General features: G+C 38.8%; 47 protein-coding genes, 1 rRNA gene, 1 pseudogene, 2 riboswitches and 1 other annotated feature. Of the genes and pseudogenes, 8 read left to right on the top strand and 41 right to left on the bottom strand.

Going from position 1 to position 57,671, the window contains the following annotated elements:
* Nucleotides 1-370 precede the first annotated feature (370 nt).
* The 6 genes from HNP81_RS19475 to HNP81_RS19450 form a co-directional block, all read right to left on the bottom strand.
* Nucleotides 371-1,462, bottom strand: a complete 1,092-nt coding sequence (locus HNP81_RS19475) for a M24 family metallopeptidase (protein WP_182503731.1) — start codon at nucleotides 1,460-1,462, stop codon at nucleotides 371-373.
* 10 nt (nucleotides 1,463-1,472) lie between these two features.
* Entirely contained in the window at nucleotides 1,473-2,465 is a 993-nt protein-coding gene (gene galE, locus HNP81_RS19470; RefSeq protein WP_182503730.1) for a UDP-glucose 4-epimerase GalE, read from the bottom strand.
* Nucleotides 2,453-3,655 (bottom strand): galactokinase, encoded by a 1,203-nt coding sequence (locus HNP81_RS19465; protein WP_182503729.1) that lies wholly within the window; start codon nucleotides 3,653-3,655, stop codon nucleotides 2,453-2,455. The genes galE and HNP81_RS19465 overlap by 13 nt, the downstream gene beginning before the upstream one ends.
* 57 nt (nucleotides 3,656-3,712) lie before the next feature.
* The gene (galT, locus tag HNP81_RS19460; RefSeq protein WP_182503728.1) at nucleotides 3,713-5,212 is read right to left on the bottom strand and encodes a UDP-glucose--hexose-1-phosphate uridylyltransferase; all 1,500 of its coding nucleotides are present in this window, start codon (nucleotides 5,210-5,212) and stop codon (nucleotides 3,713-3,715) included.
* A 386-nt stretch (nucleotides 5,213-5,598) separates the two neighbouring features.
* The gene (lacZ, locus tag HNP81_RS19455) at nucleotides 5,599-8,772 is read right to left on the bottom strand and encodes a beta-galactosidase, LacZ type (protein WP_182503727.1); all 3,174 of its coding nucleotides are present in this window, start codon (nucleotides 8,770-8,772) and stop codon (nucleotides 5,599-5,601) included.
* A 457-nt stretch (nucleotides 8,773-9,229) separates the two neighbouring features.
* Nucleotides 9,230-10,234, bottom strand: coding sequence for a LacI family DNA-binding transcriptional regulator (locus HNP81_RS19450; protein ID WP_034300135.1), 1,005 nt, complete (start codon nucleotides 10,232-10,234; stop codon nucleotides 9,230-9,232).
* 523 nt (nucleotides 10,235-10,757) lie between these two features.
* Here HNP81_RS19450 and HNP81_RS19445 point away from each other — a divergent pair.
* Both HNP81_RS19445 and dagF read left to right on the top strand, forming a co-directional pair.
* Nucleotides 10,758-11,873, top strand: coding sequence for a DgaE family pyridoxal phosphate-dependent ammonia lyase (locus tag HNP81_RS19445; protein WP_182503726.1), 1,116 nt, complete (start codon nucleotides 10,758-10,760; stop codon nucleotides 11,871-11,873).
* On the top strand, nucleotides 11,866-12,621 hold the full coding sequence (gene dagF, locus HNP81_RS19440) for a 2-dehydro-3-deoxy-phosphogluconate aldolase (RefSeq protein ID WP_182503725.1): 756 nt from the start codon (nucleotides 11,866-11,868) through the stop codon (nucleotides 12,619-12,621). Before HNP81_RS19445 ends, dagF begins: the two co-directional genes overlap by 8 nt.
* Nucleotides 12,622-12,678: 57 nt before the next feature.
* Here the strand turns inward: dagF and HNP81_RS19435 are convergent.
* From HNP81_RS19435 to HNP81_RS19415, 5 genes and pseudogenes are all read right to left on the bottom strand, one after another.
* Nucleotides 12,679-13,093 (bottom strand): annotated as a pseudogene (locus tag HNP81_RS19435) (LLM class flavin-dependent oxidoreductase); the annotation flags it as partial.
* A 414-nt stretch (nucleotides 13,094-13,507) separates the two neighbouring features.
* Nucleotides 13,508-14,008 carry a riboflavin kinase gene (locus HNP81_RS19430; protein WP_246399477.1) on the bottom strand — a complete coding sequence of 167 codons (501 nt, stop codon included), beginning with the start codon at nucleotides 14,006-14,008 and terminating at the stop codon, nucleotides 13,508-13,510.
* A 97-nt stretch (nucleotides 14,009-14,105) separates the two neighbouring features.
* Nucleotides 14,106-14,210: riboswitch (SAM riboswitch) on the bottom strand.
* Nucleotides 14,211-14,454: 244 nt separating this feature from the next.
* Nucleotides 14,455-14,661: a gamma-type small acid-soluble spore protein gene (locus HNP81_RS19425; protein ID WP_182503724.1), complete on the bottom strand. Its 207-nt coding sequence runs from the start codon at nucleotides 14,659-14,661 to the stop codon at nucleotides 14,455-14,457.
* Nucleotides 14,662-15,778: 1,117 nt separating this feature from the next.
* Nucleotides 15,779-16,756, bottom strand: coding sequence for a ring-cleaving dioxygenase (locus HNP81_RS19420; protein ID WP_182503723.1), 978 nt, complete (start codon nucleotides 16,754-16,756; stop codon nucleotides 15,779-15,781).
* A 373-nt stretch (nucleotides 16,757-17,129) separates the two neighbouring features.
* Complete coding sequence (locus HNP81_RS19415) at nucleotides 17,130-17,747, bottom strand: acetate uptake transporter (RefSeq protein ID WP_182503722.1); 618 nt, start codon at nucleotides 17,745-17,747, stop codon at nucleotides 17,130-17,132.
* Nucleotides 17,748-18,111: 364 nt separating this feature from the next.
* Here HNP81_RS19415 and HNP81_RS19410 point away from each other — a divergent pair, with 364 nt between their 5' ends.
* The 4 genes from HNP81_RS19410 (at nucleotide 18,112) to HNP81_RS19395 (ending at nucleotide 21,030) form a co-directional block, all read left to right on the top strand.
* Complete coding sequence (locus HNP81_RS19410; RefSeq protein ID WP_182503721.1) at nucleotides 18,112-18,441, top strand: hypothetical protein; 330 nt, start codon at nucleotides 18,112-18,114, stop codon at nucleotides 18,439-18,441.
* 641 nt (nucleotides 18,442-19,082) lie between these two features.
* The gene (locus HNP81_RS19405) at nucleotides 19,083-19,454 is read left to right on the top strand and encodes a GntR family transcriptional regulator (protein WP_028389727.1); all 372 of its coding nucleotides are present in this window, start codon (nucleotides 19,083-19,085) and stop codon (nucleotides 19,452-19,454) included.
* Complete coding sequence (locus HNP81_RS19400) at nucleotides 19,451-20,347, top strand: ABC transporter ATP-binding protein (RefSeq protein WP_182503720.1); 897 nt, start codon at nucleotides 19,451-19,453, stop codon at nucleotides 20,345-20,347. The genes HNP81_RS19405 and HNP81_RS19400 overlap by 4 nt, the downstream gene beginning before the upstream one ends.
* The gene (locus HNP81_RS19395) at nucleotides 20,344-21,030 is read left to right on the top strand and encodes a hypothetical protein (protein ID WP_028389725.1); all 687 of its coding nucleotides are present in this window, start codon (nucleotides 20,344-20,346) and stop codon (nucleotides 21,028-21,030) included. Before HNP81_RS19400 ends, HNP81_RS19395 begins: the two co-directional genes overlap by 4 nt.
* Before the next feature lie 174 nt (nucleotides 21,031-21,204).
* On the opposite strand, the gene HNP81_RS19390 is transcribed toward HNP81_RS19395, so the two are convergent.
* From HNP81_RS19390 to rlmD, 3 genes are all read right to left on the bottom strand, one after another.
* On the bottom strand, nucleotides 21,205-22,071 hold the full coding sequence (locus HNP81_RS19390) for an MBL fold metallo-hydrolase (protein WP_028389724.1): 867 nt from the start codon (nucleotides 22,069-22,071) through the stop codon (nucleotides 21,205-21,207).
* Nucleotides 22,068-23,486 (bottom strand): Na+/H+ antiporter NhaC, encoded by a 1,419-nt coding sequence (gene nhaC / locus HNP81_RS19385; RefSeq protein WP_182503719.1) that lies wholly within the window; start codon nucleotides 23,484-23,486, stop codon nucleotides 22,068-22,070. The genes HNP81_RS19390 and nhaC overlap by 4 nt, the downstream gene beginning before the upstream one ends.
* 170 nt (nucleotides 23,487-23,656) lie before the next feature.
* Nucleotides 23,657-23,851 (bottom strand) — a binding site (T-box leader).
* A gap of 304 nt (nucleotides 23,852-24,155) precedes the next feature.
* Complete coding sequence (gene rlmD / locus HNP81_RS19380; RefSeq protein ID WP_182503718.1) at nucleotides 24,156-25,526, bottom strand: 23S rRNA (uracil(1939)-C(5))-methyltransferase RlmD; 1,371 nt, start codon at nucleotides 25,524-25,526, stop codon at nucleotides 24,156-24,158.
* A gap of 215 nt (nucleotides 25,527-25,741) precedes the next feature.
* On the opposite strand from rlmD, the gene HNP81_RS19375 reads away from it, so the two are divergent.
* On the top strand, nucleotides 25,742-25,963 hold the full coding sequence (locus tag HNP81_RS19375) for a methionine aminopeptidase (protein WP_084552147.1): 222 nt from the start codon (nucleotides 25,742-25,744) through the stop codon (nucleotides 25,961-25,963).
* Between the two features lie 303 nt (nucleotides 25,964-26,266).
* Here the strand turns inward: HNP81_RS19375 and HNP81_RS19370 are convergent, their stop codons facing one another.
* From HNP81_RS19370 to HNP81_RS19310, 13 genes are all read right to left on the bottom strand, one after another.
* Complete coding sequence (locus tag HNP81_RS19370; protein WP_051404771.1) at nucleotides 26,267-26,989, bottom strand: alpha/beta fold hydrolase; 723 nt, start codon at nucleotides 26,987-26,989, stop codon at nucleotides 26,267-26,269.
* Between the two features lie 13 nt (nucleotides 26,990-27,002).
* Nucleotides 27,003-27,566 carry a GNAT family N-acetyltransferase gene (locus tag HNP81_RS19365; RefSeq protein ID WP_182503717.1) on the bottom strand — a complete coding sequence of 188 codons (564 nt, stop codon included), beginning with the start codon at nucleotides 27,564-27,566 and terminating at the stop codon, nucleotides 27,003-27,005.
* Between the two features lie 261 nt (nucleotides 27,567-27,827).
* Nucleotides 27,828-28,751, bottom strand: a complete 924-nt coding sequence (locus HNP81_RS19360; RefSeq protein ID WP_028389720.1) for a diacylglycerol kinase — start codon at nucleotides 28,749-28,751, stop codon at nucleotides 27,828-27,830.
* A 488-nt stretch (nucleotides 28,752-29,239) separates the two neighbouring features.
* Nucleotides 29,240-30,670, bottom strand: a complete 1,431-nt coding sequence (gatB, locus tag HNP81_RS19355; protein WP_182503716.1) for an Asp-tRNA(Asn)/Glu-tRNA(Gln) amidotransferase subunit GatB — start codon at nucleotides 30,668-30,670, stop codon at nucleotides 29,240-29,242.
* A 12-nt stretch (nucleotides 30,671-30,682) separates the two neighbouring features.
* Nucleotides 30,683-32,140 carry an Asp-tRNA(Asn)/Glu-tRNA(Gln) amidotransferase subunit GatA gene (gene gatA, locus HNP81_RS19350; protein ID WP_182503715.1) on the bottom strand — a complete coding sequence of 486 codons (1,458 nt, stop codon included), beginning with the start codon at nucleotides 32,138-32,140 and terminating at the stop codon, nucleotides 30,683-30,685.
* Nucleotides 32,141-32,160: 20 nt separating this feature from the next.
* Nucleotides 32,161-32,454 (bottom strand): Asp-tRNA(Asn)/Glu-tRNA(Gln) amidotransferase subunit GatC, encoded by a 294-nt coding sequence (gene gatC / locus HNP81_RS19345; RefSeq protein WP_028389717.1) that lies wholly within the window; start codon nucleotides 32,452-32,454, stop codon nucleotides 32,161-32,163.
* A 449-nt stretch (nucleotides 32,455-32,903) separates the two neighbouring features.
* On the bottom strand, nucleotides 32,904-34,073 hold the full coding sequence (locus HNP81_RS19340; protein WP_028389716.1) for a CamS family sex pheromone protein: 1,170 nt from the start codon (nucleotides 34,071-34,073) through the stop codon (nucleotides 32,904-32,906).
* A gap of 10 nt (nucleotides 34,074-34,083) precedes the next feature.
* Nucleotides 34,084-36,090: an NAD-dependent DNA ligase LigA gene (gene ligA, locus HNP81_RS19335; RefSeq protein ID WP_182503714.1), complete on the bottom strand. Its 2,007-nt coding sequence runs from the start codon at nucleotides 36,088-36,090 to the stop codon at nucleotides 34,084-34,086.
* A 17-nt stretch (nucleotides 36,091-36,107) separates the two neighbouring features.
* The gene (gene pcrA, locus HNP81_RS19330) at nucleotides 36,108-38,333 is read right to left on the bottom strand and encodes a DNA helicase PcrA (protein ID WP_028389714.1); all 2,226 of its coding nucleotides are present in this window, start codon (nucleotides 38,331-38,333) and stop codon (nucleotides 36,108-36,110) included.
* 68 nt (nucleotides 38,334-38,401) lie between these two features.
* A complete protein-coding gene (pcrB, locus tag HNP81_RS19325; protein WP_182503713.1) occupies nucleotides 38,402-39,085 on the bottom strand; it encodes a heptaprenylglyceryl phosphate synthase in 684 nt (227 codons plus the stop codon).
* 584 nt (nucleotides 39,086-39,669) lie between these two features.
* Entirely contained in the window at nucleotides 39,670-39,975 is a 306-nt protein-coding gene (locus HNP81_RS19320) for a YerC/YecD family TrpR-related protein (RefSeq protein ID WP_028389712.1), read from the bottom strand.
* Nucleotides 39,976-39,986: 11 nt separating this feature from the next.
* Entirely contained in the window at nucleotides 39,987-41,060 is a 1,074-nt protein-coding gene (locus tag HNP81_RS19315; RefSeq protein WP_028389711.1) for a DUF3048 domain-containing protein, read from the bottom strand.
* Between the two features lie 59 nt (nucleotides 41,061-41,119).
* Complete coding sequence (locus HNP81_RS19310; protein WP_182503712.1) at nucleotides 41,120-42,862, bottom strand: adenine deaminase C-terminal domain-containing protein; 1,743 nt, start codon at nucleotides 42,860-42,862, stop codon at nucleotides 41,120-41,122.
* Nucleotides 42,863-43,035: 173 nt separating this feature from the next.
* On the opposite strand from HNP81_RS19310, the gene HNP81_RS19305 reads away from it, so the two are divergent.
* Nucleotides 43,036-43,347, top strand: coding sequence for a YgaP-like transmembrane domain (locus HNP81_RS19305; protein WP_182503711.1), 312 nt, complete (start codon nucleotides 43,036-43,038; stop codon nucleotides 43,345-43,347).
* Between the two features lie 138 nt (nucleotides 43,348-43,485).
* Here HNP81_RS19305 and purD read toward each other — a convergent pair whose 3' ends face one another.
* From purD to rrf, 14 genes are all read right to left on the bottom strand, one after another.
* Nucleotides 43,486-44,754, bottom strand: a complete 1,269-nt coding sequence (purD, locus tag HNP81_RS19300; protein ID WP_182503710.1) for a phosphoribosylamine--glycine ligase — start codon at nucleotides 44,752-44,754, stop codon at nucleotides 43,486-43,488.
* A 214-nt stretch (nucleotides 44,755-44,968) separates the two neighbouring features.
* Nucleotides 44,969-46,504, bottom strand: a complete 1,536-nt coding sequence (gene purH / locus HNP81_RS19295) for a bifunctional phosphoribosylaminoimidazolecarboxamide formyltransferase/IMP cyclohydrolase (protein WP_182503709.1) — start codon at nucleotides 46,502-46,504, stop codon at nucleotides 44,969-44,971.
* Nucleotides 46,505-46,773: 269 nt separating this feature from the next.
* Entirely contained in the window at nucleotides 46,774-47,361 is a 588-nt protein-coding gene (gene purN / locus HNP81_RS19290) for a phosphoribosylglycinamide formyltransferase (RefSeq protein ID WP_028389707.1), read from the bottom strand.
* A complete protein-coding gene (gene purM / locus HNP81_RS19285; RefSeq protein WP_028389706.1) occupies nucleotides 47,358-48,392 on the bottom strand; it encodes a phosphoribosylformylglycinamidine cyclo-ligase in 1,035 nt (344 codons plus the stop codon). The genes purN and purM overlap by 4 nt, the downstream gene beginning before the upstream one ends.
* 25 nt (nucleotides 48,393-48,417) lie before the next feature.
* Nucleotides 48,418-49,824: an amidophosphoribosyltransferase gene (purF, locus tag HNP81_RS19280; protein ID WP_028389705.1), complete on the bottom strand. Its 1,407-nt coding sequence runs from the start codon at nucleotides 49,822-49,824 to the stop codon at nucleotides 48,418-48,420.
* Nucleotides 49,809-52,031 carry a phosphoribosylformylglycinamidine synthase subunit PurL gene (gene purL, locus HNP81_RS19275; protein WP_028389704.1) on the bottom strand — a complete coding sequence of 741 codons (2,223 nt, stop codon included), beginning with the start codon at nucleotides 52,029-52,031 and terminating at the stop codon, nucleotides 49,809-49,811. Before purL ends, purF begins: the two co-directional genes overlap by 16 nt.
* Nucleotides 52,015-52,701: a phosphoribosylformylglycinamidine synthase subunit PurQ gene (purQ, locus tag HNP81_RS19270; RefSeq protein ID WP_028389703.1), complete on the bottom strand. Its 687-nt coding sequence runs from the start codon at nucleotides 52,699-52,701 to the stop codon at nucleotides 52,015-52,017. Before purQ ends, purL begins: the two co-directional genes overlap by 17 nt.
* Complete coding sequence (gene purS / locus HNP81_RS19265) at nucleotides 52,698-52,952, bottom strand: phosphoribosylformylglycinamidine synthase subunit PurS (RefSeq protein WP_182503708.1); 255 nt, start codon at nucleotides 52,950-52,952, stop codon at nucleotides 52,698-52,700. The genes purQ and purS overlap by 4 nt, the downstream gene beginning before the upstream one ends.
* Complete coding sequence (purC, locus tag HNP81_RS19260; protein ID WP_028389701.1) at nucleotides 52,940-53,665, bottom strand: phosphoribosylaminoimidazolesuccinocarboxamide synthase; 726 nt, start codon at nucleotides 53,663-53,665, stop codon at nucleotides 52,940-52,942. The genes purS and purC overlap by 13 nt, the downstream gene beginning before the upstream one ends.
* Nucleotides 53,666-53,752: 87 nt before the next feature.
* Entirely contained in the window at nucleotides 53,753-55,045 is a 1,293-nt protein-coding gene (gene purB, locus HNP81_RS19255; RefSeq protein WP_182503707.1) for an adenylosuccinate lyase, read from the bottom strand.
* A gap of 23 nt (nucleotides 55,046-55,068) precedes the next feature.
* Nucleotides 55,069-56,202, bottom strand: a complete 1,134-nt coding sequence (gene purK / locus HNP81_RS19250) for a 5-(carboxyamino)imidazole ribonucleotide synthase (RefSeq protein WP_028389699.1) — start codon at nucleotides 56,200-56,202, stop codon at nucleotides 55,069-55,071.
* Nucleotides 56,186-56,674, bottom strand: coding sequence for a 5-(carboxyamino)imidazole ribonucleotide mutase (gene purE, locus HNP81_RS19245; RefSeq protein ID WP_182503706.1), 489 nt, complete (start codon nucleotides 56,672-56,674; stop codon nucleotides 56,186-56,188). Before purE ends, purK begins: the two co-directional genes overlap by 17 nt.
* Before the next feature lie 139 nt (nucleotides 56,675-56,813).
* Nucleotides 56,814-56,916, bottom strand: a riboswitch (purine riboswitch).
* Between the two features lie 76 nt (nucleotides 56,917-56,992).
* Nucleotides 56,993-57,229 (bottom strand): NETI motif-containing protein, encoded by a 237-nt coding sequence (locus HNP81_RS19240; RefSeq protein ID WP_182503705.1) that lies wholly within the window; start codon nucleotides 57,227-57,229, stop codon nucleotides 56,993-56,995.
* A 347-nt stretch (nucleotides 57,230-57,576) separates the two neighbouring features.
* Nucleotides 57,577-57,671 (bottom strand): 5S ribosomal RNA (rrf, locus tag HNP81_RS19235); the annotation flags it as partial.

Below are 57,671 nucleotides of genomic sequence, written 5' to 3'. Positions count from 1 at the left end.
AAGCCATCACTAGTCTACACTATATGAAATACCGGTTAAAGAGTCCACTTCAGAGGTGCAAACAATCAAACACAAAGGAAAACACACTGGATTTCACAGTGTGTTTTTTATTGTAATATAAAGGATTATCAGCATTTGTGCTACTTTTTCACACTGGAATGCTAATCGGATAAAATAATTTTGGAGTGAGTGTGATTTCATTTATAATGTGAATTTTAATATATTATGTTTAGTAGCGCATCCATGATATGTCCGTGAATTTAGTGATGATAAACACACGAATGAACCAACGTTTGACAAGTTTCTTCCGTTTTTACACCTCACAAGTAAACCTGTAAAAAACTATGGCCATTTTTTCGTTTGGTATAATTTAGCGTACTAGGATATCCGGGCGTATATACGTTTTCCCATTGTGATTCACCCTTAAATATACCCACTCCCCCGTGTAAGTTAGGTACTCATTTCCTTCCCGACCGACAAGGAACGTATCCTCAGATTTAATGCCACGGATGGCAGGATTCCAAGCAAATGCCTGATTTTCCAGAACCGTTCCTTCTGCATTTGGAGTGGCAAGGAATTCCCGGCTCGCATAACCCGTTGGTCCGCCTTGATGCAGGAAGCGCCAATCTTCGCCATACCCTACTTCCTCATACTTAGCAAACGCTGTCTGTAATACATCCTTAATCGCAGCTCCAGGTCTTGTAGCTGCATTCATCGCCACATCAATCTGAACTAGCTTTTGCTTGTTTTCATATAGTTCTGCAGGCAGTTCACCAAAATGAACGAAACGAGTAACGTTGGAGACGAGTCCCCATTTTTCCGCACAAAGAACAATCATTGCATAATTGGCTAATTTTTTCTCTGTTGGAATAGGGTGGCGGTATTTAAATACCCTTTCATCCGTTGATACAAGAATGAGTTGAGGATTAATCCCCTCTTTAATAACTTTTGCTGCCAGATGAGCCTGGATCTCAAACTCTGTCCACCCTTGTTGTACTTCACGGCATGTCGACTCAACAGCCTTCGCTGCCTGCTTAGATAGCCAACGGTACCGGTCAACTTCCTCACAAGTTAATGTATAACGAAGGCTAGTGAGTTCATGACCGAAGTCTAGAAAGTTGCCGATGGGTACATCGCTTGCGATTTTTTTTCCGTCTGTTAGACCTTGTACAATGGAATCCTGATCTTCATACCATTCTAGAGTCATAAATTCATAGCCCAGGCCTAAAAGCTCCTCGTCATGAATGCGTGCCGATTCCATTTTTGAAGTAATGCAATATTTTTTATCGGCCAATATTAATAAATCAGCTACACCCTCTTCTGTTGTATTGACTATATGATTATCCTTTCCACCAGTAACCCAGGCAAAATTGCTCCGTTTTCGGAAAAACACACCGTCAATCTGTTTATCTGCAATAAACTGTTTCACTTTCTCTAGCGGTGTTCCAACGATAGTCTCCATAATGATCCTCCTATCTTTTTTCCTCGTAACCGTTTGGATAAGCTTGATGCCAGTTCCAAGCGGTGTCAATAATTGTTTCCAAATCGTTAAACCTCGGCTTCCAACCTAAAACAGACTGTGCCTTTTCAGAAGATGCAATCAAAATAGCTGGATCACCTTGACGCCTCGGGCTTACCGACTCTGGGATTGGATGTCCAGTTACCTTCCGTGCTGTCTCGATGACTTCTTTCACCGAAAAACCCATTCCATTTCCAAGATTGAACACGTCACTCGTCTCATTTTTGCGTACATGCTGAAGGGCAAGCCAGTGTGCATTAGCGAGATCCATCACATGGATATAATCCCGAATACAAGTCCCATCTTCAGTAGAGTAGTCAGCTCCAAAAATTCCGATTGACTCTCGTACTCCTAAAGCAACTTGCAAAACAATTGGGATTAAATGACTTTCCGGCTGATGATCTTCCCCTATACTTCCATCTGGATGAGCACCTGCCGCATTAAAATAGCGTAGCGAAATAGACTTTAATCCGTAAGCGTTATCACACCATCTAAACATTTTTTCCATTGCCAGTTTCGTTTCACCATATGGACTTGTTGGATCGGTCGTATCTGTTTCCTTGATTGGAATCTGTTTCGGCTCTCCATAAGTGGCGGCAGTTGATGAGAATACGATTTTCTTAACGCCATGTCGAAGCATAGTAGATACAAGTGTATGAGATGCTATTAAGTTATTTTCATAGTAATCTAACGGATGTAAAACACTCTCTCCGACTAACGAATTTGCCGCAAAGTGAATAACTGCTTCAATTTCATGCTGTTCAAAAACATGGTTTAAAAAGGTACGGTCACGAAGATCGCCTTGATAAAATTGCCCCCCCACTACAGATCCTCTATGGCCAGTTCTTAAGTTGTCTATGACAATGACTTCTTCACCTTGATTTAATAGCTCTAATACCGTGTGGCTACCTATATAACCCGCTCCACCTGTTACTAAAATCGCCATCCCTTATCCTCCTTAACTATTTCTTTTGTACCATCACCAATTTCACATATATAGAAAGTCGGCTCGATACCTGTCTTAGCTGTATAATTCCTTGCTACTGTCTCTGTAAATGATGGAACATCCTCATTCTTCACAAGACTAACATTACAGCCTCCAAAACCTGCTCCTGTCATCCTTGTACCAATACAGCCTTCAGCTTTCGCTGCTTCTTCAAATAGAGTATCTAACTCAATTCCTGTCACTTCATATAAATCACGTAAAGATTCGTGGGATTTCTTCATTAAATTTCCAAACATGACAAGATCGTGTTTCTCTAATGCTTCCATTGCAGAAATAACCCGTTCATTTTCTGTCACTACATGTTCCACTCTTCGACGAATGATTTCGTCTTTAACCATATGTTGAACCCTTTTCCAATCAGCAACGCTAATATCTCCTAATGACTGAACATCGGGTAATTGTTGTTGGATGATTCTTAATCCTTCCTCACATTCACTCCTGCGCTCATTATATTTGGAATCAGCTAGACCTCTTCGCTTATTTGTATTAATAATCACTAGCTTGTAGCCATCAATTCTCACTGGAACATATTCGTATTCAAGCGTATCGCATTTCAACTTAATCGCGTGCTCACTTTTGCCCATTCCTACAGCAAACTGATCCATAATGCCACAGTTAACACCAACAAAGCGATTTTCGGCACGTTGGCCTAACTTAACTAGCTCAACCATTGGAATCTCCATTCCTGCAATTTCACTCAAGGAAAGCGCTGTCACAAGTTCGATTGACGCAGAAGAAGATAGCCCAGCTCCATTTGGAATATTTCCGTAAAACAATATATTTGCCCCTGTATAATATTGCGCTTTTTCTGGACCCGCGACTTCAAGTAGCTCTTTCAGAACACCCTTTGGATAATTGGCCCAGTCATGCTCTTTTATATACGCTATTTCTGAGACATGACAGCTCACCTTTAACTCGAAATTAGCAGAGCGAAAATTGTATATTCCATCCTGGCGCGGACTTACGATAGCCCAAGTTCCGAAAGTCAAAGCGGCTGGGAAAACATACCCCCCATTATAATCCGTATGCTCTCCAATTAAATTCACCCTACCTGGAGCAAAGTACACGCGCCATTCATCTGCTATTCCGTATTCTTGATCGTATAACTTTTTTAATTGATTTATATCCATGTAAGCCCTTCCTTCCCCTTTTTCCATTTGCCTAACTGAAGTTCTTAAATCTATGATCTACAGTGAATTTAAAAATGTAGTAAAAGCTCGTTTTCCTTCTTCCGTGGTTTTAAATACGCCAGCATCTTCAAGAACGCGTTGAAATTTCATTCCCACTTCTTCTTTTAGAATAACCATTACATTTTCTTTCGTGATACGATCTAATCTTTGACACATATCCTCATACCACTCCCAGTGTTTGAGCAACTCTTTGTTCCACTTTTCCTTTTGTATCGGCTTCACAAGATAGTCGGCGATTTGCTCTAATTCCGTTGCAAGCCTCCCCGGTAGCACAGCAAGTCCCATCACTTCAATCAATCCAATATTCTCCTTTTTAATATGATGGAGATCACGATGCGGATGGAAAATTCCGTCTGGATACTGCTCTGTTGTGCGATTATTCCTTAAGACAATGTCCATTTCATATAAATTGCCCCGTCGACGTGCTATAGGTGTCACAGTGTTGTGTAAAGTGTTTCCTGTGTATGCAACAATATTTGCCTCAAGATCGACATACTTTTTCCAACTTTCATAAATATGCTCAGCAACATTTGCCACATCTTCCTTACCCCCTTGGATACGGATAACTGACATTGGCCAATTCACAATACCAACCCTTGTCGATGGATATGCATCGAGAGAGATCGTTTCAACCATTTCTGCCTTTTCGACCGCAAATGTGTATTTGCCACCTTGAAAATGATCATGCGATAGAATAGAACCGCCAACAATAGGCAAATCAGCATTGGAACCAATGAAATAATGCGGAAATTGATCAACAAAGTCGAGTAGACGATCAAACGTTGCTCTAGACATCTTCATCGGTGTATGCTCTTCTCGAAAAATAATACTATGTTCTTTGTAGTATACATATGGCGAGTATTGAAATCTCCATTCCTCATCATGTAAGCGAATGGGAATCGTTCGATGCGTCGCTCGTGCAGGATGCCTAAGCGTCCCTTTATACCCTTCATTTTCGATACATAATAAACAAGTAGGATAAGAAGATGAAGGCGCTTCCCTCATTTCCGCAATTTCTTTCGGATCTTTTTCCGGTTTAGATAAATTAATTGTAATATCGATGTCACCGTAAGGAGTTGTTACTTGCCACTCTTTATTTTTAGCTATCCGGTCCAAACGTATATAGTTTGAAGCAGTAGAAATTTTATAGAAGAATTTCGTCGCTAGTTCCGGATGATTCTCATATTGATTCTTAAATTGGCGAATTACCTCAGAAGGCCGAGGCATCAGACAGTTCATAATTTCCGTATCAAGAATATCCCGTTCAGTAACCGTATTAGATGTAAGTAAGCCTTGATCATGTGCCCAATCTAATAGATTCGTCAAAATTTCTACTAAAGAAGGTAGAGGGTCTGTATGATGACACTCTTCCCATTCATCAAGCCCCAAAAGAGACAGAACACGATTTCTCACGTAAATTAGATCTTCTTGCCTAAACAAGTCATTTTCACGACCATAGTATAGTAAATTTTGGATATGTTGATAAATATCTTTCATACATGACACCTCGATTTAAGTAGTTTGGGTGGGATATTAAAAGGATATCGAATTCACTTCATAAGTTTTATAACTTAATTAAATTAATTAAGTATGTATTTATTATTTTATACTTTATTTCAAAATTTTACAATATGTATTAAATAAGATGTCATTCCAATATGAAAGAAAACATTCTTTCGGTCTTCTAAAATTTTTCAAACTTCCTTCTCGACAAATAGAATCAAGACAAAGTTTCAGCTTTCACCTACGATAGACCGAATGTATAGAATTTACATAATCAGATCAAGTGAAATTTCAATCAGTGGGATTTTTACTCCCCACTGATTGCTCGTTTCCTTTCCTTCCACTATATATAGCTACATTATAAAACGGATTTTTTTATCCTAGATGCTATTTAAAACCTGGCTTCCCTCTTTTACTGGATTATCAATCGCATTCTTGTTTTGAAATTTTTTACTTAATACGACTGGCGAGTTTGCATTTTGATGATATGGCTGAATCACAAATGAATATTGGAAATCTTCATTCTTTAGTCGATATTGTTCTTGAACATCTTGACCACAACTAGCTGATCCTAAGCCATATTGTTGTTTATCAATGTGTAAAGTGATATATGGTTGCGTAACAAGATCATATGTGTGTTTGGCCTTTTCAAGTTGTTCAACTGTATAATAGCTTGCTGAGAAATCAAAAGAATTTCCACTAACGAGCATACTTTCACCATTCTCTTTTGATAAGCTTGCCCATTTCGTTTGATGGCGGTTGCCGTTTTCTTGTGGGAAAATATATGGCGTATACAAACCATCAATTGTTGATGACCATACCCCCATCTTGGCAGCTAATCGACTATCTACATAAGCTTCATTCGGTCCTAATCCGTACCATTGTACAGCATCAAAGCTATTTTCTACGATCATCTCTACACCAACTCGTGGCAGAGATTCTGGACCATTTCCAGTTGTAACACCTTTAATATCAACTAAAACTCTTCCATCCGCATAAACCTTATATTCATACGATACATCAAATCCCCAGGCAATAACTGGCGGAGCTACTCTTGCTTCACATGAAATCACAGCAACTTGAAGATCTTCTTGCTCCGTCATGACCGTTTGTTTGATTCGATGTTGCATGACGTCAATCCCATATTCTTTCCATTGTTTAGTGACTGGCTTTGCCAAAAATTCATTAGAGCCTAAAATATCATTATCAATAGGTGCTCTCCAGAAATTTAATCTTGGTCCTTTATGGAGCATAAGTTGACCATTATAATAATAGTCTTCTATGCGACCGTTTTGCTTATTAAAAGTTAATTCGAAATTGGATCCTTCAATTATTATTTTAGCTAACTCATCTTTTACATGTAATTGACCATTAGCTCGTTGTTCAGTAAAAACATATTGAGAAATCGGAAGTTCATGTTGTGACCAGGCAACAATATGACCTGAAGCCGCCCATTCAGTCGTTTCTTTCGTTGTCCAAACGAGATTCAACCAATAATCCGTATTTTCACGCACGACATGTGGTACTTGAATAGGTAACTCTACCACTCTCCCGGAATTTTGCGGAATCTCTGGTACGTCCACAATTCCACTGCCGATAATCTTTCCATCAGCTTCTATCGCCCATTGACATTGTAGAGAAGATAAATCAGAAAAATCAAAGCGGTTTTGAACTAGAATCGTCTTTTCAGCAAAATTAAAATCGGTTACGGCAACTGGTTCAATGACTTTTTTCAACTCGGCTAATGCTGGAGAAGGCGTGCGATCAGGTCGTACTAATCCATCAATGACAAAATTACCATCATGTGTTTTCTCACCAAAGTCGCCTCCATATGCAAAATATTCTTCACCATCTTGCGTATATTGCCTTAAACCATGGTCAACCCATTCCCAAACGAAGCCACCTTGAAGTCGATCAAACGTATAAAATGTTTCCCAATATTCTTTCAGTCCTCCTGGACCATTTCCCATTGCATGGGCATACTCACATAAAATATGCGGTTTCTGTAAGTTCGTTAATCCACCAATGACTTTCATTTGATCAATGGACGTATACATGGACGTGTGAACATCCGATGCAATCGGATCCTTCGTTGGTACGAAATCATCTTCATACAAGATTTCTCTCGTCTCTCCTTCATAATGGACCAATCTCCTCGGATCTCTTTTCTTGGCCCATTCATACATGGCAACATGGTTTTGGCCAAATCCTGATTCGTTCCCTAATGACCACATAATAATCGACGGATGGTTTTTATCCCGCTCAACCATTCTTTCCATACGATCAACATATGCTGCTTGCCAATTTAGATCGTCGCTGAGTAGATGTGGTTGACCAACCATGACTAGTCCATGACATTCAAGATCTGTTTCATCAATTACATAAAATCCCAGTCTGTCGCACAGATCATAAAAACGCGGATCATTCGGATAATGAGCTGTTCGCACCGCATTAATATTATGCTGCTTCATTAATAGTAAATCTTCCAGCATCGAACTAACTGGAACAGCGCGGCCAAAATCAGGATGGGCATCATGTCGATTCACACCTTTAAACATAACAGCTACGCCATTCACTAATAATTGTCCACCTTTTATTTCAATATTTCTGAATCCAGATTTTTGTGGAATCACTTCAATGACTTCACTATTTGAATTCAATAATGTAATTACTACATCATATAAATACGGTGTTTCTGCATTCCATTGTTTAACGCTTTCAATTGGAATAGAGCCTGTCACTACTTGACAATCGATAGTATGTACATGTTCAGCTATTAAACTACCGTTTTCTAATATTTCTACAGTGATTCGATGCTCTTGATAGTCTCCTTGAACTGCTAATTCATAGTCTAATTGCCCAGATTTGAAATCGTTTTCTAAATAACTATTAATAAAGACATCTTGGATATGAGTATGAGGTTTTGAGACAATATAAACATCTCTAAAAATACCACTTAGCCACCACATATCTTGATCTTCAATATAAGAAGACTCCGCCCATTGATAGACTTTGACCGCGATTTTATTTTTTCCTTCTTTCACAACATCGGTAATATCAAACTCAGATGGCAGTCGGCTTCCTTGACTATAGCCAACCGGATGCCCATTCACCCAAACATGGAAAGAACTATCAACACCATCAAACATCAAATGTAATTTTTCTGATAATGCTTCTTTCGATAGCGTAAACGTTCTTACATAGGCGCCAGTTGGATTTTCAGACGGAATGTATGGTGGCTCTACAGGAAAAGGGTACTTTACATTTGTGTAATGAGGATTACCATACCCATTCAATTGCCAATGAGAAGGAACTTGGATTGTTCCCCAATTTTCTGTACAATAGTCTTCTTCATAAAAATCACTAGGAGATTCGATCGGTGAATTGGCATAATGAAATTTCCAATCACCATTTAACAATAAAAATCCTAGTGATTCTCCTCGATCATACGAAAGAGCTAGTGATTTGTTTTTATAGCCGAAAAAATACGCTCTTGATTTTAGTCGATTCTTTTGTAATATATCTAAGTTTTCCCAATCATTTCGTAATGTCATAGCAATTAAATCCCTTCTATTTTTTATTATCCTTGTACTGATCTACCTTATATACAAAATGAATATGGCGTTATAACTCCACCATTTGCTATGGAGGCTAAATCGTGTACAACACTGCACTCACCTAATCACAATGGCGGCGGTGCGAAGCCGAATTTAGAACTATTTCTCAATAATATAGGTATGCTTGATAAGAAAATTGACTATATTATGAAGTTGTGAAGCCCCGCCCCATGTCCGCATACAAAAACAAAATAATTACTGTTACGATACTTCCTACATCATTAATTTTTGACTGTAAAACAGAGTTGAACAAACTAGCTTTTTAAGTGTTGTGGTTACGTGACCACATCGGTCATAAAAAGAATTCTTTTGAACAATATCAGGTTAGATATGTTCAATTAGAAATCTTTAGTAGTAATATTCAAAATATAAACCCTAATGAAAACGTTGTCAATTATTTAATGTTTTTGACAGACTCTCTTTCTATTAAAGTAACATCAGCTTCTATGATTGATTTAACCTTCTTTTCATTGAGAAGTTGATCTAATAATTGTTCAACTAGTATTCTGCCGATTTCCCTTTTTGGGATATTCATCGTTGTTAATGTTGGGGTGACGATATTCGCTAGTTCAATATTATCAACACCGATAACGGATATATCATCAGGCACTTTTTTTCCACTTTCAATGATGGCCCTCATCGCACCTGCTGCTAACAAATCATTCGATGCTGCAACGGCTGTAAATGATTGACCATTTTCTAATAGCGACTTGATCGCCGCATACCCCGTAGTCAATTTGTCATCATACATTTCGATATATTTCTTATAATAGTCCTTAATTGGTAAATGATGTGCTTTCATTGCACTCTCATATCCTTCGTATCTAGCATTCTCTATATCATTATCGAAATAATGCCCTAAAAAAATGATTTCTTTATGACCGCGTTGAATTAAATGCTCGACAGATTGCTTCATCACTTTATTCAAATCTATAAAAACATGAGGAATGTCTGTTTCTAGTACACGGTCCAAATATAGTGATAGTGGCATATGCAGCTCATTTTTATCAAAATCCATTATTGCACTAATTTCATACGAAGCAAGTAAAATCATGCCATCATAAGGCCCCTCCAATACTTGTTTCAAATAGTTCTTTTTCTCTTTCGTAATATTATATAACGATAAAGAATATCCTCTTTCTAATGCCATTTCTTCTATCCCAACAAACATTTCCGTAAAAAAGGAATTCGTAATAGATGGTGTTATACAAGCAATTTGTTTATAAGACTTCATCCGTAAATTTTGTGCTGCTCGATTAGGTATATAATTCAATTCAGCAATGGCAGCTTCCACTCGTTCTCTAGCTTCTATTGCAACATATCCATTATTATTAATGACGCGTGATACGGTTGATGGTGAAACACCCGCTTTTTGTGCAACCTCTCTCCTTGTAACCATTCGTTCTCCTTTCTAACACTTTTTACCCTCTATATTCTTTATGAATTACTATGATTAAACCACAAAAAAGTGGCTGTAACCTCTTTTTTGGTCATAATAATAAAAAAATAGCATTTACAAAATAGAATTAGACTTCTGTTGTACTATTTTAAACATCATAACGTTAAATTGACCAATATTAATTCATATGCTACTCTCAATTTTAATTAGAAAGAAATTTCAGTGATTTATTACCAACTACATAAATCTTTAAAAGCACCAAAGCTCTTCTATTAACAGGTAGGCATGATCAAAGCACCCTGTTTATAGTAGATTCTATATCTCGGGTATTCACTAAAAGTATTCATTGATGCTGTTCTGTTCCTCAAGCCAAGTGGCTCAATAAACCCGATTTTGGAATCAAATAGGTGCCATAGTTCTTCTCAAATGATTCACAGTTTTAGAATAATCCCGTAGTTTTAATAGATTCTGAAGATGTAAAAAAACAGTGAACAAAACATTGTGATAAAAGGAGCCGTCGTACATGGAGAATTCATTAAATGCCAAATACGGTTTAAAAAGAGTGATCAATGCAAGTGGAAGAATGAGTATATTAGGAGTTTCTGCCCCAACAGATTCTGTCATGAACGCAATGAAGGTAGGCGGGCAAAATTATGTTGAAATAGCTGATCTCGTCGACAAAGCTGGTCAACATATCGCTCGTTTACTACAATCTGATGCAGCGATTGTTGTTAACTCTGCATCCAGTGGTATTGCTCTTTCCATAGCAGCCATTGTAACAGAAGGAAACCAACGAAAAAGCGAAAAACTGCATCAAATATCCATTCCCAAAAATGAAATTATTATGTTGAAAGGCCATAATGTACAGTACGGGGCACCGATTGAAACGATGGTCTATCTCGGCGGTGGAAAAGTAGTTGAAGTTGGTTATGCAAATGAAGGCAGGGCAGAGCATATTTCAGACGCTATTAACGAAAATACCGCAGCCATCTTATATGTTCAATCGCATCATGCCGTACAAAAAAATATGATTTCCGTTGAAGAAGCTTGGGAAATTGCCAAAGCGAATCATATTCCATTCATCATCGATGCTGCTGCAGAAGAAGATTTGCAAAAGTATGTACAAGTATCTGATTTAGCTATTTATAGTGGTTCAAAGGCAATTGAAGGACCAAGTTCTGGAATCGTTTGTGGTAAACAGAAATATATCGAATGGCTTAAAGTTCAATTACATGGCATCGGCAGAAGTATGAAAGTGGGCAAAGAAACAACATTTGGCTTATTACAGGCAATGGATGAGTATTTTAATAAAACCGATAATAGTAAAAAAGAAAAGGAAAGTTTACAAGTTCTCACAACATTAGAATCTATCGATGGTGTACACGTATCCATTGTACAAGATGAGGCTGGTCGTTCCATCTATAGAGCTCGAATCATGATTGATCCAGAACTTACGTATATAACAGCAAGAGAAGTAAATGATCAGCTTAAGAATGGTGAATTAATCGCGATTTATACTCGTGATTACGGCGTTCGCCAAGGCTTTTTTGATATCGATCCACGCCCTTTACAAGGTGATGATATATACGTGATTGAAGATCGTTTGCGAACCATTTTAGGAGGAGTGGACAATGTCTAATATGAACAAACGCTTTTACCAAAATCGAATAGCTTTAAATGTACTAGCTAATCATATTGATAACGCCGTAGAAGTTTTTGAGGCAGCAGAAGGTCACGTATTAGTTGGGATTCTATCAAAAAACTACCCTACCGTTGAATCAGCAGTAGCAGACATGAAATCATATGGAAAAGAAATTGATGAGGCCGTTTCAATTGGCTTAGGTGCTGGGGACAATCGCCAGGCAGCAATCGTTTCCGAGATTGCTAAACATTATCCCGGTAGTCATATTAATCAAGTATTTCCTGCGGTAGCAGCTACACGGGCTAATTTAGCAGAAAAGGAAAGTTGGATCAATGCACTGGTATCGCCAACTGGTCAAGTCGGTTATGTGAATATATCAACCGGTCCTAACAGTGCTAAAGCCGATGATTTAGCCATCGTTCCTATCAAAGCAGCGATTGCTCTAGTTCGAGATATGGGCGGAAATGCACTGAAATACTATCCGATGAAAGGGTTAGCATGTGAAGATGAGTACCGTGCAGTCGTCAAAGCTTGTGGTGAAGAAGGCTTCGCATTAGAACCGACTGGTGGAATTGATTTGGACAATTTCGAAAAGATAGTAGATATTGCCCTAGAAGCAAATGTGCCAAAAATCATTCCACATGTTTACTCTTCCATCATAAATAAAGAAACTGGTAGGACAAATGTAGAAGATGTGCGAACACTACTAGCCATTACGAAAAAAATGGTTCAAAAACATGGCTAAGTCTTTGGAGTCGTGATGATGTGATGACTCGTAACACGGGCAATGACAGAATCGATGAGGCTGCCCGACATGGACAGCCTTTTCTTCATCAAAATATTTGCCATGATGATTAATATCATGCACTTTTGTCGGATCAGTATAAACCCTATTCTCTTTATCTTTTACAACCGCATCCTTTTCCCAGCTTCCTTCCCACAGCTTATAGTAAACTTCTAAATATTCCTCCGCGATATTGTAGCGTTTCCCATGTTGAAACTTATCGCCGATCTCGCTTTTTTTAGTGCCGCTTTCTAAATAGGGAGTCACTATATTCCAACCGATTCGGCCGTTTGTTAAATGATCCAATGTTGACATATTACTCTATATTGTTATATTGATTTGATTGATCTTCTGGATGTGCCCACAGCCCTGGGGACATATGTGACACACAATTCATATCAAATGCATTTAGATAAATTCTCTTTTTAGTCACTTTCCTCTCTATCCATTCCCTTTTTGACTTCTTCGCTTTACTAGTTCGAATTACAAATAAACATATTTGTTTATTTGGTTTTATGTAAGTATTTAGCCCTTCGCTAAATACATTTCCTAAGTTATACATATTTTGTTACGACAACTATATTGTTATAGTCGTTCCTTAGAATCCATTTTATAAACGTCCAAGAATTCATGCAGTTTTTTGACAAGCCCGCCACTTCCAAATCGGATTACTTTATCTCGCTTCAGCTCCGATTCTACTTCTTTGGCAAACTCTAAAAAGGACAATAGATAAATTCTGCGTGAGAGAATATTGACTATGCCATACTCGTAAAACCAGTTATCAATTGTATTATAAATTCCTTTGTTTAACCCATACTGTAAATGGCACCAATTAAAGAATTGTAAATCAGGCAGATTCAGATATTTGCTTTTTCCTAAGGGTTTTCCTTTCTCCGTCTTTATAAAAATCCTCAAATTGTTTAAATTCTTCGATTGCATGATGGATGTCCTCCGTAATTTGTATTTTTAATAAATCAATTGAAGCAAACTTTTGCTCCTCCCTGACTTTAAAAAGAAGTTGACACTCTATGAACTCTCCATATAGGTCATCGGAGAAGTCGAGAAGATGAACCTCAAATGTTTTTTTCAAAGTTGATCCAAATGTTGGTTTAACACCAACATTCATAACGCCTCGATATTGCTTTTCTTTTACAACTACCTGTACGCCATATACCCCATTCGCTAACAAGACATCTTCTGCATCTACATTGGCTGTAGGAAAACCTAATTGCCGTCCCATTTTCCTACCATGTACCACTCTCCCAAAAAGAGATTCAGTAATAACTTCCTTCCCTTCACCAAGTAAAATAGTGTCAAATTCGAATGGTGCATCCTGATTGTTCATCATCTACACATCCCCTTTTATATTTGGTAAATACAAAAAAACTCTTCTTATTAAAGTGATAAGAAGAGTGAAATGTACACAAACAAGCTACCATTGTCTCCTCTTATCTTTCGAACCATTAGTTCGCTGGAATTGGCACAGTACTCATAAAGAGCCTTTTGCCGAGATTTCATTGGACCAGTTCCTCCATCTCTCTTGATAAGATTCTATATATATGAAATTTTAAATCACATCGGATTACTTAGAATAATTATTACATTCAATATATAAAATGTTCAATTTTTTGTCAAGTGTTTACTATCTGATTTTTCCGATACTTCACAATACATGTTTAACGTGGATAAAAGATTGTCATTAAGTAATTACTAAGACTCCTATGTTAACAGAGCGAATTCTTTAAGGAATATGTCTGGCAGGAGTTCTTTAAGAAAGCTGCCTTAGGGTATTCTTTATTTTTTTTCATGAATTGTGATTTCCCTCTTAACTTCCTCAATATTGGTGTCACTATAAATTCCTGTACCATGTCCACCCGTGGTTTTAGCTAGCAATTCTTTCACCTCATTATAAGACATGCCTGAACGTTCATTTTTTCTTTTAACTGCATCAATGTTTGTTCCCGCCACCGTAAATGTATCTTGACGATCGTTATTTTCCATTATAAAGAAACCTCCATTCCGTTTCCCTTAATTTCTCCTCAAAAGTTCTTTTTAATCCGAAATATAAAGAGATAAGGCCATATATGAAGTTTGGAGGTTAGTTCTGCAACAATCATAAAGTTTTAATCAATCTTCCGCTCCTGCCGTTCATATCTTACTTATTAAAAGATATGGTGACACTTATCTAGTTGAATGGATAGAGGTGTATGATGAAGAATTATAATTATAAAGCGAAAAAAAAAGAAAAAAGATGACGGAAAACAGGGCATGGATGACGGATGCGTACCTGGATGTATTGATTTTTTTCTATGGCCATTGCAACTGTCCGTATTAGGTTATCAGAAACTTTAAAGTATCCTAATTTACTCCTCATACAAGACAGTCCTTCTAACTCTCTTTGTCTTTCAACCACTTCTCTGATCCGATCTACTCATTTGCCGCACTTTCCAATTCTCTGCTGATTGAATAGAGATTGTCAGAATATCTTTGGAATAAAATAGATGCTTCATCTACTACGGAATCAAATTTTTCCGACTCTTTCTATCCATGTCGCTACATCTGTATGTACACTTTGTATTAATTTAGATTCATTTATTTCTAACGTTTCTGATGATTCTTGGAACATCCCTACACGTGCTCAAATTCCTTCAAAATCTATATTTGAACCTACACTAATATGCTATTTAGCCATATTGAAATACTACTATAATCTCCTATCCTTTACCATAAGTCTCCAGTAATGAATTAGGAAGAAAATGTAACGATTATTTCAACTTGTATATATGAAAGGTTATTTTTAAAAAAGCTTAGAATACTAGGAAACATGCATGATTTAAGGTTTACATATTTTTTTGCAAACAACTCAAATATCAAGACGCCCTCTAAAAGAAGCTTTTAGACCCATCCGATTAAGTTCCAGTGAAATGAGATCCTCGCATTGGCCCTTAAGACTACACTATTTTAGATCAAATTTTGGATAAACAAGTTATAACATTAATAACGTAATGTGGCATTTAAATTATGGAAGGAACGAAGGTATATCTTTTCATACAAAACAAGCCATCACATACGACTTCATAAGAAATCTCGTACATGATGGCTTCGTAGAGTTATTTTATTACTCTTTACTGAATTCTTTTGTACTTCTAACTGTATCAATCGGGCGAACTAATTTTTCAATTTGTTCACGTTTCGGTTCTAAGAATGGAGGTAATGATAATTTTTCACCAAGTGTTTCATACGGTTCATCACCCATAAACCCTGGACCATCAGTAGCAAACTCAAATAAAATATGTGGTGCAACTCTTACATACAATGACCCGAAGAAGAAACGATCAATAAACCCTGATGTTTGGAATCCAAAGTTTCTTATATGTTTATCCCATTCTTCTAAAACAGATCGATCTTCAACACGGAATGCCGCATGGTGAACTGTACCAAAACCTTGTTGCGCTTGAGGAAGTTTGGCATTATATTCGACAACTACTTGAGCACCATTTCCACCCTCACCCACTTCAAATAAATGAAGTGAATCTTCATTAGCTATTTCTTTAAATAAGAGAACCTTTTCCAGCATTTCTTTAAAGTAATCAAACTGAGCAATCCGAACAAAGATTGGCCCTAATCCGGTAATCGCATACTCTAGTGGGATTGGTCCGTTTTGCCATGGTGTACCAGAAACAACGCCTTCATTGTTTTCATCTGAAATCAACTGATATTGTTGGTCATCAAAATCAACAAACGAAAGTGTCTTTTTACCAAATTGTTCTATAACTCCTGTGTGCTTTACTTCTAAACGATCAAAACGTTTTACCCAATAATCGATTGCCGCATCACTTGGTACACGGAAAGAAGTCTTTGAAATCTCATTTGTACCATGCGCGCCTTTAGATATGCCTGGGAAGTCAAAGAAAGTCATATCTGTACCTGCACTACCAATATCATCTGCAAAAAATAGGTGATATGTCTGGATATCATCTTGGTTAACGGTTTTCTTTACTAAACGCATGCCTAAAACATACGTAAAAAATTCATAGTTTTTTTCTGCACTACTTGTAATCGCTGTTACGTGGTGAATACCTTTTAATTCGTTCATTTTACATGCCTCCAATTGATTCATAATTTTATTTTTTCATACTGAGCGCTTCTTCCACTTAAGCTAATTTACTACTTAATTTATACTTTTATAAAATATTTTCCCTATATATTAATGGTCTAGTCATTTTTTTATAACGGCTTATCTCTAATTAAAATATCTTTAATTCGAAATAGATATATCATGAATTAAATTAGCTGTCAATCATAAGAGACGATGATTACAAAAGGAAGGGAAAAAATAAAGTGAAACTTCAATCAGTAGGGGTCTTATTGTCCGTTAATGCGGGATAAAAAAAGGTGAGACCTACTTATAGTAGATACTCACCTTTCCTTCATTGACTGATAAACTTTTATCGTCCTCTTACTCAATGTTATTTTTTAAAAATTCCAAAGGGTTTACCGATCGGTAGTACAACTTGTCCAAAGTGTGTATTTAACACATTCGCAGCTGAACCATAGAAAGATAGCAAAGCGATACACATTTCAGCTACGGCAGCTATCATATGAGTTACATCATACATAATGTTAAAAGAACTTAAAGATAAGCCAATAAATAGGAAATCAATAAAGACGAAAATAGAGAACAAAACTTTATTTGTTTCCATGGCCCCGATCGTCATAAAAAGACTGAAAATCAAATAGCCAATAAACGCAAAGCCAAGCTGTTTGGCATCACCATTTGCAGCGAGTTTTTCGCCGAAAAAGCCTAACTGAATCAACCATGTTGTTCCGACACCGAACCAAAATAATCCGAATGCTCCAAATGCAGTTGTCCCAAATATATTGTTATGTTTCGCATCTAGGACCGAGGCATAAATTTGAGCTAAACCGCCTAAGAAAAACACCCACGGTAAGAGATAAGAAAGCCCTTCTGTTAAACCTAATTTTTGCGATGATGCTACCAATGTTACCATCGCAAGACCGAACAATCCTAATGCGGATGGATCTGCTGTTGTTATTTTTACTTGTGTGTGATTCTGAGTACCCATTATTTCCTCCTTAAAAAACATACTTATGTAATGTATCGGAAAAGACAAAGGGTGTCAATACTGTCTTTTTCGATGAAACACAGAATCCTATGAATCCACACTCCCACTAAAAACGATGTTTTCGCTTATTTACTACCGTTTTCTCACGCTTTCATTTTCAGACTAAATTGAAAATCAAAGGAATATTGAACATTTGTTAAAAGATACCTTAAATAGACTATAGGTTAACTAAGTGAAGTAGTTCCATTCTTTGGACTTATACAAAGAGCCATATATACTGCAAAAATAGGAGAATTGTTTCTCGTGAAACAATTTGTCAATCGTGCACTTCGTCCCTTAACGAGATGGAAAAGCCGCATGGGAATTGGCGGAAAGCTCGAATGCTATCCCGACAATTGCAAAAGATTTAGAATCATTACTCATTTCATTACGAAATGTCAATAATGTAATCCAAGGCGTACAGGCAGTAACAAAAGAAATGTCTTCATCGTCTGAAGAAGTGCACGCTTCAATGGAGGTAGTTATGTCGCTTGCAACCGATAATGCCAGTCGTACGCATTCTGTGGCAGATGCACCAGACTTACCAAAAGAGGCTATTCATTCTCGTGTCAGCACGATCCAATTGCTTAATCAGTCATCTGCAAATCTTCTCGCAGCACTTGAAAAGGTCAACCACACATACATGACATCATAAACAATGTATAGAGTGTTAGGTCGACACTTCTGGGACACCCATTGTATTGTTTTATTTTAAGGCTCTTTTCGTAAAGATTGTTGTTTTTGCAAGAAACCAATTCGAACAGATGTTGATCTTCGTTACAGGTGCGAGACTCCTGCGGGAAAAGCGTGTTGAGGGAGACCCCGCAAGTGCAAAGCACTGAGGAGGCTTCTGAGACCGCCCGCGGAAAGCGAGGACCTGCAACGGAAATCAACCCGGGTTATTAGTGTAAAAATGATTGAAAAGCAACAAAGTATGTGAAAACAGCCTATTTTAAAATGATTCATGTGATGTTAAGGCGTATTTTAATCTATATAGAAACACCGTAAAGAAAGCATGTATCATCAAAAATTTTAATTACTCCCCCTTAGACTAAGCTACTAATTGATATCCCCACAAAACATTACTCTACATTTGAGAATTTGGGCTTTTATATAAATCTTCAGTTGCTTCACTTTTTAAAAACAACACAAAATTCAATCTCTATCGCAAAAATTGAATATGATCGAATGAGGAGAACACCTATTTTTTTAAAATATACATTTGGTTATTGACATTCGTTCGTCATCGTTATATGGTTAATTACATAAGTAACTAACCAATATGGCGGTGACACAATGAAAAACTTAATTGACGATGGCCGGCCAATTTTTGTCCAGATCGCAGAACGGATTGAAGATGACATTATTGAAGGTGGTCTGCCTGAAGAAGCACAAGTTCCCTCAACGAATCAGTTCGCCGCATTTTACAAAATCAATCCTGCAACTGCAGCGAAAGGCGTTAATTTGTTGGTGGATGAAGGCATTTTATACAAAAAGCGAGGGATTGGAATGTTTGTTGCAGAGGGAGCACGAGTAAAAGTAATAGAAAAACGGAAAGAGCTGTTTTTCGAACAGTATGTGATCACGATGATTCGTGAAGCAGAGAAGCTTGGGATTACAACTAATCAGTTGACGGATATGATCCAGAGAGGAGATAACAAACGATGAAAAACGTGATTGAAGTTACGCAGCTGAATAAATCTTATGGAAAATTTAACGCTATTCATGACACTAGTTTTACCATGCAAGCCAATAAAATCTACGGACTTCTCGGTAGAAACGGTGCAGGTAAAACAACTTTAATGAAAATGATCACAGCACAAATTTTTCCTACAAGTGGTGATTTGAAAGTATTTGGGGATAATCCCTATGAAAACGCCAACATCCTTAGCAAAATTTGTTTTATTAAAGAAAGCCAGAAATACCCTGATCATTATAGTATCCTTGATGTATTAGAAGTTTCTAAATCCATTTTCCCAAATTGGGATGTCAATTTTTCTAGGTTACTAATTGAGGACTTCAAATTACCCCTTAAGCGAAAAATAAAAAAGCTATCCAGAGGGATGCTTTCTGCAGTAGGAATTGTGATAGGGCTTGCAAGTCGGGCGCCTCTCACCATTTTTGATGAACCATACCTAGGTCTCGATGCGGTTTCAAGAGGGCTATTTTACGATAGATTAATGGAAGATTATGTTGAACATCCAAGAACAGTGATTCTGTCTACCCATTTAATTGATGAAGTGAGCAACTTACTTGAACATATTTTAGTCATTGACAATGGAAAGCTAATTCTTGATCAAGATGCAGAAGAGTTACGAGGTAAGGCTTTTACGGTCACTGGTCAAACATCTAAGGTAGAAGCATTTCTCATCGGAAAAGAAACGGTTTACCGTGAGCCGTTTGGCGGATTACTTTCTGCCACTGTTATGTGCAGTCAACACGGTACTGATCAAAAACAAGCAGCAGCAAGTGGACTTGAGATATCCCCTGTTTCCTTGCAGCAACTTATCGTCCATTTGACAAGTGGAAAATCTGAACAAAAAGGAGCGATTGCAGAGTGAATAATATTACTGGTGTCTTAAAACTTCATTATCGTGATAAATGGTCATGGATTTATATTCCAGCTATCATTCTGTTTTCTAGTTTCGCAGTAAATCTAATTGTAAGTTTCTTGTTTATGAATCAAGAAGATATGTATACAGGTGGAATCACTTCAATTGTCATTTACGTGTTTGTAGCAGGAATTATGGTAGTAGGGAAAACATTTTCATTCGCTATCGGTATGTCAATTAGAAGAATCGATTATTATATAGGAACGGCAATAATAGGAATAATCAGTAGCGCCCTCTTTACAAGTTTGATATTCTTATTTGCTCAATTAGAAAAAGTAACCGATGGTTGGGGGACTAAACTTCACTTTTTTCACTTTTCCTATATCAATGATGGGGCACTTATAGAGCAATTTACGCTGTATCTGATTCTATTCCTTAATATGTTCTTCCTCGGGTTCATCATTTCGAGTTTTGCACGGCGCTTTGGCTACAAAGGAATGTTCATTGGTGCATTGGTCACATTACTGCTCGGAAGTTTAGCGATCTTCCTTTTGCATCATTTCGAAGTTTGGGGAAGCATTTTTAGTTGGTTTGCCAACCATACCGCTGTACAAATTGCCTATTGGCTCGTACCTCTTACTTTGCTCTATCTACTCGGCTCCTATCGCATGTTACGACGGGCAGTCGTTTAATCTCTCAATGAAAAAATGCATTTCCAAAAAATAGTGTAAAATCATAAAGTGAAACTTCAATCAATGGGGGGTTCTTCATCCCCCACCGATAGTTAGTCCCGTTCTACTGTCGCTAAATCTCCGATAAAGCGACAGTACGTACCATTTTTGCATCGAAGTTTCATGAGAAAATCATTATAATAAAATCTCCATCCCTTCAACAGCAATGTGAAACCCCCTGCCCTTTACTTGTTTGATATAGGGGCTTTCTGGATCGATAACCGGATTGGAGTGATTAAAATGTGTGAAGTAAATAGCTGTTTCCTCCACTAATCCTTGCAAACGGTCCATTGTTTCCGTCATCACTGGATGAGGTATTTCTTTATAGTCTCGCCCCATTCGTTCTATTTCTTCGATGGAATAGAATGTGCCATCCAATAAGCAAATATCTGCTTCCTTAGCCATTTCATAAATATCATGGTCCCATTCGTCCCATCTGTCGATATCAGGGATATAAAGTAGTTTACGAGTAGGTCCTTCAATCCAAAATGCAAATGTTTCAGAAAACTCATTGCGGTGGGGGACTTCCACAGGAGTTATTCGAACAATTGGTGTAAGTTCAGTAGAATGTTCATGCTTGATCTCGATCGGCGCAATATTTTCAAGATCAACTAATTGCTTCCATGGTGCATGATTTTCTAATAGCTGTTTCATTTTCCCCCCACAATAAACCGCAGTCCCTTTAGACCCGATCGCTTCTTTACCCAAAAACATTAAACCGGGATAATGTCCAATATGGGCATGAGTAAGCCAAATACTATTCATTAGTTTTTTTTGAAGCTCATATTTCATTTGGATAGATGCCATCTGCTCCCGAAGATCTGGTGTAGCATCAATCAAATGCCACTCTTTTGACTTTGGCAATATAATCGCCAAGGAGGCTGCAAATCTCCTATACTTTGAATCTTTTATTGCTTCTAGACAATTTTTACAAAAACAATTCGGGTGCGGCACACCAGCATCCTGTGCCGTTCCAATAATATTTACTATCACTTCACTCATATTAAATTCCTCCTACTAACTTCCTCTTGCACTTGATTCTCACGATAATCCTTCCTTGTTATCGTCCATCCAGTAACTCCATAGATAACATTAATAACAGGAACAATAAAAGCAAAGAATAGATACGGAATAAATTGTTCTACACTTACCCCCAACATATTCGCTGCAAATACAGCTGGCACGCTCCATGGAACTAGTGTGATACCGACTGTTCCTGCTGCTTCAACGCATCTAGATAAATTCTTCGTATCTATTTTTAAATCTTTATATGTTTGAACAAAAGTTCTTGCCGGTAAGATAATCGCCAAAAATTGGGCACCACTTGCGAAGGCGACGATAAAAGTGGATATAATTGTTGTAGCAATTAGTGAACTAGCTGATTTTATTTTACTAATGATCGGACGGACTAAAGTTTGAAAAACACTAGTACCTTCTAAAAGCCCGCCTAATGCTGTAGCAATGGTCAATAATCCGATTGTATTAAGCATGGAAACTAATCCACCACTATTTAATAATGAGTCAACCTCTTCGACACCAGATTGAGCATTAAATCCAGATGTCATTGTGTTAACCATAGAAGTTACGGATTGGCCTTGGATGAATATAGTTAATAGACCTCCGAGTAAGCCAACGAGCATTAATGTGGGCAAAGCGGGCATTCGTTTCATCATTAAAAAGATTGTGAGTAAAGGCAATAGTAAAAGAAGCGGATGAATGATAAATGTCTTTTGTAACCCCGATAAGATCATATCGATTTTCCCTGTATCACCAGCACTATAGTGTGATCCATTACTAAAAAAACTATATAAAACTAATGTAATAAGAAAGGCAGGGATCGTATCCCATAACATATGACGAACATGGCTGAATAAATCCGTATCTGCCATAGCAGGAGCAATATTAGTCGTATCGGATAAAGGTGATAATTTATCTCCAAAAAACGCCCCCGAAATAATGGCACCAGCAATTAGACCTGGTGGAAAGCCCATTCCCTCACCTATTACCATAAACGCTAAACCAATCGTGGCAATAGAAGTAAATGAACTGCCAAGTGTGACGGCAACGATGGCTGTAACAAGAGCTACAGCTGGAACAAAGAAAGAAGGATGAATAAATGTTAATCCATAATAGATCATTGTAGGGATTACACCACTAGAAATCCATGTTCCCACGATCACTCCGATAACAAGTAAAATAAAAATAGCAGGCATTGCCTTCGAAACACCTTGCACCATCATTTTCTCCAGCTCATCCCATTTAAATCCACTTTTCAATCCTACTAAGACGGTCCCAATGATGCCAATAATTAATGGAATAAACATACCAGCTTTCCAAATAAAGATGGACGCAGCACCTGCAATCATTAACGTAACAATGGGCAATAGAGCTAATCCGATTGATATTTCTTTCTTCATCTTACCTTTCACTCCTTTTATTTCGATTTAAATAAACTCTTCTCCAAAAATTAGTGCGGATAGTAATTTTTCTTATTCATGTTTCAAATTTAATGCCAGACTATCACTTGGATATGTGCACCATATTTGAAAACAAACTAGAAATAAAATAAACGGAGCCCCCCTCCCAAAAAAGGGACGAAGAGCTCCGCGGTACCACCCTGATTAACAAAAATTTTTTTGTTCTCTCATTAGATTAACGGCATTGCCGGACCGAAGTCAGCTCCCTAATTGTAATTCACTGAATGCTTGGCTTAGTTTGCACCACCCACTAAGTCTCTAAATTTCCTAAACATTCAGCTACTTTTATAGTTCAACGCTTTTATACTTTTATGCTTTTGTGTATGAAAGTATATTAATATATGCATACCATGTATGTCAATAACAAGCGTGTACTTTTTTAATAGAAGGCATCCAATAAACGAGGTTTATAGTAACTTTTATTCCGGACTAGACTTTAAATCGTTCATAACTAACTTCATCAATACTACAAAAAAAGAAGAGGATGTCCCAAAAGAAAAGGGTCAGAACCTGCAATAACTAAATACAGTATAGGATAAGTGAATGAAACACTACATACTGATTTAGAATGCAAGGTCAGACCCCGTTGGGACATCCTCTTTCTTTAAATTAACTTAAAACGAGTTTCACAACTGCTTCACAATGTGTCGTCATAGGGAACATATCCACAGGCTGAATTTCAACCGCATGATACCCACCATCTTCTAAAATACGTAAATCACGAGCAAGTGTAGCCGGGTTGCACGATACGTATACGACCTTCTTCGGTTTCATCTCGATAATGGTATTTAATAAAGTCTCCTCACAGCCTTTACGTGGTGGATCGACTACTAATACATCTGCGCGGTTCCCATCTTGATACCATTCAGAAATAACGTTTGCTGCTTCGCCAACTTCAAATTCAACATTATTAATTTCGTTGATAAGAGCGTTACGGCGTGCGTCCGCAATTGCTTCTGGTACAACTTCCACTCCAAGAACATGCTTAGCTTTTTGTGCAAGAGATAGTGAAATTGTACCAATTCCACAATAAGCATCAATAACAGTCTCTTCCCCAGTAAGCCCGGCAAATTCAAGCGCTTTGCTATAAAGAACCTTTGTTTGATCAGGGTTAATTTGGTAAAAGGATAGCGGCGAAATAGCGAATTTCACATCGCCAATATAATCATAAATGACATCATTACCCCAAAGCACCTTTGTTTTTTCACCCATAATGACGTTTGTCCGTTTCGAATTCACATTATGAACAATCGATTTAACATGGGGCAAACGAGCTGTGATCTCTTCAACAAGATTATTCTTTTGAGGAAGTCTAGCCGCTCTTGTAATAAGTACAATCATCAGCTCCCCAGTTTGTTTTGCGTAACGAGCCATAATGTGACGAAGAACACCTTGGTGATGTTTCTCGTTATATGGTTCTACTCCGAGTTCATTACATATTTCTTTCACAGCTTGAATCGCTTCATTCACAGCTGGATGTTGAATAATGCTTTCATTGGTATCAACAATGTCATGGCTCCGTGGTCTAAAGAAACCAGCGATAAGCTTTCCGTCTTTTTCTCCAACAGGGACTTGGGCTTTATTGCGGTAGTGTAAGGGTTGTTCCATACCAATAATCGGATGAATCGTCACATCCTTAAGTTTGCCGATTCTTGCCATTACTTCACGGACTGTTTTTTCTTTAAATTTTAACTGACCTTCATAACTAAGGTGATGAAGCTGACTTCCACCGTATTTATGTGCATCTTCTTTTTTCACTTCAACACGGTCTATACTTTTTTCCTTCAATTCCATTAAGCGACCAAAACCGTAGCCCTTGTTCGTTTTCGTTACTTTGATTTGTGCTTTTTCCCCCGGCAACACGTAGGGAACAAAAATGGGATAGCCTTCGACCTTGGCAACACCCGACCCATCATGTGTTAGGTCCTCAAATTCTACATCTATTACATCATTTTTTGAAACGGGAATTGTTTTTTCCATTGTATACTTCCTTTTCTATCGAAATGCTTACAGTATCTGTAGCAGTATCCATCATATATTTAGAACTCTTATTTTATCACACATTTACTAGACAAACAAAAGCACCTTTTAGCGAGATTTTTCATAAAAATAAATAAAGTAATCAAAATAAATGCGGACATGCGTATAACATCTAATTTTTGATGCAAAATAAGGAAAAAAGTGAGGTGAGCAAAATGGGATTATTCCAATCGATTTCTGCCTGGAATACAGCCAGACAGGAAAAACATATTGCACTCATGCAGGATAAAGGACTATGTCCAGATTGCCGCGGTCGGGGTTACAATTCGTATGCTCCTTATGAATACAGCTACACAAATGTGTATGATTGTCAAGGCTGTAACGGTAGTGGCTCCTATGTGGACTGGGCAGAAACAACTAGTCAAACGGACAGCTAGGAGTATAGATTAGCGAACACGCCTCTTAACAGCTTTAAAAGAAAATAGAGATTGCTCGATAAAGGAGTTCTTTGCCTTCATGGAGCAATCGACTTTTTTGTGGAGGCTAAAGCGTGTAATTCTAAGCGTTCGAATCATTAGTAAACACACCACCACCCTCTGCTTTATGGAACGGACTTGCTAGGTCTTATCTTCGAGCAGAAGGTCTGACCACAACTTTATCCACAGTTCATAGAGATACTTACACTTAAATTGAACTGGATATTAAAGTTGCGGTCTGACCCTTTCGTTATGGATATTTTGTTAGTTCCTACAATTCTTTGCTTCTTCAAAGAATTGTTTTAACGCATCAAGTAATTCTTGAGACTCCAAATTAAAGATTCCTGATGAGTCATCAGAAATTGTTTTAACACGAGCGCCTGGGACAGAGCGAAGGTATTCCATCGCTCCTTCCTCTGTCAGTCCGATTCCCTCCTGATTTCCTCGAAGGATTAATACCGGACAATTAACATTAGCTAGTTCTTTCCAAAATGGATGTTCATGGGAATCATGTTCGATCGCTTTTAATGTATCGAGCGTCATATGAGTCAGCGCAGTTCTCCCTGTTTTCTGAACAAGAAGATTGGCCCATCCTTCTGGTAAATCTGTTTCTACAGCAGGGTAATCACCGATGATGAGTCCTTTTAAACGGCTTAGATTCTCCATCGCAAATCCTAAAGCATAAACCACACCACGATGAAAACCGAACAAAACGAAATTTTCAATATGGATATGATTAATCACGCTTTCAATATCAGTCACATGATCTTCTAGCGTATATCCCATCTCTGGTGCATCACTTCGCCCTCGTCCACGCATCGTAATAACTAGAGCACGACGGGGCGCAAGAGCACGAAGTATATCTTCATACTCTTCCCCCGTCTCCGTCAAACCAGGAATGATGACAAGTGGGGGTTCTATAGACGGTCCAGTGTTGTCGATATAATGGATTCGTATGTCTCCATTTTTAACCCAACCTTCAAGCATTGCATTCGCTCCCTCATGACAGATGTTTCACCATGTATTCATAATCATGCCCGTTAATTTGTCTACAATTCACAGATTTATATCCCAGCTTACTATATAAACGGTGTGCACGCGTATTTTTTACCTCAACGTTCAAAGACATCCTCCTATGACCTTTTGATTTCCCAAGCAGTTCAGCTGCTTCAATCAAGGCAGTCCCTACTCCCTTTCCCCAATACTGTGGGTTTACACTCACTGTATCGATATAGAAATCTCCCGGTTCAGCTTCTTTCTCAGTCATTATCTCCGAATTATTATTCTTCTCTCTTAAACGTTTCACGATTGGTCTATCCAATTGCTCCGCTTCACTTCCGAGATAGGTCACAATAAGACCAGCTACATTCCCTGCAATTTCTATAATTAGCGTGTTCTCATAGCTTAACCGATTATTTGGATGACTAAAGAAATATTGCAGCACATCTAAAATAGCTTTTTCTTCCTGTTCATCAGTCAGAGCTTCAGCAATATCCTGAATCGCCAACCGAATTAAATAAGCGGAAATTGGAGCATCCGCTGGTTTTGCTTGTCTAAGTAACATTGGTTTAATCTCCTCAATCAGAAAAAGGATGGCCTAAAAAGGTCTGACCTACAATAGAATAAACAAATTATTAAATATATCTAACCCTGTTTATTGTTGTATGGTCGGCCGCTTTAATTTTGAGCCATCCTCAATTTTATCACGCATTCGTTCATACTTTCGATAGATCGAAGCGAAAGCGAAGATCTTAACGACAGTAGAACGAGACTAACAATCAGTGAGGAATGCATCCCCCACTGATTGAAGTTTCACTTTATTCATTTATACATTCTGCTTATTTTCTGGATCATCATATAGCGTATTTTCAGGAATAAAAACATCGAAATGACGATACTGACTGACAAATTCAGCTGGAGCTAGTCCACCAAATTCACCGTCTAAATTTAGCATCATTTCATTTTTTGCGGTTACTTTAATTCGGTTTGCTTTAACATAAATAACATTTTTATCATGAATATGCTCCCCACGTAATGCAAGAGAGGCCACCCTGATAAAGTCGGCTAGATTTGTTTTCTTTAAAATTAATAACGTAAACATGCCATCATTTAACGAAGCGTCAGGTGCTAGTTTTTCAAAGCCGCCAACAGAATTTGTGTTCGCAACAAGGAAAAGCATAATTTCCCCTTCAAAAAACTTCCCATCATATTCAATCGTTACATCCGTTGCACGGATCGAAGGTAACATTTCAATGCCCTTCATGTAATAAGCCAATTGGCCAAGCATCGTTTTTAACTTTATCGGTACCTCGTAAGTAAGCTCCGTTAACCGGCCGCCCCCAGCAATATTGATAAAATACTTTTCGTTCATTTTCCCGATATCAATCGGCATCGTATGCCCCTTTGTAATAATATCCACCGCAGCATCAATCGAGCGTGGGACATGAATTGCTCGCGCAAAGTCATTCGTTGTTCCGGTCGGAATCACACCAAGTTTCGGCCGTTTTTCCGCTCCGGCTAGGCCGTTTACAACCTCGTAAATCGTTCCGTCGCCTCCTGCTGCAATTACAACATCATAGCCGCGTTCAACAGCAATTTCTGCAGCGCGTGTCGCATCACCAGCTCCTGTAGTCGCATGACAAGAGGCTTCATACCCAGCAGCTTCAAGTTTAGCTAAAACATCCGGTAAATTTTTCCGAATCATTTCTCGGCCTGATGTCGGATTATAAATCAATCTTGCTCTTTTCATTTCCATCATCCTAATGTTAAAATACGTTTCACTAAATGGTAACGATTTACCAAACAGAATGCAACGAGCAACAATAATCACGTTAGCATTACATTCGTAAACAGTAACCTAACTCCCGAAATCATTTCTGAACAAATTATATAGTAATTTTTTCAAAAACTCTAGTTTTAACGTCTATGATAGTTAGCTTTGATTATATATGAACATAACCATCTCCATTCTTAGTTTCCCCCTTCAAAGTACGATAAATCCATGAATTCTCGATTTATTGATTTGTTTTCATAAAATACATCCATGAGCTCTTCTCCGGTGGCGGTGCGGAGCTGAAATTCTGAATGATTTCTCGATCAAATCAGTATACCTCTAAGTAGACTGGCTATATTAAAGTTACGAAGCTTCCGTCCCCATGTCCTTTATACAAAAAACGCCCCATCCATCATCTTGTCTTTATGATGATGGATGGGGCGAGCCGAGTCTATTTCTACTTATTAGCGTTTGTTCAACTCAACTAATAAAATTTTATTTACTAGTTGTGGATTGGCTTGTCCTTTTGTTGCTTTCATGATTTGACCAACTAGGAAGCCAGTAGCTTTTTGTTTTCCTGCTTTGAAATCTTCAATCGATTGCGGGTTATTATCAAGTGCCTCATTCACGATTTTCGTAAGTGCACCTTCATCTGAGATCTGTACTAGACCTTTTTCCTTCACGATCGTTTCAGCATCTCCACCATTTTCAACAAGCTCTTTGAACACGGTTTTAGCAATTTTAGATGAAATCGTTCCGTTTTCAATCAGCTTAATCATTCCTGCAAGTGCTTGAGGTGTAAGGGCGATGTCATGGAGTTCTTTTCCTTCAGCATTAAGATAAGCAGAAAGTTCTCCCATAATCCAGTTGGACGCTTGTTTCGGGTCCGCTCCTTGCTCAACCGTTGCTTCGAAGAAATCAGCTGATTCTTTCGTTACGGTCAAAACAGCCGCATCATACTCAGGTAACCCCAGCTCTTCTACATAACGTTTTTTTCGTGCATCCGGAAGCTCAGGTATTTCAGCTGCAATCCGCGCTTTCCACTCTTCGTCGATATGAATGGTCATAAGATCTGGTTCTGGGAAGTATCGGTAATCATCTGAACCTTCTTTTACACGCATTAGAAGTGTTTTTCCTGTTGATTCATCAAATCGACGTGTTTCTTGTTCGATTACTCCACCTGCATTTAACACTTCAGCTTGACGAATTTCTTCATATTCTAAACCTTTACGAACAAAGTTGAATGAGTTCAAATTCTTCAATTCTGTTTTTGTTCCAAACTCTTTTTGTCCAACAGGGCGTAAAGAGATGTTTGCATCGCAGCGTAATGAACCTTCTTCCATTTTACAATCGGATACACCTGTATACTGGATAATCGATTTGATTTTTTCCAAATACGCATAAGCTTCATCAGGTGATGTAATATCAGGTTCCGAAACAATTTCAACAAGTGGCGTACCTTGGCGATTATAATCGCAAAGAGAATAGCCATCATTTGTGTGTGTCAGTTTACCAGCATCTTCTTCCATATGAATGCGTGTAATGCCGATTTTCTTCTTCTTGCCGTTGACTTCAATTTCAACCCAGCCATGTTCACCAATCGGCTGATCGAATTGAGAAATTTGATAAGCTTTCGGGTTATCTGGGTAAAAATAGTTTTTCCGGTCAAATTTCGTAATTTCTGGAACTTCACAGTTTAAAGCAATAGCTGCCTTCATGGCAAAGTCAACTGCCTGCTTATTAATTACCGGTAGAGTTCCTGGATAACCAAGGTCAATCACGGTCGTATTCGTATTAGGAGCCGCCCCAAAATGGTTCGGGCTTGCAGAGAAAATTTTAGAATCTGTTTTTAATTCAACATGGACTTCAAGGCCAATTACCGTTTCATAGTTCATCTTATTCACCCCTTACAACTTTGGAAATTGTTTATGAAATTCTGTCGCTTGCTCAAATGCATGCGCAGTACGATAAATAGTGCTTTCATCAAAATGCTTCCCGATAATTTGCAGACCAAGCGGCAAACCATTTGAGAACCCACATGGAATCGAGATTCCTGGTACGCCTGCAAGATTCACAGGGATCGTTAAAATATCATTTGCATACATTGTTAATGGGTCCGCAGTGTTTTCACCAATTTTAAAAGCTGGAGTTGGTGTTGTCGGCCCAATAATTACATCATACTTCGCAAATACATTTTCAAAGTCCTGCTTAATTAGAGTACGGACTTTTTGTGCTTTCTTATAATACGCATCATAATAACCAGAACTTAATGAGAATGTTCCAAGCATAATTCTGCGCTTCACTTCGTCTCCGAAGCCTTCTGCACGCGTTTGCTTGTACATTTCAATTAAGTTCTCAGCGTTATCTGCACGATGTCCATAACGAACACCATCAAAACGTTGAAGGTTAGCAGATGCTTCTGAAGAAGATAGTAAATAATAAGCAGCTAATGCATATTTAGAATGTGGTAAGGATACTTCTTCCCACACAGCCCCTAAGCCTTCCAATACTTTTAAAGCTGCTAGCACTGAATTGCGAGCTGCTTCGCTAACTCCTTCTCCGAGATACTCTTTAGGTACAGCGATTTTCAGCCCTTTTACATCACCTGTTAAAGCATTCACAAAGCTTGGAACTTGGACATTTGCTGAAGTTGAGTCCATCGGGTCTACGCCTGAAATAGCTTCTAGTAAATAAGCATTATCCTCAACAGTGCGGGTAATCGGTCCAATTTGATCAAGAGATGAAGCAAATGCAACAAGTCCATAGCGAGATACTCGGCCATAAGTTGGTTTTAAGCCAACGACGCCACAATATGCAGCTGGCTGGCGAATGGAACCACCTGTATCTGAGCCAAGTGAGAACAGAACTTCACCAGCAGCAACACTAGCAGCCGAACCACCTGAAGATCCCCCAGGAACATAATCGGTATTCCAAGGGTTGCGAGTAGCTTGATAAGCTGAATTTTCATTTGAAGAACCCATCGCAAACTCATCCATATTCAACTTACCGATTGTTATCGTTTCCGCTTGATTAAGCTTCTGTGCCACAGTTGCATCATAGATGGGATCAAAGTTCTCCAAGATTTTGCTTGCACAAGTTGTACGTAAATTCTTTGTTACAATGTTATCCTTCACACCAATCGGTAAACCAAAAAGCATGCCAGATTGTTCGCCACGAGCTAGTCTTTCATCTAGTTCCTTAGCTTTTACTCGTGCACGTTCTTCATCTAATGTTAGGAAAGCCTTCACTTGGCTTTCTACTTGTCCAATTCTTTCATACGATTCGTTAACAAGGTCTGTTACTGTTAGTTCTTTTTTATGTAAACGTTCATGCAAGTCCGAAACCTTATGTTCAAACAACGACATATTTATCCCTCCCTAATACCTTACTTTTCCATAATAGACGGTACGCGAATATGCCCATCCTTACTATCTGGTGCATTTCTCAATACTTCTTCTATCGGCAGTCCTTTTTGTGGAATATCTTCTCTCATAACATTTTTCATGTCCAACACATGAAAAGTTGGTTTTACTTCTTCTGTATCAAGTTCATTCAATAGCTCTGCAAAAGAGATCATAAGATCAAGTTCCTTTTGCATCTTCTCAGCTTCTTGCTCTGTAATGCCTAAACGTGCCAAATGAGCAACATGTTTAACTTGCTCCATTGATATACGTGACATTCTCTTCACCTCCATTGATGATTCAAAAGACTGCATGACTATGCTATATTTTTTAATTTGCACATTGAATTCCGATCATATTTCCGAAAAAACAATTAATTAAATCATAGCAGATTTTTACGACCTAAAGCAATACTTCCTAGTATAGCAAATGTCTAAATATCTGTTAGTTTATTACCCAGGAAAAAAACAGGTCGAATTTTGATTCTTTTACAAAGAAATACACAATTATTGTCTAGGAAATAATGAGGAATTTTGACAGAAATATTGATATTAATTAATCGGGCTCTGTTAAAATTGCCTGTCGATTGGAACGTAAGGCGTTCGCTTTCCGCTCCAATCAACATAGTGCCAAAATCAAAAATGAGCTTTAACATAGCCATTCATTAAGTAAGTTCCTTTGACAGGAAAAAGCAGACCCAGCTAATGCTGAGCCCGCTCACTTTACCTTATTTATATATATGAACATAAGGTTCGCTATCACCCGGCTTACGAGTAATCAGCGCTTCTGGACCATTAACTGAAGTAATCGAAATCTGAATGGAAATATATTCATTAAAATGGTTCATGATCAGTCCCGTTACATATTGTGTAAATCCAATCGCCTCTGTATTTCCGTAAAACTGAATAGGGATATCAATATTCAATTCCTGCAGTTGTTTATTCACATAAAACGCTCTGCCAACTACTCCATTAAAGTTTGGAAAATAATTTTCTATATCTTGTTTAAAGTTTTTAAATGATCTTACATCGTCACGATACGCTTTTTCAGCCGCAGTTGAAGGGAATAAATAATATTCTTCATCAACCTTTTCCCATTTCCCAATCGTACTTTTATTACCATCTATATGAGAATAATAAAGGAAATTCCCTGGGACGACTGAAGACCTTTCTTTTTGTTCAAAAAGGGCAATTGTAATAGGTACATCACTCATCTCTTTATTCTCTCGTAAACGCTGCACGACCTTTTCAGCAATCGCCTTTCCTTGCTTCTCTATTTCAGCCTGTTTAATCTTCGTTTCATACGTAGCACCATAGGCTTCTTTTTGATAATAATAAACCGAGTTAAGCGCTAGTCCAATGACAACCCCACCTAAACTAACCGTATTATCTTTGTTTTTCACTAAATAATCATGTTCAAGAATATGAGCTAAATATATTGGACTCTTTTCACTACGATCTGCAATATCGCCTTTTCCCGTATCAATTGGGTTAAGGCCTAGATTATCTTTTGCTGACAGTTTCTTTTCTTTCAGCTGATCTTCTGTATATTCTCTTCTAAGCCACTTAGTAATCGTACTGCCTTTAAGAATTTGTCCTTCCCTAAAAAAATAATTGTCCGGACTAAAATCCTTCTGGGCTATTCTCATTAATCCCGTTTCAAATTCCTCGATATCATAGCGGGTATTTAAATGTGATACAACTAGCCCGCGTGCATTTGATTCTTCAAATGGAAGCATCGTTTTATAATAATCCTTAGAAATTTGATAATTTGGCACAATCGCTTTTTCCGTACTACTATCCGCTTCACTCACAACCGCTTGCTCCTTATCAAATTTCGGGGCACACCCGGAAAGTAATAAAGCCAAGATCATTCCGAGGAAAATGATGTTTTTCATTCTAACACCTCTATTTAGTTAGTTCTTCGATTAATTTCTCCTCGCTCCACACTTCAATACCTAAACTCTCTGCTTTTGTTAACTTAGAACCCGCAGCTTCTCCTGCAACGACTAAATCCGTTTTCTTACTGACACTTCCAGCAACATTGGCACCTAAGGCTTCTAATTTCCCCTGAGCCTCACTCCGCGTTAGTTGATGAAGCTTTCCAGTCAGTACAATGGTTTTTCCAGCAAAAAAGCTATCAATTGCATGAACTGCAACAGGTCTTGCACCTTTATATTCGAGATTTACTCCCGCTTTTTGCAATTCAATTATTAATGCTTGAACTTCTTCAAGTTCAAAATAAGCGACAATCGAGTCTGCCATCTTATCACCAATTTCATTAATAGCTGTTAAATCTTCACGGCTTGCACTACTTAATGCAGCAATTGTTATAAATTCTTGTGCTAATGTTTTCGCTGCCTTTGCCCCAACATGACGGATGCCCAAACCAAATAATAATTTTTCTAGTGAATTACTTTTGGAGGCTTCAATTGCTGTGATTAGATTATTGACAGACTTTTCACCCATCCGCTCTAAGCCTAACAACTGCTCATGAGTTAATTTATATAAATCGGCAACATCTTGTATGAGTCCCTCACTAAATAACTGACTGATTACTTTTTCTCCAAGACCGTCAATATTCATTGCGTTACGTGATACAAAGTGAATCAATCCTTCACGAATCTGAGCCGGACATTTTGGATTGATACAACGGAGAGCGACTTCCTCTTCAAGTCGGACAAGCTCACTTTCACATTCAGGACAATGGGTTGGCATGCTAAATTCAATCTCTTCTCCTGTACGTCGATCTACTAAGACATTGACAACTTCAGGGATGATATCTCCAGCTTTTTTGATGATAACTTGATCGCCAATTTTGATATCTTTTTCCCGTATCAAATCTTCATTATGAAGACTAGCTCGCTGAACCGTTGTCCCAGCTACTCTAACTGGTTCAAGTATAGCAGTGGGCGTTACCACCCCTGTCCGCCCTACACTAAGTTCAATATCTATCAGCTTTGTATTCACTTCTTCTGCCGGAAATTTATAAGCGATTGACCAACGAGGGCTTTTCGCTGTCCTTCCTAATTCTTCTTGTTGTTGCAGTGAATTAACCTTAATTACAATGCCATCAATGTCATACGCCAAGTTTGGACGCTTCTCTACCCAGCTCTCTACATATTCTAATACTTCTTCGATCGATGTACACGTTTTTCGTTCTTGATTTGTTTTAAAACCAAGACGATCCAGTAATTCAAGGCCCTCACTATGAGTCTCAACACCCAAATTCTCTACGTTAGCAATCGCGTAAAGAAAAATATCAAGCTTCCGTTTAGCTGCAAGCTTCGGATCAAGCTGCCTAAGAGAGCCTGCTGCTGCGTTGCGTGGATTCGCAAACGGCTCTTCATTTTGTTCTTCCTTTACCTTGTTCAATGCTTCGAATGACTTCTTCGGCATAAACGCTTCTCCGCGAACTTCGATTGTATAAGGTTCTTTAAGTTTTAAAGGGATGGACTTAATGGTCTTGAGGTTTTCAGTGATATCCTCCCCAATCGTGCCATCACCACGCGTAGCTCCAAGCCTAAAGTACCCGTTCTCATATTGAAGCGTAATCGCCAGTCCGTCGATTTTCAGTTCGCATACATAGGAAATCGAGTCACCAACCGCCTGTCGTACTCTTCGATCAAAATCCCGTAAATCTTGTTCATTAAATGCATTGCCAAGACTTAGCATAGGACTTGTATGTTCTACCTTCTCGAACATTTCGAGTACGGCACCACCCACACGCTGTGTCGGTGAATCCGGTGTTCTCAATTCAGGAAATTGAGCTTCGTATTCAATCAATTCTCTTAGAAGCTGATCGTATTCCGCATCTGAGACAGACGGCTGATCTAAAACATAATATTCATAGCCGTATTGATTCAATAGCGTTTGTAATTCAGTAACTTTTCTTGCAGCTTGCTGCATATCCATATATCCAGCCCTTCCTCTTATACTTTTTCAATAGGTGCAAACTTAGCAAGCAGACGTTTAATCCCAGTTGGACTTGGGAAAGCAATGTCTAATTCTTTGCCTTCACCTTCACCCTTCACACTAACAACCGTTCCAGTTCCCCATTTTTTATGGGCAGCCTTATCGCCAACCTGCCAGCCTATTTCATCCCCACCTGTTGCGTTCGGCTGAGCAACAACTTTACCAAATGAAGGTGTACGTCTTGAACCACCTGATAGGATTGGTTTGGAAGAACTTAAACCTGATTTTTTTGGTTTTGGTTTCATATCTTCTACAAGTTCTTCTGGAATTTCAGCAATAAAGCGTGAAACTGGATTCATATTCGTACGACCAAACAATGTCCTCATTTGGGCATTTGTTAAATATAACTCTGATTCTGCACGTGTAATGCCCACATAAGCCAACCTGCGTTCTTCTTCCATTTCTTCTTCATCCATCAATGAACGACTATGTGGGAATACCCCTTCTTCAAGCCCTAGTAAAAATACAACTGGAAATTCCAGCCCTTTTGCAGAGTGCAATGTCATTAGCGTCACTGAATCCTGAGCTTCCTCTGTATCATCTAGTTGATCAATATCCGCTACTAGAGCAAGATCCGTTAAAAAACCAACTAAGGATTTATCATCATTACTTTGTTCAAACGATTTAGTTACAGATAAAAATTCATCGATATTTTCTAGGCGGCTTTGTGACTCAATTGATTTTTCTGCTTGAAGCATTTCACGGTACCCTGTTTTTTCAATCACCTCTTCAACAAGCTCGGTAACAGACAAATATTCTTGTTGATTCGTATAGGTATGAATTAAATCGCGGAATTCACGTGCTGCTTTAGTGATTTTTGGACTTAAGCCGATCATATCAATATCCTGGAGAGCTTGATACATCGAACCATCTGTCATTGCCGCATAATCAGCAACTTTATCAAGTGAAGTAGCCCCGATTCCACGTTTTGGTACATTAATGACCCTACGTAAGCTGATATCGTCATCTGGATTGGCAATCAATCGTAAATAAGCAAGGATATCTTTAATTTCTTTACGATCGTAGAACTTAATTCCTCCCACAATGGTATACTGCAGGTTGGATTTTAATAAAACTTCCTCCATAACCCGTGACTGGGCGTTTGTTCTATATAGAATTGCAATATCAGATAATTTTCTAGCACTGTCTCGAACTATTTCGTTAATCTTCCCAGCAACAAACTGTGCTTCGCCTTGTTCACTGTCAGCACGGAAATACCTAATTTTATTCCCATCCATATTTTCCGTCCAAAGATTCTTCGGCTTCCGATTGCGGTTATTATCAATTACTTTATTTGCAGCCTCTAAAATTTTCTTTGTTGACCGATAATTCTGTTCAAGAAAAATCATCGTTGCGTTTGGGTAGTCTTTTTCAAATGATAAAATGTTGGCGATATCCGCACCACGCCAGCGATAGATGGATTGGTCGCTATCCCCAACAACGCATAAATTTCGGAATCGTGAAGCGAGAAGTTTCACGAGCATATATTGAGCTCGGTTCGTATCTTGATACTCATCAACGTGAATATACTGGAATTTCCGCTGATAATATTCAAGAACTTCTGGTACACGCTGAAATAACGTGATGGTCAACATAATTAAATCATCGAAATCGAGTGCTTGGTTCTTTCTAAGCCGTTTCTGATATTCCGTGTAGACATCTGCTGCAACATTCGTATAGAAGTCACCTGCTGTTTTATGGTATTCCTCAGGAGTTACGAGTTCGTTCTTTGCTGAACTAATCGTTCCTAAAAGCGCGCGATAATCATATTTCTTAGGATCGAGGTTTTTGTCTTTCAAGATTTGCTTAATAACTGATTGTTGATCGGTTGTGTCTAAAATGGAAAAGTTGCGATTATAACCGATTCGATCGATATCACGTCTTAATATTCGTACACACATAGAGTGGAAGGTACTGATCCAAATCTCATCTGATGCTCCGCCAAGGATGCCACGTATCCGTTCTTTCATTTCACGGGCTGCCTTATTCGTGAAAGTAATCGCCAAAATATTCCACGGCGCAACTTCCTTTTCTACCATTAAATATGCAATTCGATGCGTAAGTACCCTTGTCTTACCACTTCCTGCTCCAGCCATGATGAGGAGTGGCCCATCTGTTGCCTTCACTGCTTTTTGCTGTTGATCATTTAAACCTTTTACTAATTTTTCTGCTAAAAATTGCATGAAAGCACCACCTTTCGAACATTTGTTCTTTTATTGTACTATAGCCTGACTATATTTTAAAGAATCATCTATTTCACAGCTGTAACTGTCTCAAGTGCTGCCTTTAGATTGTCATAGATAATATTCCCAACTACAACAACATCAGCAAACTCTGCCATTTCTTTTGCTTGAGCAGCTGTTTCGATTCCACCGCCATAGAAGAAAATAGTCTCTTTTAAGTTTTGTTTTGTCTTCTTCACTACTTTTGGATCGCCATACATCCCACTGTATTCCAGATAGAAAATCGGCAGGTGAAACATTTTTTCTGCCATCATGGCATATGCAGCAATATCATCCGCATCAAGATTCGTATCCGCATCCGTCAGTTTAGCTGCTTTACAATCTGGATTTACAATGCAGTACCCTTCCACAAACATTTCAGACCAATCCATGATTTCACCATATTCCTTTACAGCCTGTTGATGTAATCGCATCATCCATTTTGAATCTTTGCTGTTTAATACACTGGGGATGAAATACAAATCAAATCCTGGGGTAACTGTTTCAACAGATGACACCTCAAGGACACAAGGAACCGTGTATCGTCTGACTCTTGCCATCAAATCTAACACATTTTCAAGAGTAACACCGTCTGTTCCCCCGATTAGAATAGCGTCAGTACCCGACTCACAAATACTTTCTAAATCTATATCATTTATCTCTTTATTAGGATCTAGCTTAAACACATGCTTCCACTTACGAAAATCGTACATCTTATATCCTCCATTAAAATTTCTCATAGCCCCATTATAGCATTAAGATTTTTGATAAAAAAAGTTTTATAAGAAACAACATAATAGCTAACCAATCCAAGCAGGTATGATTTTTTTAGTCAAAATTGAGCACACGCCGGTATCAGTTTCAAACCGGATTCCCTATGTTAGACACGCTAAGACAGCATAACCAATTGTGCCCTAGGATACACCAAAATTCATTATAAAGTGAAACCTCAATCAGTGGGTGTTTTCTTCAACCCTTACTGATTGTTAGTCCCGTTTTCTGTCGCTAAGATCAGCCGTAAGTTTTACTGTATCTCACCAATCGTGATTTTACTAAAAGGCGAGAAGACTGCTTTAAGGAAAGCCTACTAAGACCGCTCACGTCCTGTGTGTAACATAGACGCCATCACATTCCGTTATAGTCCACAAAGCAAAGCATAAGCTGGGGGTGTTACTGCCCGTTAATACGGGATAAAAGATAGATCGTTATGGTTATACTCTGAAAAAAATAAAAAAGCCAGGGAATCTCTCCCCCGACTCTTCCTAAAAAAATACTACTGAATGATCGACTGATTTGCTTATTCTTCTACAGACTCTTTCTTAATTCGATCCAATGCCATAGTATAAGCATCATTCCCATAATTTAAGCATCGTTTCACACGCGATATCGTCGCTGTACTAGCACCCGTATCGGTTTCAATTCGATGGTACGTTTTACCTTCTTGGAGCATGCGCGCTACTTCAAGACGTTGTGAAAGAGATTGTATTTCATTGACTGTACATAAATCGTCAAAGAATCGATAGCATTCTTCGAGATCTTTTAGAGAAAGTATAGCTTCGAAAAGCTGATCAAGACCTTTTCCCCTTAATTTATCAATTTGCATAGTTTTGCCCCCTAGTTTTCTTGAACACCAAGTTGGACAAGCTGGCTAATTCCAGGCTTATCCGGCAAAACATTCACCCATGTTTTGCCTGGTACCAAACCAACTTCTTTTCCATTTTCCATTGGAATAATTCGACCTTCGCTATTTTCCCATTGAATTTCATTCCATTTACCTTTTTGCAGTAAATACGCCTTTCCACCCACTTTTAAATCAATATCGCGCCTTCCAACACGATCTATGACTTTATGAGGAGCTTCGATAATAAAAATATTGTCTATCTTAATTGGCGTTTCATCTTTGTATTCAATCGTTTGTTGATTATTAGAATATCTGGAGTACGTCTCTGATTGTTCATCATACGAAAATTCGACATCAAATAAGGATGATCCATAAGAAATCTGCACTGAAGAAGCAGGTTCACCTTGCAAATGCTCCATTTCGGATTTCTCCAAAAATGTAAAGGGTTTAGGCTTTTCTGTCAAATCATATGAATTTTGCTGGGAACCTAATTCGATGTTCTCAAAAGTAATATAGGAATTATGAGGTGCCTTCCGCTCACTCGAACGTTTGAAAAGCGTTCCATCATACTGTAAACCATTCAAATGGTCAATATATCCCTGATCAAGCATTTCTTTAGCATCCGGGCTATTTCCGTGACATACATAAACACAATCTAACCCTTTTGCTAATTTAATAAAGTAATCTCGAGCGCTGCGAACCGGTCCAACCTCTTGTGGCATTTCACTTTGATAAACTGCTAGGAAACGTGTTACTTCTGCTTCCGCATACATTTCGTAGACAATATCTGCTTTTGAAAGGCCAGATTGCGGCCGCGCTTTCGGGTGATTATTAATCATTACAGCAATTGCTCTATGTTCGGTATCATCGTTCGTTGCAATGCCTGTTAAAGGGAATAAGTTTGTATACTGATCACTGTCAGCTGGTTCTTGAGCCGCCGTTTCATCTTGCCCGACAATTTCACTTGAAGAATTATCGATCGGCCGATCGGTCTTAGCTTCTTTTTTTAGACATCCACTCATTAATAACATAACAGCAAACAGAATAAGCGGTAAACTTTTTTTCATTCCTGTACACTCCCTACCAGTTTCCAGGATACTTTCTTAAAAAAGTCTTCTTTTACATTTTAACGCATTATTGTAGGAAAGAGAACTGTTTTATTCATTATATCATACATGCCCGTTGGGGTTACACGGATGTACGGAAGATGTGTAGCCGAGAAAAACAACAATGTGTATATTGGATCAGAAAAAACATACCCTCTTTCCTGAAGCAGTTGTTTCAATTCCTTTTCCTCTTTAATTAGCTCTGGCATTGATTTTTCAGAAATCAGTCCTTTTAATGCTAAGCGCATTTCAAAAATGATTTCCCCTTGCTCAGCTATTACAATTCCTCCGCCTATTTCCTTCATCCTCTGAAAAGCAAGAAGCATATCTTCTTTTCGTTTTCCAATTAGGACAATGTCCCCCGTATTCGAATACGTGCTTGCAAACCCGCATAATTGATTGGCAAAGCCTTTGACCATCGTATTAATTCTCCACTCTCCACAACGATCGATCATTACAAAATAGCATTCATCATGTTCAAATGACAGATTTCCATCTGAGTAATCTGATGTAATCGAGTATGGTTTCGTAATCACATCATTGATCATTTCAAAACCGAAAGGCATCGAAAACTCTAAATCATTACTATCTAATTCCCAATCCAACTGTAATTCCCCAAAACCATATTCAGCCCAATGAATAACGGATGAATCATCAAGTTCCACCCCGTCACGTTTCACCCATTTCCCTTTCGCTAGAACAGAAACAGGAGCCGGTTCCGTTTCACTGCGAAGGAAATTAATATTGGCCACTCTACCTGTTGCAATATTTCCATGTAAGTACTCGATATTATAATAGCGGGCAACATTAATTGTCGCCATATTATAGGCATCTATAATCGGAACACCCTGTTCAATTGCGATTTTAATCATAGCATCAATGAAACCCCTTTCATAAAACAAGGGCGGTGAACCATCCGTCGTAAAGAAGAAATTGTCGTATTGATCAATCCCAAGCTCGTGTATTTGTTTCAATATATTCTCCAAGTCTGGCCGGATTGAAGAATTTCTCAAAGAAACCGTGTATCCTTGCATTAATCGTGACAATACTTCTTTTCCTGTCATCGCTTCATGATCGCAATCAGCGCCAAATAACATCATTTTGGCTAGTGTTTTTTCCGATGCTCCAGGGAAATGGCCTTCTATTTGTTTTCTCATCCGCTTTGCTTCTTGAATCCAATGAAGCATCATATCATCTCCAGCAAGCAGCCTTGGCCATGCTGTCAGTTCGCCCCCTTGTAGAACAGCATCATGTTCTAGCCATGCTTTTACATCACCATGAGTAAAAATCGTTTCTTCATTACGCAGTTCAGTTTGCCCGTCAAACCTACACCACCAGTACATACTCGAAGGGATATTTCGCAATTCTTTCAATAAAGAAAACGCTTTCTTTTTTTCTAATTGCAAAAACAGCATCAAATTATCATTAATCAAAGTCGTTGTTCCAAAATACGACGCATAACGAGCTAATGTCTGGGGATTATATAATTGAAATGGATGCGAATGGGGTTCGATATAGCCGGGAACCAATAAGCTATCTTGGCAATCAACAATTTCGCAATGGTCTAATTTGTCAGGAAGGTTTTCCCCTACATAGACGATGCGATCATCATAAATCCAAATATTCGCTTTTATCCACTTTCGTAATGACTGATTTAAATACGTTGCATTTTGTAGAAGAATATGTGGAGCTCTGTTTCCGTCTAGTACATCTACATGCTCTCGCAAATGTTTATTCTTCCATCGATAACGTTGCTCTAACAAGAAGATCCCTCCCAATTTTAGATTTATCTACTATATTTATGTTAAAAAATCATGTAAAGAATTAGAAATAAGTAGTATTCACCCATTTTTTATAATCCTAACATATTTAATGAGTTAATACATTAAAGTTTTGTTAAATAATGTGAATAATTTATGAAAGGTGTTTGTCTAGTATGAATAACAAAACCAATATCAGTATCCTAAACGCGTTACTCAGAATCACTTGTGGATTTACTCTCTTGGCATGGTCGATTTCAAAAATGTCAAGAAAACCATGGAATGAATCCTATTTAGTTGTGGCTATGTTTTCTAGTATGAAAATCGGAGAAGGGATTCTTCGTTTTTGTCCTGTTGTTGCGCTCTATGAAAAATGTCAAGGAACATTACGTGGGGAACATAGCATCATCAAAAAAGGAGTACCCTTATTGACTCAAATGGGAATGGGGAATGACCTTATTTCAGATAAGGACAATACAGAAACTTAAAAGAGGTACTATGAAGGTCAGATAGGGCCAAACCCCGCAACAACTAAATCCAGTATAAGATACGTGTATAAAACACTACCTACTGATTTAGAGTGCGGGGTCCGACCCTTATGACGTTCTAATTCTTTGGGATACCCTTTATTTAGCCACTAAGATGGCTCGATGACCAATGTCTTTTCTCCAGAATAATTCTTGGGTAGGAATCTTTTCTAATTCTTTGTAAACCTTCGCCTGTGCGCTAAGAAGATCCGTTCCCTTTGCGGCAACAAGTAGTACTCGACCACCGTTTGTTATAAATTCACCATTATCATTTTTCGATGTACCTGCGTGATAAATATCAACATCTTGACTTATTTCCTCTAGACCGGAGATCAGTGCTCCTTTGACATATTCACCTGGGTAACCAGCTGCTGCTACTACAACCCCGATTACAGATTCACCGTCCCATTCAAGCTCGTAGTCCTTCCCGTTTAAGACAGCAAGAAGCGTTTCAACAAAATCATTTTTTAGTCTTGGCAAGACCACTTGAGTTTCTGGATCGCCGAAACGTGCATTAAACTCAATCACTTTTGTGCCTTTATTCGTAGCAATTAACCCTGCATATAAAACACCCGTGAAAGAACGCCCCTCAGCAACAAGTGCAGAAGCTGCCGGCTTTACAATTTGTTCAACCGCCGCAGCAACCATGTCTTCTGGAATTTGAGGAACAGGCGAGTATGCACCCATTCCACCTGTATTCGGACCGGCATCACCATCATAAGCCCGCTTATGATCTTGAGCGATGACCATTGGATAAACTTTCTCTCCATTTACAAATGCCATTAATGAAAATTCCTCACCTTCTAGGAATTCCTCGATGACAACTTGTGCAGAAGCTTCACCGAATTTCTCATCAACTAACATTTCATGTAATGCTTCCAGTGCCTCTTCCATCGTGTGGGCAACGACTACCCCTTTCCCAGCTGCAAGTCCATCCGCTTTTATCACAATTGGAACACCAATTTCAGATAAATATGTTTTTGCTGACTCGATATCCGTAAAAGTTTCATATGAAGCAGTAGGAATTTCATATTTTTTCATTAAATCTTTTGCAAAGGTTTTACTACCTTCAATGATTGCTGCTAATCTATCAGGTCCGAATACCTGTAGGCCAGCTGCTTTAAATTCATCGACAATTCCATTCACCAAAGGTGTTTCGGCTCCAATAATAGTTAAAGTAACATTCTGTTCTTTAGCAAACACAATCAGTTCCTTATGATTATTTTCATCGATTTGAACGAGCTCTGCCACATCCTCCATACCTGGATTACCTGGAGCTACGAATACTTTATGAACCTGCTTGCTTTCAAATAGTTTCTTTGCTAGTGCATGTTCACGGCCACCCTTGCCAACTACTAACACGTTCATGGAATCACCTCTTTCTTATATTAAAAACTATTAACCTAGTTGATACAAAACGTATATGGCGTTAGAACGCCACCAATTACAACATGTAGCACGCTATACTCGCCTAATCATTAACACGGTGCGTAGCCAGTTTTTGAAGTACCTTCTTAATAAAGTACGTATATCTGCAAAGTAGATTGCTATATTAGTAAGTTGCGAAGCCCCGTCAAAAAACTTAGTGTTTAAAGTGTCGAACACCTGTAAACACCATGGTAATGCCGTATTCATCTGCCTTTTTAATCGAGTCTTCATCACGGACGGAGCCACCAGGTTGAATGATAGCTGTGATACCAGCAATAGCCGCCACTTCAACAGTGTCATCCATTGGGAAAAATGCATCAGAAGCGAGAGCCGCACCTTTTGCTTTTTCGCCAGCTTGTTCTAAAGCAATCTGTGCTGCTCCCACGCGGTTCATCTGTCCAGCACCGATACCGTATGTCATCTGTTCGCCGCTAACGACAATTGCATTAGATTTCACGTGTTTTACGATTTTCCAGCCTAGTTTCATTGCTGCCCACTCATCTTCTGATGGTTGGCGTTTCGTCGGGATTGTTATGGATGCATGTTCTAAGCCATAAGTATCCAAATCTTGAACAAGTAATCCCCCTTGAATAGATGTTGTTTTTCGTTCGGTTTTTTGCTTGCCGTCGAAAGCTACTGTTAACAGACGAATATTCTTTTTCTCAGTTAAAATCTCGAGAGCTTTATCGGAAAAGTGAGGAGCAATGATTATTTCAAGGAAAATTTCGCGAAGCATTTCAGCTGTTTCTTGGTCCACTTCACGATTTAAAGCGATAATACCACCAAAAATGGACGTAGAATCTGCTTCATACGCTTTTTTAAACGCTTCAGCAACCGAATTGCCAACCCCAACTCCACATGGATTCATATGCTTAACAGCAACAGCTGCTGGCTCTTCAAATTCTTTAACGATCTGTAATGCGGCATCAGCATCATTAATATTGTTATATGACAGTTCTTTACCGTGCAATTGTTGTGCATACGCAACAGAAAAAGTTGAACCTAATGGCTTCTGATAAAACGCAGCTTGTTGATGCGGATTTTCACCATATCGGAGTGATTGTTTTAACGTATAAGTGAGAGTTAAACTTTCAGGATTTTCTTCCTCTGCAAGCTTTGTCATGTACTCAGATATTACCGCATCATAGGAGGCTGTATGGCGGAATACTTTCGCAGCAAGTTTTCGTTTCTTTGCAGCCGAAACATCTCCATTTTCAGTAAGCTCGCTAAGCACTGCTTCATAATCTGTTGGGTCCACAACAACTGTTACAAATTCATGATTCTTAGCAGCTGAACGGAGCATCGTTGGACCGCCAATATCAATATTCTCAATCGCATCTTCAGGAGTCACATCGGGTTTCGCGATCGTCTCTTGGAATGGATACAAATTGACACAAACGAGATCAATTGGTTGAATATGATGTTCTTCTAATTGAGCTTGATGTGCATTATCATTCCTTCTTGCCAATAATCCGCCGTGAACATTTGGATGCAACGTTTTAACCCTACCATCCAAAATTTCAGGAAAATCTGTTACATCACTAATCCCGATTACGTCAATTCCATTTTCTACAAGCGTTTTTTTCGTGCCCCCAGTAGATATGATTTCAAAGCCCGCCTCTTTAAGACCAATTGCAAATTCTACGATACCTGTCTTATCTGAAACACTGATTAATGCACGTTTTGCCATAATTACTCCTCCTTATAAGAACAACCGTCACCAATCCTTGACTGCAAAAAATTGATGATTTTAAACATCCCTTTATTAGCCAAGGTAACACGCATGAATCTAAAGGGTGTCCGATAAGAGTCTGACCTCGAATTATCAATCAGTATGTAGTGTATCTTATACTGTCATTCGTTGTTGCGAAGTCTGCCTCTTTGCTTTTAAGACACCCTCAAATGACCACGTGTATCTTATAGAAATTCTTTACTCGACAATCCTGTTATACTTTCAAATTAATGAGCAGAGATCAATTTCTCCTGCATAAACAGCTGTTGAAGCACCTCTGGATAGGTGGTATGCTCTGCTTTTTGAATTCTTTCTTGTAAACGATCTCTCGTATCATTTGCAAGGACCTCAATTTCTTTTTGGGCAATAATAGGACCTGTATCCATTCCTGCATCCACATAATGAATCGAAAGGCCAGTTACCTTTACACCAGCATCGAACGCTTGACCAATTGCATCTTTACCAGGAAAAGCTGGCAATAAAGATGGATGGATATTTACGATTGCTTCAGGATATTCCTGTAAAAGTGTCGGTCCAATCAATCGCATATATCCTGCTAAGACAATAAATTCAACAGCCTTAGATTTAAGTTGTTTCACGATTTCCAGTTCAAATGCTTCTTTGTCATGAAAAGACTTTGGAGAAAAGCAAAAACTTTCAATCTTCTCTTTTTTGGCTCTTTCTAAAACAAATGCGGATTCTTTATCACAGACAAGTAAACGGATGTCCGCTGCGAGCGTACCAGCCTTAACCGCATCCACGATTGATTGAAAGTTACTTCCGTTTCCCGATGCAAATACCGCTATTTTTTTCATGATTCACCCGTAATACTTACACCAGGTTGACTGATGACCGTACCAATTTGATACGCCACTTCACCGTGTTTTTCAAAAAAGGCTAGAAGCTCTGACGCCTCTTCCTGCTTCACCACAAGAGCCATTCCGACACCCATATTGAAAATATTGTACATATCCTCACGACTAATGTTTCCTTTTTCTTCAATAAGAGTGAATATCGCCGGAATCTCCCAAGATCCTGACTTTATCTCGATTCCTAAATTTTCAGGCATCATTCTTGGTAAATTCTCAATAAATCCACCGCCAGTTATATGAGCCATCCCTTTAATTTCAAACTCACTCAACGCCGCTAAAATTGGCTTCACATAAATTTTAGTAGGCTTTAAAAGCTCTTCTCCTAGTAAACAGCCAAGCTCAGGAATAAATTCATTTACGTCCATTTCAGCGTCTTCTAATAGAACTTTACGTACAAGCGAATAGCCATTACTATGGATACCGCTTGACGCTAATCCGATAAGACAATCACCTTGGTTGATTTTCTGACCTGTAATCAGTTTCGTCTTTTCACATGCTCCCACTGTAAAGCCAGCTAAATCATATTCTTCCTCACTGTACATACCAGGCATTTCAGCAGTCTCACCACCGATTAATGCACAACCTGCTTGCTCACAGCCTTCTGCAATCCCTTTTACAATGCTTTCAATTTTCTCAGGCTCTGCTTTTCCACAAGCAATATAGTCTAAAAAGTAAAGTGGCTCAGCTCCTTGAACCACGATATCGTTCACACACATAGCCACACAATCAATCCCAATGCTGTCATGCTTATTCATCATCATGGCAAGCAATAACTTCGTTCCCACTCCATCCGTTCCTGAAACAAGGACAGGCTCCCGTAAGTTCAATTGTGATAAATCAAACATGCCGCCAAAACCACCAAGCCCACTCAACACTCCTGGACGCATCGTTTTCTGAACATGCTTTTTCATGCGTGATACCGCTTCATAACCAGCTTCAATATCGACTCCCGCCGCTTTATACGCATTCGACATGGTCATCATCCTCCTTCATTCAACTTTATACAGTCGCTGACTGCTCATTAGCATATATTTCTGTCGGATAATTCCCAGTAAAGCACGCGAGACATTGTCCTCGACTCTCGCCTTCAAACGGTCTTCCAATCGCTTCAACCATTCCCTCAACACTTAAGAATGTAAGCGAATCTGCTCCGATGATCTCCCGAATTTCTTCAACTGAATTTTCAGAGGCGATTAATTCTTCACGACTTGATGTATCAATCCCATAAAAACAAGGGTTCTTAATCGGAGGAGAACTGATTAGTACATGTACTTCCTTAGCACCAGCTTCCTTCAGCATCGTGACAATCCGCTTACATGTCGTACCTCGTACAATGGAATCATCAACCATAACAACCCTTTTTCCATCCACAACACCGCGTACTGCAGAGAGCTTCATTCTCACACCCTGTTCTCTTAGAGATTGAGAGGGCTGAATAAAAGTACGACCTACATATCTATTTTTAATTAGCCCCATTTCATAAGGAATGCCACTTGCCTCTGCATAACCTATGGCAACGGAGTTCCCTGAATCTGGAACACCTGTTACGACATCTGCTTCAATTAATTTTTCTACTGCTAGCTGTTTACCAAGGTTTTTCCTTGCTGTATGAACATTAATTCCATCGATATTGCTGTCTGGACGGGAAAAATAAATATATTCCATCGTACACATTGCACGCTGTGAAGACATGACGAAACGTTCGCTTTTAATCCCGTCATCATTAATGACAAGGAGCTCTCCAGGTTCAATATCACGGATAAATTCCGCACCGACAATATCAAATGCACATGTTTCAGATGCTATAACATAAGCACCGCCCAAGATACCTAGAGATAAGGGTCTAAGTCCGTTCGGGTCTAGAGCAACGAGCATTTCTGTTTCTGTCATAATCAAGAAAGCATAAGCCCCTTTTAACGAGCTTAATCCGTTCGTAACACGGCTTTTCAAATCTGAAAAACCGCCTTTACGAATCAAATGTGCTAATACCTCTGTATCAGATGTACTATGAAAGATGCTTCCTTGCGCTTCAAGCTGTGCCTTCAATTGACTTGCATTCACAATGTTGCCGTTGTGGGCAAGTGCCATGGCTTCACTTTGGAAATTGAATAAAAATGGTTGGACGTTTTCATAACCGCCTCCGCCTGCCGTTGTATATCGAACATGGCCGATTGCAGCATTTCCGGATAAATTCTTCATTTTCTCAGCGGTAAACACTTCCGTGACCAATCCTTCACCCTTCATCCCTGTCAACTTTCCATCCTTAGCCAGAACCATTCCTGTACCTTCTTGACCACGGTGCTGCAGACTATGCAAACCATAATAGGTGATTTGTGCAGCATCTGGGTGTCCCCAAATGCCAAACAAACCACATTCTTCATTTAATCCCTTTAATTCAGCAAGCATGGGATCGCCCCTCTCCAAGCAGCTTCTAATTCTTGAACGCTAGCGTCTATCACTAGACCGTCCTGCTTGTGGGAAATTGTCAATACTCCATTATTGTTTACTTCACCAATGCAATAACTATCTTGAACCATTCTTTCAAATGCTTCGCGATTCTCAGGAGATACGGATACTACAAATCGGGACTGTGTTTCGCTAAATAACTCCGTAATGGCCTCATTTTCAACAATTACACGTGCTCCTAAATTTTCGGTTCCAAAGAGAGCCTCAGAAAGAGCGACCGCTAATCCGCCTTCTGCAACATCATGTGCAGAAGCAACATACCCACTTTGGATTGCAAGTAAAAGCTGCTTTTGACGTTGTTGTTCTATTTCTAAATCAATGGACGGCGATTGACCATAGATTTTTCCTTCAATCATTTTTTGCAATTCGCTACCACCAAATTCTTCTTTCGTCTCACCAATCACATAGATTAGGTCCCCAGAATTTTTAAATTCTTGGGTAGTGATATGGGAAAGGTCATGTACAAGTCCCACCATTCCTATAACAGGTGTTGGATAAATGGCTTCACCATTTGTTTCATTGTAAAGAGAAACATTTCCGCCAATAACTGGTGTGCTTAATTGTCGACACGCTTCACTTATTCCGTCTGCAGCTTTCTCAATTTGCCAGAAAATCTCCGGCCTTTCAGGATTCCCAAAGTTCAAGTTATCGGTAACCGCTAACGGTTCTGCTCCGGAACAGACGATATTACGTGCCGCTTCAGCAACGGCAATTTTCCCGCCTACTTCTGGATCTAAATAAAGGTAACGAGAATTACAATCCGTCGTCATCGCAAGTGCTTTATTCGTCTCACGAATTCGAACGACTGCAGCATCTGAACCTGGAGCTACAACGGTACTTGTTCGTACCATATAATCATATTGATTGTAGACCCACTCTTTACTTGCAATTGTCGGTTGAGACAATAGATTGATAAGGGTTTCTTTAAAATCAACAACATTTGGAACTTCAATTTTCATTGCTTGAAAATCTCTGTACAATTGAGGTTCGCTTGATGGCTTATGGTACACAGGAGCATCCTCTGCTAATGCATCAACAGGAACATTCGCTACAACATTGCCTTTATGAGTAAGCTTTAGATATTTCTCTTCCGTTACCACACCTACAGCAACTGCTTCCAAATCATATTTAGAAAATAAATCTGTAATTTCCTGTTCGCGTCCTTTTTTAACGACAATCAGCATCCGCTCTTGTGATTCTGACAGCATCATTTCATACGCAGTCATCCCAGTTTCACGTTGTGGCACAAGATCAAGGTTCATCTCAATCCCTGAACCAGCTTTAGAGGCCATCTCTGCCGAAGAACTTGTAAGTCCTGCCGCTCCCATATCCTGAATCCCGACAAGGGCATCATTATGGATTAATTCAAGACATGCTTCAAGAAGCAGCTTTTCCATAAACGGATCGCCCACTTGTACAGCAGGACGATTTTCATCAGATGATTCAGTCAATTCTTCAGAAGCAAACGTCGCCCCATGAATCCCATCACGTCCAGTTTTCGCCCCTACATACATGACCGTATTGCCGACTCCGCGCGCTTGCCCTTTTTGAATATCTTCATGGTTAATCAAACCAACACACATGGCATTTACAAGCGGATTTCCCTCGTAAGAAGGATCGAATTGAATCTCGCCACCAACTGTTGGGATACCGATACAATTCCCATATCCAGCAATACCTGCAACGACTTCTTTAAATAAATATTTGACACGTGCATTATCCAACTCACCGAAACGAAGTGAATTCAGAATCGCAATTGGACGGGCACCCATTGAAAATACGTCGCGAATGATGCCGCCGACACCTGTTGCCGCTCCTTGATAAGGCTCAATCGCAGAAGGGTGATTATGGCTTTCAATTTTAAAAACAACCGCCTGACCGTCTCCAATATCAACAATCCCCGCACCTTCACCAGGTCCTTGAAGGACTTTTTCCCCAGTTACCGGGAACTTTTTTAAAACGGGCTTGGAATTTTTATACGAACAGTGCTCTGACCACATTACTGAAAATAAACCGGTTTCTGTATAATTCGGCGTACGGCCCAGGATGTTTTCTACCATCGCAAATTCTTCATCCGAAAGACCCATCTCTGCATACACTCGCTGTGATCTAATTTTTTCCGGGCTTGGTTCAAGCATTAACGACATGGTTTTCCCTCCAATTTCTTACGATTGATTGAAATAATTTTAATCCATCTGCACTTCCAAGTAATTTATCAACTGCGCGCTCGGGATGTGGCATCATTCCTAAAACATTTCCATTTTCATTCGTGATTCCTGCAATCCCTTCAAGACTGCCATTCGGATTTTCACCGTCATACGTAAATACAATCTGATTGTTTTGCTTTAAAAGTTTCATAGTTTCTTCATCGCAATAGTAATTCCCTTCACCATGGGCGATTGGAATTGTAATAGTTTCACCTATTTCATAGCCACTCGTAAACATTGTTTTATTATTCTCAACTACTAGCTGAGCTGGTTTACAAATAAACGCTAACTCCCGATTTCTTCTCATCGCACCTGGCAGTAGCCCTGCTTCGAGTAAGATTTGAAATCCGTTGCATACACCTAATACAGGCACTCCTTCGTTCGCCGCTTTAACCACTTCACCCATCACGTTAGAAAAACGAGCTATGGCGCCAGTACGAAGGTAATCGCCATATGAAAATCCTCCAGGCAATAAGATGCCATCAAAACCAGCTAGGCTGTCTGCTGTATGGGGCACATATTCTACCTCTTCACCCAATTCATCCTTAATTGCATGGAACATATCAATATCACCGTTGGAGCCTGGAAACACAATTACAGCAAATTTCACAGCGAGACAACCTCCTCGATTTCATAACTGTAATCTTCAATAACCGTATTTGCTAACAGACGCTCGCACATTTCTTTTACTAGAGCATCAATATCCTGATTATTTTTTTCAATTGTCAATTCCATGTATTTACCAATTCTCACATCTGACACCGTATCGTAAGACATGCTGTGTAAAGAAGATTTAACCGCTGTTCCTTGTGGATCTAAGACACTTTCTCTTAACGTGATATATACCTTTACTTTATACATGCTTTTAGACCTCCGAGTTTTGAATAGATTTTTTCATAGGCTTCCACTACATTTCCTAAATCGCGGCGGAATACATCCTTATCGAGCTTTTCTTCCGTTTTTCCGTCCCATAATCGGCACGTATCTGGAGATATTTCATCCGCTAACACAATTTCACCATCTGCAAACTTGCCAAATTCTAGTTTAAAATCAATTAAACGAACTCCTATTTCATTAAAAAAGCTTGATAAAATTGCATTCACATCTAAAGCTTTTTGTTTCAAAATCTGAACTTCCTCTTCAGACGCTAGCATCAATTCTTTAATATGGTCCTCTGTTAACAATGGATCACCGAGCATATCATCTTTGTAATAAAATTCGATGAGTGCCTGCTTCAACGGCTGTCCTTCAGGCAATCCAAGGCGTTTAGATAAGTTTCCTGCTACTACATTTCGTACGACAACTTCAAGGGGAATAATGGAAACCCTTTTTACAAGTTGCTCTGTTTCGGAAATTTGCTTGATAAAGTGAGAAGGGATACCAGCTTCTTGAAGCTTTAAAAATAGCAAACTAGTAATTCCATTATTCAGCACACCCTTACCGGCGATTTCTGCTTTCTTTTCACCATTGAAGGCCGTCAGTGAATCTTTATATTCTACCCAGACAACTTCTGAATTCTCTGTTGCATAAATTCTCTTAGCCTTTCCTTCATAAAGCAATTCTCGCTTTTCCATCTATGAGGCCCCCATAATAAAGAATATTGGCAATTTTTAAGATGCATGTAGGATTTGCTGCCAGTTAATAACCAGCAGCGCTCCTATTTACAGTCCTAAACGATCAAAAATCATATCAACTTGCTTCAAATGGTGATGATAATCAAAGCAATCATCCAATTCTTCCTTTGTCAGCAAGCTTGTAATTTTGTCATCTTGTTCAAGCAAACTACGGAATGGAACTTGTTTCTCCCATGCCTCCATCGCTTTTGGCTGAACCGTATCATATGCTTCTTCACGTACAAGACCTTTATCAATTAATGTAAGCAATACACGCTGTGAATAAATTAAACCAAGCGTACGATCCATATTGCGCTTCATATTCTCCGGGTATACCGTTAAATTTTTCACAATATTCCCAAATCGATTTAACATATAATTCAATGCAATCGTTGCATCAGGTAGAATGATTCTTTCCGCCGATGAATGGGAGATATCACGCTCATGCCATAATGGAACATTCTCATACGCGGTCATCATATATCCACGAATGACACGTGCAAGTCCGGTCATGTTCTCAGAGCCAATCGGGTTCCGTTTATGCGGCATAGCAGATGAGCCCTTTTGTCCTTTTGCAAAAAATTCTTCCACTTCACGTGTTTCGCTTTTTTGCAATCCGCGAATTTCAACTGCAAATTTTTCAATGCTTGTCGCAATCAATGCAATGATACTTAGATAATGAGCATGACGGTCCCTTTGCAGCGTTTGTGTAGAAATCGGTGCTGCTTCAAGCCCTAATTTTTCACAAACGTATTTTTCAACAAAAGGATCGATATTAGCAAATGTACCAACAGCTCCCGACATTTTCCCAACTTCAATGCCTTTTATCGCTTCTTTAAAACGCTCTAGGTTACGCTTCATTTCTTCATGCCATAACGCTAATTTCAAGCCAAACGTTGTCGGCTCTGCATGCACGCCATGCGTACGTCCCATCATGACCGTATATTTATTTTCCTGCGCTTTATTTTTCAAAATATCGACAAATCGCTCTAAGTCAGCTAGTATTATTTCGTTTGCTTGTTTCAGGATATAAGAAAGAGCAGTATCAACAACATCGGTTGATGTCAATCCGTAATGAACCCATTTCCTTTCTTCTCCTAACGTTTCTGAAACCGCTCTCGTAAAAGCAACGACATCATGACGCGTTTCTTCTTCTATTTCTTTAATGCGATTAATATCAAAAGACGCATTTTCCCGAAGTAGTGCAACATCTTCTTTAGGTATGGCACCCAATTCTGACCATGCTTCACAAGCAAGTATCTCTACTTCAAGCCAAGCTTTAAATCGGTTTTCTTCCTTCCAAACCGCTCCCATTTCTGGGCGTGTATAACGTTCAATCATCGCATTGCCTCCGTTTCGGCTTGTTACTTATTCCAAATTCCACTTTGTTTAATCTCATCCAACGCTTGCTCAACTGAGTTTCGCAAAACATTTACATGACCCATTTTCCGTTTCGGACTAGCTTCACTTTTTCCGTATAGATGAATCTTCCAATCTGCTAACTCTGGGATTGCATGAAGGACATCTTCTAAATGTTCGCCAAGTATATTTACCATCACGACAGGCTTTAACAAATCTGTCTTACCTAATGGCCAGTTGCAGACAGCTCGGATATGTTGCTCAAATTGCGAAGTTTGGCACGCTTCCATCGTATAATGACCAGAATTATGAGGTCTTGGCGCCAACTCGTTTACTATAATCTCATCCTCATCAGTTAAAAACATCTCAACCGCAAGCGTACCTACAAGGTTCATGTTTTCAGCCAGCTGTAAAGCCAACTGCAACGCTCTTTGTGAAGCTTTCTCACTTATTCTTGCTGGAACAATGCTTTTGTGCAAAATATTCTCTTGATGAATATTTTCCGCGACAGGGAAATGCTCAATCTCACCATTTGATTTTCTAGTAATAATTACAGATATTTCTTTTGCAAAAGGAATCCATTTCTCTACTACACAAATCCCATTTTCTAAAAGGTTGCCAACAAAAGCTAGATCGGACTCTTCACGTAAAACAAGCTGCCCTTTACCATCATAGCCTCCACGCGCAGTTTTTAACACACATGGGTAGCCCAAATTGTCGATTGTATCATAAACATCGTTCAAGGTCTCTGCGATACCATATGGAGCTACAGGGACACCTGCTTTGGAAATCGCCGCTTTCTCTGTTACGCGGTCCTGAGTAATTTTTAACAGTTCCGCTCCTTGCGGCAGATAACTATTCTCTTTCAACCACGCTAAAGCTTCAAAACTCACATTCTCGAATTCATAAGTGATAACATCGCTCACTTCTGAAAGTTTTTTTATCGAATCTAAATCATCATAAGCACCATTTATTTCAATATCCGCAACTTGCCCGCATGGACAATCTTTTGTCGGATCCAAAACTGCAATACGAAACCCCATTGCCTTTGCAGATAAAGCCATCATTCTTCCCAACTGGCCGCCACCAATAATCCCGATTGTTTGTCCTGGTAAAATTACTTTATTTAAGCTGTTCACTGCTACTTAGCACCTTTTCCTTTGTTTCATTTCGAATGGCTTCTAATTTGCCTGCAATTCCAGTATCACTGCTACCGAGAATTTGAGCAGCCAACAGGCCAGCATTAACAGCTCCAGCTTTTCCAATAGCTACTGTAGCGACTGGTACCCCCCCAGGCATCTGTACGATAGAAAGCAGTGAATCCATTCCGTTTAATGCCTTCGTTTGTACGGGTACTCCAATAACAGGCAATGTCGTTTTGGCTGCTGTCATACCAGGTAAATGAGCAGCTCCGCCAGCTCCAGCTATAATGACTTTAATGCCTCTTTCTCGTGCACTCTCTGCGTAATCAAACAATAAGTCTGGTGTTCGATGTGCAGAAACTACCCGTTTCTCATATGGAATATTTATTTGATCTAACGCTTCACAAGCATGTTTCATCGTCTCCCAATCAGAAACACTTCCCATTATTACACCAACCTGTGCTTTCACTGTCTTCCCCCCAAACTTTTATTAGAAGCTATATTATATATGAAATGAAAAACCGGGCAGTCCTTTTCTACATACAAGAGAAAGGAACCTGCCCGGGATGATTAGCCCTTTCTTACCAAAGGACATACATATCCTGAATAAAGGAATCACTTTCTCTCATAGTCCAATAATTTACGGTTATTGGGTAGAAACTTTTGGGCCATATTCCCAAGGATTATATGAGAGATATTAAGTTCACTATCATCTTAACAATCGATACATCTTACGTCAAGTTTAAAATCGAATATTATAAAAAAATGATTACATAATGTTCGTGTTTTACTCGTTTGACAACGCTTCAAAGACAATTTTTCGAGAGACAGGCTTATAAACGGTCTCTCCTTTTTCTTTTTCTTCGGCAAAAATCGGTTTTTCTATCCTTTTGATAGGGGAATAACCTGCCGATTTAATCCGATCCAGACAAGCATCAATGCTTTCTCCTTCTTCCACTTCAAAAACTTCCTTCTTTTTTTTATTCACAAAACCGTTCCTTTCAAAAAGAATTTTTCTTTTCATTTTTTGATTTCCTTTTCTAAACTATACCAAAAAGTCACTTTTCATGAAAATTTATTAACTGTCGTGTTATTTCGTGAGACCCTAAATATTATTCTGGTAATCTTTATATAATATCCCATCTTGAATATATTAACCGTCAGCTAATTCTAAAGCCTAAGAATGTCCAAAAGTAACTCATGAGGTTGGATCTTTACATTTACATTAGATGCGGACAACAAATTAAGTGCTCCATGAATTCACATAAGATGAAACTTCAACTAGGGAGGTGTTACTAGCCGTTAATGCGTGATAAATAAAATTTCTAAATAGCAAAAAAGACCAGCTAAAATTAGCTGGTCTCTTGAATTGCTTGGCGGCGTCCTACTCTCACAGGGGGAGACCCCCAACTACCATCGGCGCTAAAGAGCTTAACTTCCGTGTTCGGAATGGGAACGGGTGTGAC

Source organism: Peribacillus huizhouensis (assembly GCF_014138605.1).
Lineage (GTDB): Bacteria > Bacillota > Bacilli > Bacillales > DSM-1321 > Peribacillus > Peribacillus huizhouensis.
Note: the sequence above shows the minus strand (reverse complement) of the source record. Positions and strands in the feature narration are given on the sequence as shown.

Bases quoted from the DNA above. Each gene is read 5' to 3' on its own strand.
- HNP81_RS19475 (WP_182503731.1), bottom strand. From the start codon at position 1,462: ATGGAGACTATCGTTGGAACACCGCTAGAGAAAGTGAAACAGTTTATT.
- galE (WP_182503730.1), bottom strand. From the start codon at position 2,465: ATGGCGATTTTAGTAACAGGTGGAGCGGGTTATATAGGTAGCCACACG.
- HNP81_RS19465 (WP_182503729.1), bottom strand. From the start codon at position 3,655: ATGGATATAAATCAATTAAAAAAGTTATACGATCAAGAATACGGAATA.
- galT (WP_182503728.1), bottom strand. From the start codon at position 5,212: ATGAAAGATATTTATCAACATATCCAAAATTTACTATACTATGGTCGT.
- lacZ (WP_182503727.1), bottom strand. From the start codon at position 8,772: ATGACATTACGAAATGATTGGGAAAACTTAGATATATTACAAAAGAAT.
- HNP81_RS19450 (WP_034300135.1), bottom strand. From the start codon at position 10,234: ATGGTTACAAGGAGAGAGGTTGCACAAAAAGCGGGTGTTTCACCATCA.
- HNP81_RS19445 (WP_182503726.1), top strand. From the start codon at position 10,758: ATGGAGAATTCATTAAATGCCAAATACGGTTTAAAAAGAGTGATCAAT.
- dagF (WP_182503725.1), top strand. From the start codon at position 11,866: ATGTCTAATATGAACAAACGCTTTTACCAAAATCGAATAGCTTTAAAT.
- HNP81_RS19430 (WP_246399477.1), bottom strand. From the start codon at position 14,008: ATGATGAACAATCAGGATGCACCATTCGAATTTGACACTATTTTACTT.
- HNP81_RS19425 (WP_182503724.1), bottom strand. From the start codon at position 14,661: ATGGAAAATAACGATCGTCAAGATACATTTACGGTGGCGGGAACAAAC.
- HNP81_RS19420 (WP_182503723.1), bottom strand. From the start codon at position 16,756: ATGAACGAATTAAAAGGTATTCACCACGTAACAGCGATTACAAGTAGT.
- HNP81_RS19415 (WP_182503722.1), bottom strand. From the start codon at position 17,747: ATGGGTACTCAGAATCACACACAAGTAAAAATAACAACAGCAGATCCA.
- HNP81_RS19405 (WP_028389727.1), top strand. From the start codon at position 19,083: ATGAAAAACTTAATTGACGATGGCCGGCCAATTTTTGTCCAGATCGCA.
- HNP81_RS19400 (WP_182503720.1), top strand. From the start codon at position 19,451: ATGAAAAACGTGATTGAAGTTACGCAGCTGAATAAATCTTATGGAAAA.
- HNP81_RS19390 (WP_028389724.1), bottom strand. From the start codon at position 22,071: ATGAGTGAAGTGATAGTAAATATTATTGGAACGGCACAGGATGCTGGT.
- nhaC (WP_182503719.1), bottom strand. From the start codon at position 23,486: ATGAAGAAAGAAATATCAATCGGATTAGCTCTATTGCCCATTGTTACG.
- rlmD (WP_182503718.1), bottom strand. From the start codon at position 25,526: ATGGAAAAAACAATTCCCGTTTCAAAAAATGATGTAATAGATGTAGAA.
- HNP81_RS19375 (WP_084552147.1), top strand. From the start codon at position 25,742: ATGGGATTATTCCAATCGATTTCTGCCTGGAATACAGCCAGACAGGAA.
- HNP81_RS19370 (WP_051404771.1), bottom strand. From the start codon at position 26,989: ATGCTTGAAGGTTGGGTTAAAAATGGAGACATACGAATCCATTATATC.
- HNP81_RS19365 (WP_182503717.1), bottom strand. From the start codon at position 27,566: ATGTTACTTAGACAAGCAAAACCAGCGGATGCTCCAATTTCCGCTTAT.
- HNP81_RS19360 (WP_028389720.1), bottom strand. From the start codon at position 28,751: ATGAAAAGAGCAAGATTGATTTATAATCCGACATCAGGCCGAGAAATG.
- gatB (WP_182503716.1), bottom strand. From the start codon at position 30,670: ATGAACTATGAAACGGTAATTGGCCTTGAAGTCCATGTTGAATTAAAA.
- gatA (WP_182503715.1), bottom strand. From the start codon at position 32,140: ATGTCGTTGTTTGAACATAAGGTTTCGGACTTGCATGAACGTTTACAT.
- gatC (WP_028389717.1), bottom strand. From the start codon at position 32,454: ATGTCACGTATATCAATGGAGCAAGTTAAACATGTTGCTCATTTGGCA.
- HNP81_RS19340 (WP_028389716.1), bottom strand. From the start codon at position 34,073: ATGAAAAACATCATTTTCCTCGGAATGATCTTGGCTTTATTACTTTCC.
- ligA (WP_182503714.1), bottom strand. From the start codon at position 36,090: ATGGATATGCAGCAAGCTGCAAGAAAAGTTACTGAATTACAAACGCTA.
- pcrA (WP_028389714.1), bottom strand. From the start codon at position 38,333: ATGCAATTTTTAGCAGAAAAATTAGTAAAAGGTTTAAATGATCAACAG.
- pcrB (WP_182503713.1), bottom strand. From the start codon at position 39,085: ATGTACGATTTTCGTAAGTGGAAGCATGTGTTTAAGCTAGATCCTAAT.
- HNP81_RS19320 (WP_028389712.1), bottom strand. From the start codon at position 39,975: ATGCAAATTGATAAATTAAGGGGAAAAGGTCTTGATCAGCTTTTCGAA.
- HNP81_RS19315 (WP_028389711.1), bottom strand. From the start codon at position 41,060: ATGAAAAAAAGTTTACCGCTTATTCTGTTTGCTGTTATGTTATTAATG.
- HNP81_RS19305 (WP_182503711.1), top strand. From the start codon at position 43,036: ATGAATAACAAAACCAATATCAGTATCCTAAACGCGTTACTCAGAATC.
- purD (WP_182503710.1), bottom strand. From the start codon at position 44,754: ATGAACGTGTTAGTAGTTGGCAAGGGTGGCCGTGAACATGCACTAGCA.
- purH (WP_182503709.1), bottom strand. From the start codon at position 46,504: ATGGCAAAACGTGCATTAATCAGTGTTTCAGATAAGACAGGTATCGTA.
- purN (WP_028389707.1), bottom strand. From the start codon at position 47,361: ATGAAAAAAATAGCGGTATTTGCATCGGGAAACGGAAGTAACTTTCAA.
- purM (WP_028389706.1), bottom strand. From the start codon at position 48,392: ATGTCGAATGCGTATAAAGCGGCGGGAGTCGATATTGAAGCTGGTTAT.
- purF (WP_028389705.1), bottom strand. From the start codon at position 49,824: ATGCTTGCTGAATTAAAGGGATTAAATGAAGAATGTGGTTTGTTTGGC.
- purL (WP_028389704.1), bottom strand. From the start codon at position 52,031: ATGTCGTTAATGCTTGAACCAAGCCCGGAAAAAATTAGATCACAGCGA.
- purS (WP_182503708.1), bottom strand. From the start codon at position 52,952: ATGTATAAAGTAAAGGTATATATCACGTTAAGAGAAAGTGTCTTAGAT.
- purC (WP_028389701.1), bottom strand. From the start codon at position 53,665: ATGGAAAAGCGAGAATTGCTTTATGAAGGAAAGGCTAAGAGAATTTAT.
- purB (WP_182503707.1), bottom strand. From the start codon at position 55,045: ATGATTGAACGTTATACACGCCCAGAAATGGGAGCGGTTTGGAAGGAA.
- HNP81_RS19240 (WP_182503705.1), bottom strand. From the start codon at position 57,229: ATGAAAAGAAAAATTCTTTTTGAAAGGAACGGTTTTGTGAATAAAAAA.